This is a genomic window from Vibrio sp. 10N.222.49.C9 (assembly GCF_041474985.1).
Classification (GTDB): domain Bacteria; phylum Pseudomonadota; class Gammaproteobacteria; order Enterobacterales; family Vibrionaceae; genus Vibrio; species Vibrio crassostreae_C.
In genome coordinates this window covers 172,022-229,692 of sequence record NZ_JBFRVD010000008.1, presented here as the reverse complement: position 1 = coordinate 229,692, position 57,671 = coordinate 172,022, and the positions used below count along the sequence as shown (strand labels likewise).

At 43.7% G+C, this 57,671-nt stretch carries 54 protein-coding genes, 2 tRNA genes and 1 pseudogene (2 of these 57 running past the window's edge); 27 read left to right on the top strand and 30 right to left on the bottom strand.

Features of this window, described 5'->3' with window-relative positions; genetic code table 11:
- The 3 genes in view from AB4585_RS03185 to AB4585_RS03175 are tightly spaced (each overlapping or abutting the next) and all read right to left on the bottom strand, a layout consistent with a single transcriptional unit that may run on beyond the window.
- Positions 1-1,113: the 5' portion of a hypothetical protein gene (locus AB4585_RS03185; protein ID WP_372169324.1), read on the bottom strand. 186 nt of this gene lie to the left of the window's left edge; only the first 1,113 of its 1,299 coding nucleotides appear in the window; the start codon lies at positions 1,111-1,113; its stop codon lies beyond the left edge, outside the window.
- Positions 1,113-1,751, bottom strand: coding sequence for a hypothetical protein (locus AB4585_RS03180; RefSeq protein WP_136974917.1), 639 nt, complete (start codon positions 1,749-1,751; stop codon positions 1,113-1,115). The genes AB4585_RS03185 and AB4585_RS03180 overlap by 1 nt, the downstream gene beginning before the upstream one ends.
- Positions 1,748-5,407, bottom strand: coding sequence for an ATP-binding protein (locus AB4585_RS03175; protein WP_372169352.1), 3,660 nt, complete (start codon positions 5,405-5,407; stop codon positions 1,748-1,750). Before AB4585_RS03175 ends, AB4585_RS03180 begins: the two co-directional genes overlap by 4 nt.
- Positions 5,408-5,628: 221 nt before the next feature.
- Here AB4585_RS03175 and AB4585_RS03170 point away from each other — a divergent pair, with 221 nt between their 5' ends.
- Complete coding sequence (locus AB4585_RS03170; RefSeq protein ID WP_372169323.1) at positions 5,629-6,483, top strand: WYL domain-containing protein; 855 nt, start codon at positions 5,629-5,631, stop codon at positions 6,481-6,483.
- 201 nt (positions 6,484-6,684) lie between these two features.
- Here AB4585_RS03170 and AB4585_RS03165 read toward each other — a convergent pair whose 3' ends face one another.
- Positions 6,685-6,915: a helix-turn-helix transcriptional regulator gene (locus AB4585_RS03165; protein WP_102393890.1), complete on the bottom strand. Its 231-nt coding sequence runs from the start codon at positions 6,913-6,915 to the stop codon at positions 6,685-6,687.
- 100 nt (positions 6,916-7,015) lie between these two features.
- Between AB4585_RS03165 and AB4585_RS03160 the strand changes: the two genes are divergently transcribed.
- From AB4585_RS03160 to AB4585_RS03150, 3 genes are read left to right on the top strand one after another with little or no spacing between them, the layout of a single operon-like run.
- Entirely contained in the window at positions 7,016-7,252 is a 237-nt protein-coding gene (locus AB4585_RS03160) for a hypothetical protein (RefSeq protein WP_102321027.1), read from the top strand.
- Positions 7,245-8,456 carry an Arm DNA-binding domain-containing protein gene (locus AB4585_RS03155; RefSeq protein WP_372154860.1) on the top strand — a complete coding sequence of 404 codons (1,212 nt, stop codon included), beginning with the start codon at positions 7,245-7,247 and terminating at the stop codon, positions 8,454-8,456. The genes AB4585_RS03160 and AB4585_RS03155 overlap by 8 nt, the downstream gene beginning before the upstream one ends.
- The gene (locus AB4585_RS03150) at positions 8,457-8,765 is read left to right on the top strand and encodes a hypothetical protein (protein ID WP_102321029.1); all 309 of its coding nucleotides are present in this window, start codon (positions 8,457-8,459) and stop codon (positions 8,763-8,765) included. It begins immediately after the preceding gene.
- 544 nt (positions 8,766-9,309) lie between these two features.
- Here the strand turns inward: AB4585_RS03150 and AB4585_RS03145 are convergent.
- Together AB4585_RS03145 and AB4585_RS03140 are read right to left on the bottom strand one after the other, a co-directional pair.
- A tRNA-Val gene (locus AB4585_RS03145) sits at positions 9,310-9,386 on the bottom strand.
- 70 nt (positions 9,387-9,456) lie between these two features.
- Positions 9,457-9,533: transfer RNA gene (locus AB4585_RS03140), tRNA-Val, on the bottom strand.
- 757 nt (positions 9,534-10,290) lie between these two features.
- On the opposite strand from AB4585_RS03140, the gene AB4585_RS03135 reads away from it, so the two are divergent.
- Positions 10,291-11,304, top strand: a complete 1,014-nt coding sequence (locus tag AB4585_RS03135; protein WP_229647281.1) for a porin — start codon at positions 10,291-10,293, stop codon at positions 11,302-11,304.
- 127 nt (positions 11,305-11,431) lie between these two features.
- On the opposite strand, the gene AB4585_RS03130 is transcribed toward AB4585_RS03135, so the two are convergent.
- Positions 11,432-12,091 carry a DUF2726 domain-containing protein gene (locus AB4585_RS03130; RefSeq protein WP_229647280.1) on the bottom strand — a complete coding sequence of 220 codons (660 nt, stop codon included), beginning with the start codon at positions 12,089-12,091 and terminating at the stop codon, positions 11,432-11,434.
- A 273-nt stretch (positions 12,092-12,364) separates the two neighbouring features.
- Between AB4585_RS03130 and AB4585_RS03125 the strand changes: the two genes are divergently transcribed.
- A complete protein-coding gene (locus AB4585_RS03125; RefSeq protein ID WP_017059179.1) occupies positions 12,365-12,550 on the top strand; it encodes a hypothetical protein in 186 nt (61 codons plus the stop codon).
- 135 nt (positions 12,551-12,685) lie between these two features.
- Here AB4585_RS03125 and AB4585_RS03120 read toward each other — a convergent pair whose 3' ends face one another.
- Positions 12,686-14,644: a diguanylate cyclase domain-containing protein gene (locus tag AB4585_RS03120; RefSeq protein WP_372112786.1), complete on the bottom strand. Its 1,959-nt coding sequence runs from the start codon at positions 14,642-14,644 to the stop codon at positions 12,686-12,688.
- A 261-nt stretch (positions 14,645-14,905) separates the two neighbouring features.
- Between AB4585_RS03120 and AB4585_RS03115 the strand changes: the two genes are divergently transcribed.
- A complete protein-coding gene (locus AB4585_RS03115; RefSeq protein ID WP_017059177.1) occupies positions 14,906-16,012 on the top strand; it encodes a M20/M25/M40 family metallo-hydrolase in 1,107 nt (368 codons plus the stop codon).
- 108 nt (positions 16,013-16,120) lie between these two features.
- On the opposite strand, the gene AB4585_RS03110 is transcribed toward AB4585_RS03115, so the two are convergent.
- Both AB4585_RS03110 and AB4585_RS03105 read right to left on the bottom strand, forming a co-directional pair.
- Positions 16,121-16,543, bottom strand: a complete 423-nt coding sequence (locus AB4585_RS03110) for a DUF3859 domain-containing protein (RefSeq protein ID WP_019824122.1) — start codon at positions 16,541-16,543, stop codon at positions 16,121-16,123.
- Positions 16,544-16,621: 78 nt separating this feature from the next.
- Positions 16,622-16,990, bottom strand: coding sequence for an ATP-binding protein (locus AB4585_RS03105; RefSeq protein ID WP_017065537.1), 369 nt, complete (start codon positions 16,988-16,990; stop codon positions 16,622-16,624).
- A gap of 275 nt (positions 16,991-17,265) precedes the next feature.
- Between AB4585_RS03105 and metA the strand changes: the two genes are divergently transcribed.
- A complete protein-coding gene (metA, locus tag AB4585_RS03100; protein WP_017066439.1) occupies positions 17,266-18,207 on the top strand; it encodes a homoserine O-succinyltransferase in 942 nt (313 codons plus the stop codon).
- A 168-nt stretch (positions 18,208-18,375) separates the two neighbouring features.
- Positions 18,376-19,143 (top strand): type IV pilus biogenesis/stability protein PilW, encoded by a 768-nt coding sequence (gene pilW / locus AB4585_RS03095; RefSeq protein ID WP_017065536.1) that lies wholly within the window; start codon positions 18,376-18,378, stop codon positions 19,141-19,143.
- A 90-nt stretch (positions 19,144-19,233) separates the two neighbouring features.
- On the opposite strand, the gene rlmF is transcribed toward pilW, so the two are convergent.
- Both rlmF and AB4585_RS03085 read right to left on the bottom strand, forming a co-directional pair.
- On the bottom strand, positions 19,234-20,556 hold the full coding sequence (rlmF, locus tag AB4585_RS03090) for a 23S rRNA (adenine(1618)-N(6))-methyltransferase RlmF (protein ID WP_017066172.1): 1,323 nt from the start codon (positions 20,554-20,556) through the stop codon (positions 19,234-19,236).
- Between the two features lie 4 nt (positions 20,557-20,560).
- The gene (locus AB4585_RS03085; protein WP_004734935.1) at positions 20,561-21,058 is read right to left on the bottom strand and encodes a YgjP-like metallopeptidase domain-containing protein; all 498 of its coding nucleotides are present in this window, start codon (positions 21,056-21,058) and stop codon (positions 20,561-20,563) included.
- Positions 21,059-21,195: 137 nt separating this feature from the next.
- Between AB4585_RS03085 and AB4585_RS03080 the strand changes: the two genes are divergently transcribed.
- The gene (locus tag AB4585_RS03080) at positions 21,196-21,432 is read left to right on the top strand and encodes a glutaredoxin family protein (RefSeq protein WP_016786183.1); all 237 of its coding nucleotides are present in this window, start codon (positions 21,196-21,198) and stop codon (positions 21,430-21,432) included.
- 89 nt (positions 21,433-21,521) lie between these two features.
- Here the strand turns inward: AB4585_RS03080 and AB4585_RS03075 are convergent, their stop codons facing one another.
- Positions 21,522-22,394 carry a LysR family transcriptional regulator gene (locus tag AB4585_RS03075; protein WP_017065533.1) on the bottom strand — a complete coding sequence of 291 codons (873 nt, stop codon included), beginning with the start codon at positions 22,392-22,394 and terminating at the stop codon, positions 21,522-21,524.
- 110 nt (positions 22,395-22,504) lie between these two features.
- Here AB4585_RS03075 and AB4585_RS03070 point away from each other — a divergent pair, with 110 nt between their 5' ends.
- Both AB4585_RS03070 and AB4585_RS03065 read left to right on the top strand, forming a co-directional pair.
- Positions 22,505-23,704: an MFS transporter gene (locus AB4585_RS03070; RefSeq protein WP_017070902.1), complete on the top strand. Its 1,200-nt coding sequence runs from the start codon at positions 22,505-22,507 to the stop codon at positions 23,702-23,704.
- Positions 23,705-23,789: 85 nt separating this feature from the next.
- A complete protein-coding gene (locus AB4585_RS03065; RefSeq protein WP_017059169.1) occupies positions 23,790-24,356 on the top strand; it encodes a DUF1415 domain-containing protein in 567 nt (188 codons plus the stop codon).
- A gap of 28 nt (positions 24,357-24,384) precedes the next feature.
- On the opposite strand, the gene AB4585_RS03060 is transcribed toward AB4585_RS03065, so the two are convergent.
- The gene (locus tag AB4585_RS03060; protein ID WP_372169322.1) at positions 24,385-25,455 is read right to left on the bottom strand and encodes a diguanylate cyclase domain-containing protein; all 1,071 of its coding nucleotides are present in this window, start codon (positions 25,453-25,455) and stop codon (positions 24,385-24,387) included.
- Between the two features lie 213 nt (positions 25,456-25,668).
- On the opposite strand from AB4585_RS03060, the gene AB4585_RS03055 reads away from it, so the two are divergent.
- Positions 25,669-26,244 carry a nucleoside triphosphate pyrophosphohydrolase family protein gene (locus AB4585_RS03055; protein WP_008217561.1) on the top strand — a complete coding sequence of 192 codons (576 nt, stop codon included), beginning with the start codon at positions 25,669-25,671 and terminating at the stop codon, positions 26,242-26,244.
- A 115-nt stretch (positions 26,245-26,359) separates the two neighbouring features.
- Here the strand turns inward: AB4585_RS03055 and AB4585_RS03050 are convergent, their stop codons facing one another.
- The 12 genes from AB4585_RS03050 to AB4585_RS02995 all read right to left on the bottom strand — a co-directional run bounded on the left by AB4585_RS03050 (position 26,360) and on the right by AB4585_RS02995 (position 38,305).
- Positions 26,360-26,848 (bottom strand): GNAT family N-acetyltransferase, encoded by a 489-nt coding sequence (locus AB4585_RS03050; RefSeq protein ID WP_017068284.1) that lies wholly within the window; start codon positions 26,846-26,848, stop codon positions 26,360-26,362.
- Positions 26,849-27,084: 236 nt separating this feature from the next.
- On the bottom strand, positions 27,085-28,551 hold the full coding sequence (locus tag AB4585_RS03045; RefSeq protein WP_372169351.1) for a lytic polysaccharide monooxygenase: 1,467 nt from the start codon (positions 28,549-28,551) through the stop codon (positions 27,085-27,087).
- Between the two features lie 487 nt (positions 28,552-29,038).
- Complete coding sequence (locus AB4585_RS03040; RefSeq protein WP_102320089.1) at positions 29,039-29,398, bottom strand: DUF6559 family protein; 360 nt, start codon at positions 29,396-29,398, stop codon at positions 29,039-29,041.
- Positions 29,399-29,427: 29 nt separating this feature from the next.
- Complete coding sequence (gene btuD, locus AB4585_RS03035) at positions 29,428-30,186, bottom strand: vitamin B12 ABC transporter ATP-binding protein BtuD (protein WP_136978782.1); 759 nt, start codon at positions 30,184-30,186, stop codon at positions 29,428-29,430.
- On the bottom strand, positions 30,173-31,168 hold the full coding sequence (gene btuC, locus AB4585_RS03030; protein WP_017096955.1) for a vitamin B12 ABC transporter permease BtuC: 996 nt from the start codon (positions 31,166-31,168) through the stop codon (positions 30,173-30,175). The genes btuD and btuC overlap by 14 nt, the downstream gene beginning before the upstream one ends.
- A 133-nt stretch (positions 31,169-31,301) precedes the next feature.
- Positions 31,302-32,330: a succinylglutamate desuccinylase gene (locus tag AB4585_RS03025; RefSeq protein ID WP_017059157.1), complete on the bottom strand. Its 1,029-nt coding sequence runs from the start codon at positions 32,328-32,330 to the stop codon at positions 31,302-31,304.
- Positions 32,331-32,608: 278 nt separating this feature from the next.
- The gene (locus AB4585_RS03020) at positions 32,609-34,405 is read right to left on the bottom strand and encodes a M3 family oligoendopeptidase (protein WP_372169321.1); all 1,797 of its coding nucleotides are present in this window, start codon (positions 34,403-34,405) and stop codon (positions 32,609-32,611) included.
- Positions 34,406-34,544: 139 nt separating this feature from the next.
- The gene (cobC, locus tag AB4585_RS03015) at positions 34,545-35,162 is read right to left on the bottom strand and encodes an alpha-ribazole phosphatase family protein (protein WP_017059155.1); all 618 of its coding nucleotides are present in this window, start codon (positions 35,160-35,162) and stop codon (positions 34,545-34,547) included.
- Between the two features lie 9 nt (positions 35,163-35,171).
- Positions 35,172-35,774 carry a bifunctional adenosylcobinamide kinase/adenosylcobinamide-phosphate guanylyltransferase gene (cobU, locus tag AB4585_RS03010; RefSeq protein ID WP_372157372.1) on the bottom strand — a complete coding sequence of 201 codons (603 nt, stop codon included), beginning with the start codon at positions 35,772-35,774 and terminating at the stop codon, positions 35,172-35,174.
- A gap of 9 nt (positions 35,775-35,783) precedes the next feature.
- On the bottom strand, positions 35,784-36,590 hold the full coding sequence (locus tag AB4585_RS03005; RefSeq protein ID WP_372169320.1) for an adenosylcobinamide-GDP ribazoletransferase: 807 nt from the start codon (positions 36,588-36,590) through the stop codon (positions 35,784-35,786).
- A complete protein-coding gene (gene cobT / locus AB4585_RS03000; RefSeq protein ID WP_017065520.1) occupies positions 36,590-37,636 on the bottom strand; it encodes a nicotinate-nucleotide--dimethylbenzimidazole phosphoribosyltransferase in 1,047 nt (348 codons plus the stop codon). The genes AB4585_RS03005 and cobT overlap by 1 nt, the downstream gene beginning before the upstream one ends.
- Positions 37,637-37,693: 57 nt before the next feature.
- Positions 37,694-38,305: a flavin reductase family protein gene (locus AB4585_RS02995; protein WP_017065519.1), complete on the bottom strand. Its 612-nt coding sequence runs from the start codon at positions 38,303-38,305 to the stop codon at positions 37,694-37,696.
- A gap of 718 nt (positions 38,306-39,023) precedes the next feature.
- Between AB4585_RS02995 and AB4585_RS02990 the strand changes: the two genes are divergently transcribed.
- Positions 39,024-39,719, top strand: a complete 696-nt coding sequence (locus tag AB4585_RS02990; RefSeq protein WP_017059149.1) for an NAD-dependent epimerase/dehydratase family protein — start codon at positions 39,024-39,026, stop codon at positions 39,717-39,719.
- 185 nt (positions 39,720-39,904) lie between these two features.
- Complete coding sequence (locus AB4585_RS02985) at positions 39,905-41,278, top strand: L-cystine transporter (protein WP_372169319.1); 1,374 nt, start codon at positions 39,905-39,907, stop codon at positions 41,276-41,278.
- 112 nt (positions 41,279-41,390) lie between these two features.
- Here the strand turns inward: AB4585_RS02985 and AB4585_RS02980 are convergent, their stop codons facing one another.
- Positions 41,391-41,783: a heme-binding protein gene (locus tag AB4585_RS02980; RefSeq protein WP_017066157.1), complete on the bottom strand. Its 393-nt coding sequence runs from the start codon at positions 41,781-41,783 to the stop codon at positions 41,391-41,393.
- Between the two features lie 9 nt (positions 41,784-41,792).
- Positions 41,793-42,803, bottom strand: coding sequence for an aldo/keto reductase family oxidoreductase (locus AB4585_RS02975; RefSeq protein ID WP_371721628.1), 1,011 nt, complete (start codon positions 42,801-42,803; stop codon positions 41,793-41,795).
- Positions 42,804-42,935: 132 nt separating this feature from the next.
- On the opposite strand from AB4585_RS02975, the gene AB4585_RS02970 reads away from it, so the two are divergent.
- From AB4585_RS02970 to AB4585_RS02955, 4 genes are all read left to right on the top strand, one after another.
- Positions 42,936-43,820 carry a LysR family transcriptional regulator gene (locus AB4585_RS02970; protein WP_017059145.1) on the top strand — a complete coding sequence of 295 codons (885 nt, stop codon included), beginning with the start codon at positions 42,936-42,938 and terminating at the stop codon, positions 43,818-43,820.
- 366 nt (positions 43,821-44,186) lie between these two features.
- Positions 44,187-44,948, top strand: coding sequence for a YdcF family protein (locus AB4585_RS02965; protein ID WP_017065514.1), 762 nt, complete (start codon positions 44,187-44,189; stop codon positions 44,946-44,948).
- Between the two features lie 477 nt (positions 44,949-45,425).
- Entirely contained in the window at positions 45,426-46,898 is a 1,473-nt protein-coding gene (locus AB4585_RS02960) for an aerolysin family beta-barrel pore-forming toxin (protein ID WP_017070919.1), read from the top strand.
- 218 nt (positions 46,899-47,116) lie between these two features.
- On the top strand, positions 47,117-47,338 hold the full coding sequence (locus tag AB4585_RS02955; protein ID WP_017059142.1) for a hypothetical protein: 222 nt from the start codon (positions 47,117-47,119) through the stop codon (positions 47,336-47,338).
- 128 nt (positions 47,339-47,466) lie between these two features.
- On the opposite strand, the gene AB4585_RS02950 is transcribed toward AB4585_RS02955, so the two are convergent.
- On the bottom strand, positions 47,467-47,988 hold the full coding sequence (locus AB4585_RS02950; protein ID WP_010441213.1) for a DUF2058 domain-containing protein: 522 nt from the start codon (positions 47,986-47,988) through the stop codon (positions 47,467-47,469).
- Between the two features lie 415 nt (positions 47,989-48,403).
- Between AB4585_RS02950 and AB4585_RS02945 the strand changes: the two genes are divergently transcribed.
- Both AB4585_RS02945 and AB4585_RS02940 read left to right on the top strand, forming a co-directional pair.
- On the top strand, positions 48,404-49,738 hold the full coding sequence (locus AB4585_RS02945; protein ID WP_372169318.1) for a sphingomyelin phosphodiesterase: 1,335 nt from the start codon (positions 48,404-48,406) through the stop codon (positions 49,736-49,738).
- Positions 49,739-49,777: 39 nt separating this feature from the next.
- Positions 49,778-50,727 (top strand): annotated as a pseudogene (locus tag AB4585_RS02940) (chromosome partitioning protein ParA).
- 4 nt (positions 50,728-50,731) lie between these two features.
- Here the strand turns inward: AB4585_RS02940 and AB4585_RS02935 are convergent.
- Complete coding sequence (locus tag AB4585_RS02935) at positions 50,732-51,766, bottom strand: AraC family transcriptional regulator (protein WP_372169317.1); 1,035 nt, start codon at positions 51,764-51,766, stop codon at positions 50,732-50,734.
- Positions 51,767-51,936: 170 nt separating this feature from the next.
- Here AB4585_RS02935 and AB4585_RS02930 point away from each other — a divergent pair, with 170 nt between their 5' ends.
- The 6 genes from AB4585_RS02930 to cdd form a co-directional block, all read left to right on the top strand.
- A complete protein-coding gene (locus tag AB4585_RS02930) occupies positions 51,937-52,950 on the top strand; it encodes a DUF2804 domain-containing protein (RefSeq protein WP_017070924.1) in 1,014 nt (337 codons plus the stop codon).
- 87 nt (positions 52,951-53,037) lie between these two features.
- Entirely contained in the window at positions 53,038-53,886 is an 849-nt protein-coding gene (locus AB4585_RS02925; RefSeq protein WP_136974856.1) for a sterol desaturase family protein, read from the top strand.
- Positions 53,887-54,092: 206 nt separating this feature from the next.
- Complete coding sequence (sbcB, locus tag AB4585_RS02920; RefSeq protein WP_017070926.1) at positions 54,093-55,517, top strand: exodeoxyribonuclease I; 1,425 nt, start codon at positions 54,093-54,095, stop codon at positions 55,515-55,517.
- A 25-nt stretch (positions 55,518-55,542) separates the two neighbouring features.
- A complete protein-coding gene (locus AB4585_RS02915) occupies positions 55,543-55,914 on the top strand; it encodes a CidA/LrgA family protein (protein ID WP_004734867.1) in 372 nt (123 codons plus the stop codon).
- Positions 55,915-55,916: 2 nt separating this feature from the next.
- On the top strand, positions 55,917-56,594 hold the full coding sequence (locus tag AB4585_RS02910) for an LrgB family protein (protein WP_372169316.1): 678 nt from the start codon (positions 55,917-55,919) through the stop codon (positions 56,592-56,594).
- A 286-nt stretch (positions 56,595-56,880) separates the two neighbouring features.
- Positions 56,881-57,671: the 5' portion of a cytidine deaminase gene (gene cdd, locus AB4585_RS02905; RefSeq protein WP_017070927.1), read on the top strand. 97 nt of this gene lie beyond the right edge of the window; only the first 791 of its 888 coding nucleotides appear in the window; it begins with the start codon at positions 56,881-56,883; the stop codon falls past the right edge of the window.

Below are 57,671 nucleotides of genomic sequence, written 5' to 3'. Positions count from 1 at the left end.
ATCAAGATCTTCCGGTAAGTCACTATTGATTTGCTCGTAATACTCCAAAGCGGAAATGCTGGTTTTTCCCTTACCAATAAAGGCTTCAGCAAAAAAGGTATCGCAATGAGAATCAATGTCCGCTTCAATCAGCTCTTGTATTTCAACATCAAGAGTCAATTCTCGGCGCTCAGCTTCTTCAACAACCGGAAGCTCTTCTTGTTCGGCGGGCTGTGCCGTAATTTTTTCAACAATCTCGGCCAATTCCGGCTCTTGGTCCATATCATCAGGATTTGGGTGATGCGCAAATTGAATAGGTTCTGAAAGCCAAAACATCGGAATGCCGTCGTGCTTTGCTACCTCATCAGGCAAAATCAAATCGTCACTTGGTGTCCAGTGTGGTTCTTGATCAATAAACCGATCAAAGGCATTGATCAGGTCCTTATCACGCTCGCGGTTACGATACTTCAGCATCAAAGCTCGGAGTTGAATTAGGATAGATCCGAGCTCTTGTTGGCAACTACGAATCGCACTGTGCATTTCAGCACAAAACAAGGTGTTGAGCTCTGAGTTATCTCCAGCCATTTCACTCAACAACTTAAAAGAGAAAGCTTTCATGCCAGTAACAAGCTTTTCAGCTTGCTCTATAGCAACTTGGTTCTCTTTTTGTTTTTGAGCGAGCGTATGGCCATAGCCAAAATCATAACTGATACGGTTTCTTAATCGACGACAAGACTCTTGCAAGTCCATTGTGATTTCATAAACCACACCTTCAAGGCTATTAAACCTATCCGCCTCTTGTTCTCTTTTGCCATTTAATTTAGCTTCCAGGTATTCTTGCGCTAAGCTCTGAATTTCTGGAATGCGCTCAGCATGTTGAGTCCCAAGAAATGAACTCGCTTCCGTTTCAAGGAAGTAGTTCATCAATGCTTCCATCTTAGGGTGCACGCGGTAGCCGCGGCTTGTCACGATAACAACACGGGCTTCTTTTAATTTACGTAGGTCATTGGCGTTTTCATGAGTTTCACGTATCGTGCCATTTTCAAAAACATGCGTTAGTGTGTCCTTTGCTTGGCTGATTAAGCGAAGCATGTGGTTAACACCACCATGTTTCCCATTGTTTTGAGGGCTCATCAAAAGTCGAACTCCCCTTGGTTCTCGTTTGCTTTGTTAACTGTCTCAACGATCTTTTCATGCGTATCGATGAAATCGAGCACCTCGTAGACAAAGTCTAATTTTCCCGTCATCACATAGAGTTGGCGCTCTTTGTTTACTAAATGAGCCACCCCTTCTTTAACCAGAAATTCGACAACTACATTGAGTTTATCCGCTGCACTGTCACGCACTTTTTTTCGACTCACTTTTGGAAGTCGATAAATACTATCGAGTTTCTCCATCAAGCTAGGAGACGATTGGATTTGCGCACTCAGCATAGGCACATTTAACTCATCACCACCAACCATCACTGCTTCAACTTGAGCAGCCTCACTGACTGTCGCTACGAACTTAACCACAGGTCGAATGATACCGTGTACATTACTCATCAACGCGGTCACCTGACGACGATTGTGGTCGTCGATACTTTTATAGGTAACATAATAGGCGCTGGTTCTGCTCGTACATTGGAGCTCGCGCCCCATAAGAGTCAACGCTTGATTGATTTCTCGGCGTGTACGATCCTCTTTAAGCGTCTTGTAAGCTTCACGATCCGTTGCTGGGCAGATAAAGCTACCACTAAGTAGAGATTCTAAGACTTGTGATACTGGCTTCATGCTTCTACTCCTGTGCTAGTTTCAGCGGCTTTAGCTAACGCAAGTTTGCTTACTTTAGGTTTGTTGAAAATGTTCTTGTAAGGCGTTAAGTGATACAGATACTTAAATAAGTTGGCCGTACGATTATTGCCATCGGGTTGAGCCGCGATAACATTGAAGTTATGTGCCCCCATCATTTTGAGCAGTTTGGCTTGGTTTTCTGCCGTCAGCTTACCAATCTCATCGGTTGGGTAAGTTATTGATAGTCGACTTGCTCCACGTTGTTGTGTCAGAAGTGCTAAATACAACATGGATTGAATGAGCAAGTTCGTACCATTACTGGCCAAATCACGCATATCTTTATCTGTTTTGGCCGTTTTACGCTGGTTGTTCTCGATGACTTCAAATTTGATGTCAAACAGCTCAGTAGGCTTTTTAACTTTCTCGGCACTAATATGGTATGTCAGTGTACTTAAAGCGTTGAAAAACTCTTTGGTTGGTAGCTCAGCCGATCCCGTTTTATCCCACTCTTCGTAAATCTCAGAGAAGTTAATAATATCTTGCCAACCTTGTAGTTTGGAAAGTGAACTCTCAACATTAATGTCAATAGAACCAACCACAGAGAACGTGTTATTGAGCTTTACTTGTTCAGAGATATTACGACCAAGTTTTTTAATCTCACGGTCGAAACCAAGTAGCCGATGCTTGAAGTCAACGAGCATACGCCCCATGTTAACTGCGCTTTCAATTGTTATGCTGGTCACCTGAGGAATGATGTCATTCATGATGATTTCTAGAATATCAATTCGCTTTGAGTCACTAGCAACAATATCCTCTGTAATGGCGTTTCGGCTGCTTTCATTCCAGAAACGATACAGCTCCCCGTCACCAAGGTTGAGAGTGATAGTTTCCATCTGTTGTATATCTTTTTTACGTAGCTTAGTAAGCCTCTCTAACTCCGGGAGTTTGCTCTCTACATAGCTCAAGAGTGAATTTAAATCGCCGTTATAATCGAGCGCTTCTTGGCTGCCTTCTTCGCCCTCAAACATCACATAGTTAGTTAGGCGAGAGATTGCACTGTCAGCTCGCTGTTTGTGGTTTCTCAAGATAGAAAGCTTCTCATCAAACTCTTTTTTGGTTCGATGAGCTTTGGCTCTCAACTCTTTCAGTTTAGTTTCAAAAGATTCAAACTCTTGATGCACCGTTTCAAGTTCTTTGACTTTAGTATTGCGATCGTCACGTCTCTTAGGATCATCCACTTCATAAACAGCAAGCCATATCTCATATTCTTTGATTTTATGAGACTTCACTTTTAAGTTTTTGATCTCATTATCAAGCAATTCAATTTCTTCTTTGTAGCGTTGATAGATTTCACCGCTAATACCTTGATCACTCAACCGCTGTTCATACTCCGTTTTGATGCGCTGTTTGTTCTCGCCCAACGTCAGAGTACTTTTTTCCAGTAGTTCATCTATAGCTCCGATCGTGAGATCAAGTGATGATTCAACATTGCTAATTTGAGTAAGCCTGTCGTTGTTTAGCTCTAATTTTGCTTCTTCAAAACGTTCAAGCGTCATTGAGATTTCCTGCTCAATCAGGGCTATAGCTTTCTCAATCGATTTGATGCTTATATTAATTTTTTCGACTAAGCCCTCTTTTGCACGGGCAATCTCTATTTTCTTGTTTTTAAGGTTAACCTTAGTTTGTGATAGGTCACCCTCAACGTTTCGCAGTTCATTGCGTAATCGTGATAACTCAAGCGTTGACTGCTTAACAGCAAAATCATTTTTCAAAATTTGCTTATTGAAATCAGCCTCTGCGTCTTCAAGCTCAACGATACGGTCCATCAAGTGAGCCTGCTCTTCCACATCAGCTTTGTTGGTGACACTACAATCTGCTAGGTTGCTCGTATCGATATATAAATCGTACATTGAACCTGAATCTTCAGTCATTGATGGTGTGAGTGTCGTGTCCATCAAAAGCTCATCGGTGAGAACACGACCAAGTGGAGAGCTTTGCCACCCCTGTCGATTAGCCTCCAGGAACGAGAACAAGGTTCCTGAATCTGGGTCTAATCGGTTACTGACTACTTTTAGCCTGGTTTCGGCATCGCGCATATTTCGACGAGTGGCCTCTAATCTTTCGAGTAGCTTTTCACGTTTAGTTTGTAAGTTGACTCCTTCCTTCTCACTCAAAGTTGTCGTGTGTTTTAACGTGTCTACTTGTTCTTGTAATCTGTCCTTCTCAGACTCCAACTGCTCTCTCTGCTCAATGAGAAACTCATCAATATCTGGGTTCTTTAGTCGCTGCTTTTGAGTAGCGAGTTCAGCCCTATGCTCAATAAGAGCCTGAGATTTATCCGCTGTAAAAATCGTATGGGTTTGGGTCAGTTCCTTTAACTGTGGCTGATATACATCGTCTATCTTGTCTTTTTTAACCTTGCACTCTTTCTCGGCATCAAGTTTTTGCTCTGTTAGGTCAGACTTTTCTTTATTGAACTTACTAACAAGGTTTTGTTTGTCTTTCTCATACTTTGCTTTCGCATCATTTACCTTAGTTTCAAGATCGGCGTAACTTTGTCTTTGTTGTGCCACCCTGTCTTCCATTTCTGGCAATTGCTTTAGCTTAACGGACAGTTCTGGATAACCACTATTTTCGTATGTTATAAGCTTGCTGTGATGTACTTCGATCTCAGAGTTAATACTTGTGATAGAGCGTTGAAGAGCGCTCTTTTGAACCTCTTTATCAAGCTTATCTTGATTAATTTCGCCAATCTGCTTGTCACTGTTTTCAAGAAAATCTGAGCGCTCGATTTCGGTTTTCTTAAGAGATTCATCAAGGCTTTCAGAGGCTTCACGAATGATTGTTAAGGCATTGGCGAGCTGAGTGGTTAGATAGGCAATCTGCTTATTGTTCGCAATAGCTTCAATGAACGCTTCTTTTTTGGCTAGGAACGCTGTTAGGCCGTTGTAGTCATCACACCATTGTTCAATTCTGTTTGCATCCACACCAAACTCTAATGTGCTATTTCCTTGCTCGAGGATATCCAGGAAAAGCGCCTTTGTGTCGGCCATATTGAATTCACCTTGAATCAACGCCGCTGTGATTTTTTCAATGTGACGGACATCATGACGACCAGAGCACAAAGAGTAGCTCAGGAACTGATTGCTCAAATTCCCTGCATTAATATTTTGGATAATTTCGCGGTACTCTTTGACGCTAGTAATACGCGACTCGTATTCTAAGCCGTTAGCGTTCAGCTCCCCGGCCAGCTTTGTACAACCGATAGCGTAAGGCTTGTCTTCGCTGTCTTGTTTAATGATCACTGACTGCTCAAACTGACCTTTAACGAAAAGGTACACAATGCCACCTTTAGTACTAAGGTTTCGATAACAAATGACATGAGCAACTTGACCACGAGCAGTAATGTACTCGAAAACAATATAACTGTTGTTGTGTGGTAAATACCATTCTGCAAAGGGCTTATTGACATTCGACTTCCTGACGATCTGTGTCCCAGTCGCTCCATAAAAGAACGGAATGAGCCTTAAAAGTGATGTTTTGCCTTCTCCGTTACCGCCAGTGATCTGAGTGGGAGCGTCAAAAGAATACTCAGAAAACATCTTGTTTTTCTGATAAGAATTTATTGCGATAACTTTGGTCAATCCGGCATACATCATCGTATCTATCTCGAGTTATGTTGTTTTTCTTGACTGAAAATCAAACAGTTTGAATTTGTGGCCACTAAATCAGGTTACAGCTTTCAATACCATCGACTCACTCACAGTAAAGATTCCTGACTTTTCCTGCCCTTCTCAATATCCGCAATAAATATATGTACTTTTTTGCTACATGTATATACTGTATACATCAACATGTAACATTTATGAGCACGAGCATGAGCCAAGCAGATATCAAATGGGACCAACAGGTACGATTTCGACTAATTGAGATCATTGTTCTTTGGGAGGGCCGACTGACGACAAATCACCTATGTGATGCTTTTCACATAGGGCGGCAACAAGCTTCTAGGGATATCAACAAGTACATTAGCTTAACTGACCAAGGTCAATTGATACTGGATAGAACAATTAAAGGCTATAGGCCAGCAGACAACTTTAAGCCTTTATTTACTCAAGGCACTGCTCATGAGTATCTACTTATGCTTCATCAGCAATATAACCAAGAAGAGACCTTCGAGTTCTTTAATTGGGGGGAAGCTCAATCGACCGTATTGAACGTTCCTGAAAGGGCTATATCACCAAGCATTGTTCGAGGATTAATTGCGGCAGCAAGGGCTAACCTTCGCGTCGATATTGACTATGTATCGCTCTCTACACCTGAGGTTCGAGGTCGAATTATTGCGCCTCACAGCTTAGTCTATGATGGGATCAGGTGGCATGTAAGAGCATATTGTGAAGAGAAAAATGAATTTCGAGATTTCGTGTTAAGTCGCTTTAGGAACGAACCTGACTTAATGGATAAGTCACCAAAAATGCGAGAACATGATGACAACTGGAACCATCAAGTTAAGTTAACGATTACACCTAATCCTTACTTGTCTGAACAACAACAAGTTGTTGTTGCTGACGACTACGCTATGAAAAACAAGAAGATGGAAATAGTAACTCGTGGAGCTTTAGTCAATTATTACTTGCGACGTATGAGCGTCATACAAGACCAAAAGCTGCTAAAAGAACAACCAGAAGCCTACCAATTGACAGCTTACTTTGACGTAAGTCTACCTAGATAAATCAAGGTTCGTTCGAGACAGCCCGATAAGATTGGTGATGTTCTAGATGGAACATTACCTGTCTACTCGAAACTAGGGCTGACTGTATTTATGGTGTAAAGATCCATGAATATACGCTCCTTGCTGAATGCTTTAAAACAGCAGCCTACATCTATTGTAAAGTGACGACTAAAAACACCCTACATTTCACTCGATAAGTTTTTAGCTAATATTCCTTTTCTGATACCAAATAACCTCTGACACATCACAATCAAAGTACTGACACAAGGCATCAAGAGTTTTTGTGGTTGTAGTGTACCCTTCATCTCGGATCATTTTCGCCATGGCCGAACGCTGAATACCTATTTCGGCAGCAATTTGAGCTCCAGAGATCTTCCGTCCCTCTTCCGCTGATTTTTTATCTATAAGTTCCTTTAAGTTATATCTAATCACACATCAATTCCTAAAAGATATAATAATGTGTCCTGATAAAACACAAAAGTATGGTTAAGCTGATTTTGTGTCTTGTTAAAACACAAACAATGGAGGTCAAATGGACCAATTATTACTTACAGCAAAAGAGCTTGCAGGTCGTATCAAATTTAGCGCCAACTATATCAATTCGACTCTGCGAGATTCAATTTTCATCGAAGGTAAACACTACATTCGACCATTCAATGGTAGAAAAATTCTCTACATTTGGGAAGAGGTAGAGGCAGAATTATACCAATCTGCATCACGTAACCTTCAGTATATTCCAATGGCTGGCGGGAGGGTGTGTCATGGGTAGTATCAATTCACGTAGCGGTAAGCTCTATCTCGACTTCCGATATGAAGGTATGCGTTGCCGTGAGCAAACTGCACTGCCTGCAACTCAAGTAAACCAACGCAAGCTACAGAAACTGCTAAATCAAATTGAAGCGGACATTCGCCTGAGTTGTTTTGTATATAGTGAGTACTTCCCTGAGTCTAAGAAAGCTCAAACATTTTTGAAACAAGACATCCAAGCTCAAAAACGCAAACAGGAATTACTTGGTAATTACAAAACGGCAGTACAAGGGCTACAAGGAATTGAAACTGTCTTGTTCGAAAGCTTCGCACAGGAGTGGTACGACGAAAACGAAGTGCGTTGGAAAGAAAGCTATAAGGACAGTATGAAGATCTACTTATGGTCGTACCTTGTACCTCACTTCGGGCGTTTAGACGTCGCGAAGATCTCTCGACCTGACATCTTAAAGTACCGTGCTTCTTTAGTGAAACCGCGTAACAACGGCAAAAAATTATCTGCCGAGTTCATTAATCATGTCATGACACCACTGCGCATGATTTTGAGCGAAGCCGGAGATCGCTATGATTTTCGTTCGACGTTTGAAAACATCAAACCACTACGTGTTGAACGCACTAATGTAAACCCGTTTGATTTTAACGAAGTGAACTTGTTTTTATCATCGGTACGTTCCGATTTTAAAGATTACTTCACCGTTCGTTTCTTCACCGGAATGCGCACCTCAGAGATCGATGGTCTGAAATGGAAGTACGTAGATTTTGAGCGTGGTTTAATTTCAGTTCGAGAAACGTTTGTACACGGCCGTTCAGACACAACGAAAACGGTGGGTTCAACAAGAGACATTCAAATGTCATCTGTTGTACTTAAAGCTATAAAATCCCAATACAAAGTGACTGGTACTAAGGAGTATGTGTTCTGCAATGCAGCTGGAAACCCTTTAGATAAAGGTAACGTCAGAGACCGAATCTGGAAGCCGACACTTAAAAACTTGGGAATGGAATATCGCCGCCCTTATGAGACTCGACATACGGCTGCAACATTATGGTTAGCAGCCGGAGAAGCACCTGAGTGGATAGCTCGCCAAATGGGCCATACCACTACAAAAATGCTGTTCACAGTTTACAGCCGATATATACCAAACCTAACCAGGCAAGACGGCAGTGCTTTTGAAAAGTTATTAGATGCTAATTTAAATGGAGGAAAGTAAATGGCTTATTCACCTCTAGCTATTCACTGCACCAGTTTGTGCTGTGACATTCTTCAGGCTCAGCGTTTTCAGAAAATCTCTCATCAAGATATTGATTGGCTATACGATGAAATTTACGAACTTATCAAGCAACGTACTGAACTGTGGCCAGATAAATTCCATCATGAACATGTCTTTATTGATTCAGTCACGCGCGGTGTACTAAAAGCACTACATCTATGTAAAGACAAGCCAAATAATCGAGATGCCAGTTGGCTGTTGATTGCAATGCAATCACGGATCAGTTTTTCTTTGAAGCAATTGCATTAATGAGAGCTACTCAAAAAAGAGCCAAATGAACCCATGTTTATTTGGCTCTTTTCTATTTCCCATTTTTGAACATTTCCATACTCTGCTTGAATCTACCCTCACCTACAACTGGCGCCTAGTTCACCTTGAAATAACTCATCAGCCATCACCCGTTAACAAGAACACTATAATTTGTTGCACACCCACTTCACTGGCCGCACAAAGTTAACGTTGATAACTTGAGCCTAAGTTCTATAGTAGTTTTGCATTAACCGTAGTGCTGGACCCTTCAAACCGCACCAGACTCAGATTAACGAGAGCATTCTTTTTAAAAATGTGCTGATGACTATTTCTTAAATGTTCTGTTACTCCCAACTGTAGATGCTTAGAAGGTTGTCACAGCATGGTCACCACGCGGTCACAAATCGAGTTTGAGAGATATGAGTCACTTAGCCCATCCAATAATTATTCAACGGGGAGGCAGACAAGAATGATGCTATTTAAGGTACTTTCCAGAAACGCAGACACAAAAAAGCCCACGCTAGGTGGGCTCTTTCGTATAATGTGGTGCCCGCTACTGGACTCGAACCAGTGACACCTTGCATGTCATGCAAGTACTCTAACCAACTGAGCTAAGCGGGCGATGTTCTAATTTCTTATTACTACCATTGTGACAAACTCAATAGTTATGCAATAAAAACTAAAGAAGGAATGGTGCGTCCGAGTGAACTCGAATCACCGACCCCCGCCATGTCAAGGCGGTACTCTAACCAACTGAGCTACGGACGCATTCCCTTAGAACGCCAACGATGATATCTATGATAAACAGATGGTGCAAGTATTAACTGGCATCTTGCGATTCGTTTGCTCACTTTGCAATCAAAGACATAACAACATGTCGATTTTACACCCAGATTATCGTCAAACCGCTGAAAAACAAAGTTTAGTTAGAAAAATTCTAATCCTTGATGACAACCAATTAACTAACCTAATGTGTTCAATTTGGGATTTTTGTTGTCTATACCGTTTTTCTTGGCCTTTACAGTAACCATACAGGTATAGATCAATGCCTATATTTAGTGTCAAAAATTTTGCTTGCCCATTGGGTTACCGTAGTATTTTGATCATTATAAGTGAAAGGCACACAGAGGCTTTGTAACTCACTGAAATACATCATTCATAAAAATCACCACGATTTTGTAATCGTCGTCATCGAATTACTAGGCCGCAATGACTAAATTCGGATTTTTCATATAAAGTGGCCGGGTTATTACCAACATACATAAATACGATAGCACTCTATAGTCGAAAAACATCAGCTACAATTAATCTCCCTCAAGAGCAACAATCTATAAGCAATTCAAAACCCAACCCCACACATCATAGCTATTTTGAATACATACAGCACAGTAATACATAATGAAATTTGCATAATGGTAAAGCGCGCCTATATTCATAACCTGTAGGAATCAATAATCTAAATTCAATGCTATACGTGAATTTATGGTTTGCGATAAATACAAGTGTGAAAAATAGGGAATAAATTATGAAAAAATCACATATCGCCATTGCAGTGGTGAGCATACTATCGACATCTGCCGTATCGGCGGCGACCATTTATGAGACAGATGAAACAGTATTCAATATCGGCGGCCGCGCAGAAGTTCGAGGGAATTTCTCTGATGCGAATAAAAGTGCTGGTAATAGTAGCACCTATAGTGATAGATCACGTGTCCGCTTAAGTGTCGATGGCACACAAAAAGCGTCGGACGATGTTTCCTTTTTTGGGAAATATGAATTCGAACTAACAGAGTCTGAAGATGGCGCATCAGATGATATCGGCATTAACACTCGATTCTTATATACGGGTGTTCAAACCAATCACGGTAACGTCTATTATGGCCACCAAAATAATGCCGTTACCTACTTAACCGATTGGACGGATATGGCTGAAACCTTCAGCGGCTATATCAATGAATACACGGTGTCGACTGCTGATCGAGCAAAAAATGTTTTACGTTATGAACTGACAAGCGACAACATCACCTTTCAAATTGATGGCAATTTCAATTCAGATAGTGAATCAGCACAAAGTGACGGCTTCGGTGCAGTTGTCGCCGGCAGCACTTCGATTGGGTTAGATATTGGCGTCGGTTATGCGTCAAGTGATGAAACCTATGGCGTTGGGACAGATACAGAAACTTCTGATGCCTATATTGGTGCGGTTAAGTACACCAACGATCAGGGGGTTTGGTTCGCCGCACTCTATCAATTTGGTAGTATTTCAGGTCTAGGCGTAAAAGATTCAGACTACGATTCTGCCGATGCTTACTTGGGATACTCGTTTGGTGTCAACACCGTCAACCTGACCTACAGCTACTTTGAAGCTGACGATATTGCAGATTACGACATTAACTTTATCGGTCTAGAATACGCACGTTATATTGGCGATGTGGCCTTCTTTGGTAGTTATAAGTTTAACATGTTAGACGAGGGCGAAGGTGGGCAAGGCGATAACGACGAAGATGAGCTACAGCTCGGTATGCGTTACGCGTTTTAGTCTAAACCAATCCACTTAATATTAGTAAAGCCGAGCATAATCAATGCTCGGCTTTTTAGTTTGTATAACTTATTCGTATCTAAGCGATTGAATGGAGTCCAACCGGATGCATTACTATCGATACCAACTATTCTTCAACATCGAATACAACGTTGTAGTTTTCGGTATAGGTGCAGTTTGGCTGGCGGCTACAAGTGAAGAAGCGTCGGCCTTTGTAATCGCCTTGGCTTGCCAGTTTGATGATCATTGGGCTACCACACTTCTTACAAAATCGCACTTCTTTTGATGGCTCGATTAAATCGATGTGTGCTGCCAGTAAGCTCTTCAAACGGCTCACTTGGTAGCTGTGTTTAATAGATGCACCAATCAGAGGTAAACCTGCCGATTTACACACGTGAATTAGTAGCTTTTCGCGATCGACTTTCCCTTTATTGAGCTCTTTGCCGTTATCAAGTTCAATAATAACGCGGGGCTCTAGCGTTCGCGGGTCGCAAACAACAAAGTCGAAGTAACTACGTGAGATCTTGTTGTTGGCGATAAACCAATTCTTCTTATTGTTCGTCTTAGCAGGAACAAGTACGTTCGACATGCTGACTTTAGCAAACACTTCCCCATGGTTGCCCACAGCTGATTTTAGCGCATTATAGAATGTCGCCTGTTGCGCCGACATCAACGCGCCTTTCTTCTGATAAGCGTGGTCTTTGGTGTCATCGTGTTTCACCACATACTTTTGAATAAAGTAAAAGAACACAACCAGAACAATTACAACGATAAAGATATTAGTCATTTTCCAACACAATCAAGTCTGTATAGGGATTAAGAGAGTAGCTAGCGTATGTAGAAAAGCATCACCTGGCAAGCAAAAGAGCGAGAGTTGCCAACCAGAATCACGACCTTTGAGCGCAGTGCCCAACGAGAGGTCGCTCCTTCGCTAGACACACCTCTCTTATTTTGATAATTAAATCATCAATTACACTCTAGATTGATTTAGATCAATTTACCTAGATTTGTGATCAACTAGTCTGAAAAACGTTAGGCAAATGTTAATAAGGAAATTGATATGGAACTTAAACAAGACCCAAGATGTTATACCGACGTATGTGTAGATGGTAAATGGTTCCACTATGACCACTGCGGAACCCAAGCCTACATGTTAAAGGGAGGAGCTTCGGCTGTGATTGAACTCGCTAGCGAACCAGCGACAGAAGGCGAATTGGTTGAAATGCTTCAAGGTGTCGCTAAGTAACCCACCAAGCCAAATCACAGTATGAATTAAGCGAATAAGAGTAAATAGCCGTATTAGTTCAGATAAGCACTCTTATTCGCTTAGTTATTGAAGTTCAGGTTTCTTGATTGCAGGGGATTAACTAAGTTTAGGAACTCAAATGATAACGACTTTATTGCGCCCTGACTGCTTAGCTTGATACAAAGCATCGTCTGCCGATTTCAAGTGTTTCTTATAGGTACGGCTATTCAACTGTTGCTCCGTTAGATGAGTCGTAGCACCAATCGATGTGGTTAATTCTAATGGGCCAGAATGCGTTTCAATCGCTCGGTCAGCGATCGCTTGCCTTATAAGCTTAAGCTCTTTATTAGGATCTTGATTCCCAGCCAGCAACAAAACAAACTCTTCCCCACCCCATCTTGCCACTACATCGTTTGTTGATAAGATTTTCTCTAAACGCTTAGCGACTTCCACCAGCACTTGGTCACCAATATCATGGCCATAAGTGTCATTAACTTGTTTGAAGCGGTCTAAATCTAGAATAGCGAGCGTATACCCAAACGACGACAAATGATGTGGCATCGGCTGAGTTAACCGTTGCTCTAAGTAACGCCTATTGTATAAGCCTGTCAGTTCGCATCTTGTTGATTGCTTAAGTAGTTCTTTGTTGGTCTTCTGGATCGAGCGTAACCTTATCAATAGTAACGTGGCGCTTATCATCACCATGATACCCAAAGCGACGACGATTCGATTCCGTAATTGCTGCTTATCTAATGTCAGCTCACCCAACTCTTTTTCTGCGTTAAGCAGTTCGTTTTCTTGAGCTAATGATGCCGTAGCGAAATCTTGCTCGAGTAAAAAGATATCACTCTGGCGCTTATCAAATAGCAGCGCTTTATTACCCTTGTAATAGAGCTTGAAGTAGCGAAGTGCGTTCTCGCTGTCGCCTCTTGAATCATAGTATTCAGCAAGTGTTCTTAAGCCGAGGACCTTCCAGCTGCGAGTCCCCACAACATCGAACATTGCAGACGATCGCTTTAGATCAGCAAAAACAAAATTATCTCGGTTCAAACCAATGTTCGCTAAGGCTCTATTTAGGTAACACTGCCCCAATTGAAGTGTGTATTTGTCCACGCCTGGGTATCTAAGACACAAGTTTGCGACTTGTCGTGCTGACTCAAAGTTCTTTTCCGCCAACAACACATCACTCTCTGCTTTTAATAGGATGATTTTGTATCGTTCACTTACGTTATCGCCATTTAGCTTAGCCGCACTTTGATATGCTTCTCGGCCTTTGACTAAATCACCACTGCGCAGATAAGCAAAAGACTCATTCACATGCAGCACGCCGATGGTAGACGCTTCGAGTAGTCCACTCTTGTAATAGAGCTTTTTGGCTCTTTTAATCAGCTTGAGCGCTTTAGGCCAGTCTTCCAAATAGATATAAAGCAGTGCCATATTTGACACTAACTTGCTGTTGTAGATGTGATGAGGGTACTTCTTACCAAGGTCTAAACCTTTATGGAAAAAGTATTGAGCTTCAGGAAAGTCATTGCGGATGTTATTGATGACACCAGCCGTGTTATAGGCCTTAATCAACAACTCTTCATAGTGAAGCGATTCTGCGATATCTATCGCTGCTCTGATTTGGATTTCAGATTCCGCTAGCTCACCCTTACTGATGTATTCAATCGCCAATTCAACGAGAGATTGGGCCTTTAGCCAACCCATATGTTCGTGTTGTGCGAGTGCTTTAATCTGCCTGACGTATTCGGAAACCGCTTCGGTATCCAACTTATGTTGCGCGAGGTTGGACAAAATCATCAATTCGTAAGCACGATAGATGGCTTTATCTTGGTCTGGGAACTTGGCTTGGAGAGCCTCAAGTTGTTGGGAAGCTAAATTAGGGTCACCGCGAGATACATCGAGAATATCGATCAACGCAGATCCATATTGAGAGAGTGATAACTCTTTCTCTGGACTATAAACACTCGGGTTTTCAGGGCGAATATGCTTTAAATCGTCGTCATAAGTTGGATAGAGCAAATACAGCCCCAGCACAATACTCATCAGCACCACGAAAAGGAATGAACCTAACACATTGTTTCTATTCATTTATCAGGGCCATTATTGATTGAATTCCAATTTTATTGACGTTTTTTTAAGAGCGGTCAAACATTATACCCGACAGATATACAGATTAAAATCCTGCGCACTGGTGGATCTGAATTGGGTTTTTCTCATTAATTAGAATAATCAGGCAACTTTCTTGATTTAACTCAGACAATCATCTACCTCATTGGCGTTATAGTGATTTTCCTGTTCCTACCTCCGCGGCTTCTTTTTGAACAAGCGGAAGCATAATGAGAATTAACAATGACCCAAATTAATGAACAACGTCTTGTAGAACATTTCTGCGATCTAGTGAAAATTGATAGTGAATCTCGTAACGAAAAAGCGATTGCTGAAGCTTTGGCTGAGCAACTCGGTGAACTAGGTTTTGAAGTTCACAAACTGGCGGTTCCTGAAGAAGTGTCTAATGGTTTCAACATCTACGCTCGTCTAGATGGCACTCTTCCAGGTAGCACAGTGTTCAGCTGCCACATGGACACAGTAACGCCAGGCATCGGCATTGAGCCAATCATCGAAGACGGTATCATCCGTTCAAAAGGCAACACAATTCTAGGTGGTGACGACAAGTCTGGTATCGCAGCTATCATGGAAGCGGTTCGTTGCATTAAAGCTGAAGGACAAGAGCACAAAACTATCGAGATTGCATTTACTGTATTCGAAGAAGGCGGTCTGTTCGGCTCTTTGAACTTCGATATGTCTTACATTCAATCTGAGCACGCAATCGTACTTGATACAGGCGGTCCAATTGGCACTATCGTAAACGCAGCGCCTGGCCAGCAGAAGATTGTTGCTAAAATCAAAGGTCGCCCTGCTCACGCTGGTTTAGCACCAGAAGAAGGCATCAGCGCAATTCAAGTTGCTGCAGACGCTATCACTAAGATGAACCTACTTCGTATCGATGAAGAAACGACAGCAAACGTTGGTATTGTTGAAGGTGGTCAAGCAACTAACATCGTAATGCCAGAGCTTAAAGTCGTGGCTGAAGCACGTTCTCTAAACGGCGAAAAGCTAACGGCTCAAGTTGAACATATGATCTCTACATTCCAAGAAAGTGCTAAGCAGTTCGGCGCTGAAGTAGAAATCGAATCAACTCGTGCTTACGATGCATTCGTTATTGCAGACGATCATCCGCACATTCTTTCTATCAAATCGGCGTTTGAGAAGCTTGGCGTCACAGCGAACACTAAACGCACTGGCGGCGGTAGCGATGCAAACAACTTCAACGCAAAAGGCCTGACAACAGTTAACCTTTCTACTGGTATGGCGAAAGTTCACACCACTGAAGAGTACATTGCAGTGAAAGACATGGTCGCAATCACTGAGTTTGTTGTGGCTTACGTAACGCAATAATCGAATCCATTAGTTAGGTAGTCACTTCTATCTAGCACAATGAAAAAAGCCGAGACATCATCACGATGCTCGGCTTTTTGTTGTTTAGGTGAACATAGAAGGTCGAACCTAAAACCCTCTACGCTTCCAGAATTGGCCTTCGTCTTTTGCTACTAGGTCGAATGTCTTGTCGGCGATGATGTTGCCTTTTAGCTCAACCGTCATGCGCCACTTTCCTAGCTTGTTCGAGACAGGAGCCCAGATAGTGTCACCTAAGTAGAAATCCCAGTCATTGTTACCGACATACTCCTCACCATCAAACGGTTCGAGCACTTCACCTTTGTCTGTGGTGATGTTTGGGTGATAAATGCAGTAACGGATCTTCTCACCTTTGGCTTTTTTGATATTCAGGATATAGCCAAACTCTACGTCGATTTCAGCATCAACGGTGGTGGTGAACTCTTGGATTTTTGGAAGATCTTTAGATTTTGAATCCCATGTGGAATAGATACCATAAGAAGTCATGTCGACCACAACAGAGCGCTTTGCCATTTCAATCGTTACCTTGAAGTTGTTCTATTAATTTAATTCTATTTGCCATTCAGCCACGCAAGCAGAAGAAGAACGAGGCTATTCTTGCCAGTCTTTCGCCATACGCTTAATTACTGAAGGTTCAATGTCGTGAATAGTGCCATATTGCTCTCGGCACACTTCGATAATTAATTCTGCTTTATATTTGAGTGCAAGTTGGCGGTAGGCTTTCATTTCCCAATGCTTAATAAAGGTATTCGAAACAACCACATCAAACCCTTGCTTTAAGCCGTTTTCAGCTGTGTTTTGACACCACTCATGAGCTTGTTGCAGCTGCCTAGGATCAAAATGGTACTCACCTTGCTCATTCACATAATACATATCGGCTTCGACATGCAATGCATCGTAGGTTTTTGCTTTTGTTGATTTGCCAGAGCCGGGCAACCCTCGAATGAGTATTAACTTCATCTGTCACTTTACAGGCTAATTCGAAAACATGAGTTTATCGTAAATAGTAACGAGTTGCTCTGATAACTGCCTCTGCTCAGCATACGAAAACCAAGTACTTACACACGACTCAGACAATCACTGAATACAATGAGACTCCCCTCGAAGCGCGTGGATTGCTTCTGATAGAAAACACAAATAATTTACATCTATCCATTTTGCATATCGACAAGCGTATCAAACTACTATAGATTTAGATGTATAGACGTCTACATATCTAGCTTAGGGAGAAAGCTGTGCCTATTCGCATTCCAGACCAATTGCCAGCATCCGATGTTCTTCGTGAAGAAAACATCTTCGTTATGCCGTTATCAAGAGCATCGACACAGGAAATTCGTCCACTTCGAGTCTTGATCCTCAACCTAATGCCGAAGAAGATTGAAACTGAAACTCAATTTTTACGCCTACTATCGAACAGCCCATTGCAAGTGGATGTAGAGCTGCTGCGCATTGATGACCGACCAAGTAAAAACACACCGACTGAACACCTTGATAACTTCTACCGCCAATTTGAAATGGTCAAAGAAAGAAACTTTGATGGATTGATCATCACTGGTGCGCCGCTTGGCTTGGTTCAATTTGAAGATGTGATCTACTGGGATCACCTGAAAACCATCATGGAATGGGCAAACAAGCACGTTACTTCAACGCTATACGTGTGTTGGGCGGCTCAGGCTGGTTTGAAGTTATTATATGATTTGCCAAAACGCACTCGTAAAGAGAAGCTGTCTGGTGTTTATAACCACGAGATACATAACCCATACCACCCTATTTTACGTGGCTTCGACGATACATTCTTAGCTCCGCACTCTCGCTATGCGGACTTCTCTCAAGAGTACTTAGCGGAACATACTGACCTTGATGTTCTTGCAACTTCTGATGTTGCAGGCGTATACCTAGCAGCAACCAAAGATAAGCGAAACGTGTTTGTAACGGGTCACCCTGAGTACGACTCTCACACACTTCACAATGAGTACATTCGAGATTTGGGTGAAGGCATGGAGCCTGTGATACCAATCAACTACTACCCGAATAACAATCCAGACAACAAACCGGTTGCAAGCTGGCGCAGCCACGGACACTTGTTGTTCTCAAACTGGCTAAACTACTGCGTTTACCAACAAACGCCTTACGATCTGGATCATTTCAGCGAAGACAACTTTACCAAAGACGATTAAGTTCTTTCTTCCGATTCACAAACACATAAACCGTGTTCAGTATGTTGTTGATAAAACGACGAATTGGACGCGGTTTTTTTATGGTGTGTGGGTCGCATTCCATGATAGATTTACGACTTCAATGGGTTTGATTTCATATGATGGGTTGGTGTTCATAAGGAGCTTCACATGCCTGCCAAGCCATCATTTTCAAATCCGATTTCGTTGTCCCGCCCTCTTTCGTTATCAAGTGTGGTACTACTTGCCTCGCTTTCCTTGGCCGGTTGTGTCTCTGTCACTGAAGGACCGCCAAAGATTGAAAGTGATCCTATCGCGATGTCTGAATCTCGAATCGAATTAGGTTTGGGCTATATGGGACAAGGCAATATGGTGAGAGCGCGTGAAAACCTTGAGCTCGCGATTAAACACGCACCTAGCTACTACCGTGCTCGGCTTTCAATGGCGCATTACTACGAACAAGTGGGTGAAGTAGATGAAGCGAGAAGCACTTACCGCAAAGCACTCAGTCTTGATTCAAGAAATGGCAATGTATTGAACAACTACGGTACCTTCTTGTGTAAACAGGGCGAATACGAACAAGCCGATAATTACTTCAATCGCGCCATCGACCAACCCTACTACTACTTGGTGTCTGCAAGTTATGAAAACGCCGCGTTTTGCGCATTTAAGGCTGGCAATACCGACCAAGCGAAGTACTACTTCAGCAGAGCGATTGACCACGATCCAAACCGCGTAAAATCGATACTACAGTTATCAAAAATTGAAGTGAGTGACGCCGATTACAATGACGCTCGAATCCGTTTATTCAAATTCCACCAGCGTTATGGCTATCAAATTCCATCGCTTAAAATCTTGGTCGATCTCGAAAACAAAGCAGGTAACAAAGCTCTAGAGCAGAAATATCAGAGTAAGTTAGATGAGTTGCTTTCTGCTTAGGTTATATGCAAAACACAAAAAAAACGGGCTTGTTGCGTTAACAACAAGCCCGTCCGTATTTCAGCTTAATATCTTAACTAAGTGCAGCCGCTATTTTAGCGCGATCCACTCTTGTCTTTGCTCATCGTCCATAAAGGTCCATGCGATAAAGCGACTTACCTTCTGGCCTTGTGACATCTCGACGACTTTCACTTGTTTAGCTCTAAGCTTGCCAAGCTCTGAACGAACCATATCGACGTTATCTTTCTTAGAAATCAATGTCGTAAACCACAAAACTTGAGTAGCAAAAAGTTGACTCTCTCTTGCCATCTTCATAATGAAAGCGGCTTCACCACCTGGGCACCAAAGCTCGGCTTTTTGACCACCAAAGTTTAAGGTTGGTTTAGCTTGCTTAGTTGATTTATCTAACTTAACTGGCTTCTTGTTCGTTTCAGGCTTGAATGACTGACCGGCTTTCTTAGCACGGTTCGCCGCTAGATTATCCAGTTTACGTTGTGACCCCTTTTCAGCCTCTTCAAGAGAGCTGTGGAATGGAGGATTACAAATAGTGACATCGTAACGTTCATTATCCTTAATCACGCCCTTAAAGATAGATTCAGAGTCAGCTTGTAGGCGAGCGCGGATCTTACCTTTTAGATTAGGGTTGCTTTCCGCTATGAAGTTCGCTGTTTTGATGGAGACTGAATCAACATCTGTCCCTGTACAACGCCACTTATACTCTGTCGCACCAATGATTGGGTAGATACAGTTTGCACCGACACCAATATCTAATGCTTTCACAGACGCGTGGTTATAGGGTTCACCTTGGCCATCGCTATTAAGGATGTCGGCCACTCTGTGAATGTAGTCTGCACGACCAGGAATTGGCGGGCACAAGTAACCAGCAGGAATATCCCAATGTTTAACGCCATAGTGATGCGCCAACAAAGCTTTGTTGAGTAGCTTAACGGCCAATGGATCAGAGAAATTAATGGTGTCTTCGCCAACCGGATTCTTGATCAGATGCTCTTTTAGCTCAGGCAAGGCTGCAACTAGTAACTCGAAGTTATAGCGGCCAGTGTGCTGGTTTCTTGGGTGTAATCCACCTTGAGGTTTTTCAGCCGAGCGTCTTTTCTGAGCTGCGTTCTTGTTAAAAGCCGTTTTATTGAAAGAACCCTTATTCGATGATCCTTTATTGGCACCCGGTTTACCTCTGCTATCTTTTGCAAAAGGTCGCTTTGCTTTGTTATTGCCCGCGCCTTTAGGTGCACTATTCTTGCGGCTTTTATCAGATGTGTTCTTTGTAGAAATACGCTTGTCGCTGCTTGGCTTAGCTGTACTTGGCTTAACATCAGCTTGGTTGTCTTTTGTTTTTGCTGATGAAGTGCTGTTTTTCGACAGGCTTAGCGTCGTTCTATTTTGTGATTGGCTCATTGGGCTACTTCTTTAAATCTAAATACATCATGAATAAACGGGCATCCAACTCAAGTTGATGATATTCCGGTTCCATGTGACAGCATAGTTGGTAAAAGGCTTTGTCGTGCTCTTTCTCTTTGATATGCGCCAGTTCGTGTACCACCAGCATTCTTAGCAAAGGTTCTGGTGCATTTTTAAAAACACTGGCGATACGAATTTCATTCTTTGATTTGATCTTTCCACCGTGATTCTTAGCAACGTAAGAATGCAGACCTAACGCATTATTGATTAGGTGTATCTTGCCGTCGTAAATCACTTTGCTGATCGGTGGTGTTTTTTTCATGTAGCGATTTTTTATCTCAATCGCATAGTCAAACAGGGCTTTCTCGCTTTTTATTTCATGATTCTTTGGGTAGCGAGCTTCAAACCAAGGCACCAATTTACCCGACTCTACAAGTTGAGTAACAGGATCAAGAATGTGCTTAGGATAGCCTTGAATATAGCGTAAAGAAGGATGCATGCTGAAAGACCGTACAAGTTACACCACGACAATACGTTGTGGTCTTGAAAATTGAGCCGCATAGTGTAACTGATCACACTTTTCTAATCACCTAGGATTCGTTACACTTTAGCGAGATTCACCAAGAGAATGAAAAAATGAAACGTGTTGTATTGTACGTCGCAGACAAATGCCCGCACTGTAAAGATGCCCAAAGGTATTTAGACTCTAAGAAAATTGTTTACCGCCTGACGAATGCAAAGATGCAGCGTGGCCGTAAAGAATTGCAAGCAATGGGTGCTCGTTCTATCCCCGTGCTTAAAATCGGCGATCAAGTGATGGTCGGCTGGAATCAGAAAAACTTCGATAAGATGTATAACTCAAAGAACACCTAACGTGCTCTGAGCCAGTCATACTTCTATACAACAAAGCCCGAATATCCAATCTAGGATGTTCGGGCTTTGTTTATTTAAATCTTACTAAATCACACATACCGCTTAACGAAATCAATAAAGGTTCGGTCTGCTTTTGACAGATACCCTTCCTTTCTCCACGCCAAAGATAGGTTCAGTTTCACAGGGTCTTTAAATGGCACGCCTACGACATCTTCCTCGTATTCTGTCACCAAGCTAAGCAACGCGGTGATGGCAAACTCTCGCTTCACGATGGAAAGAATCATTGGCAATAAATTGGTTTCGAACGCAATGGTCATATCGAGATTGTACTTCTTACAAGTCGCATCGATAAAATCGCGGTGGAAGTAGCCCGATTTGAACATGATCAGCTCTTGAGCAAAAAATTCTTCAAAGGTGATGGATGGTTGCGTTGCCAGTGGGTGATCTTTGCCAACTACAGCTAACATTTCTGAGCTTAACAGGTGGTCAGTTTCAAGATCATCAGGCACGTTTTCATGGTTGATTACGCCAATATCGAGTTCGCCGTTTAACAGCATTTCACGAATAGATGCGGTGCCTGCATCAATCAAGGTCAACTTTAGGTTTGGGTATTGGCTTTTAAAGGCCATCACGACTTGGGGAAAAAAATAACTGCCCATCATACTTGGAGCGCCTAATCGAACCTCGCCTTTCTCTAACCCCTTTAGCTCATTCATCGCGAGTTGAGCGTCATCAAACTGCTGGGCGATTCGCTTCGCATGCTCAAACAGTACCTTTCCCTCTTCCGTTAAGGTGACGGATTTATCTCCTCGACGGAATAGAATCAACTCAAGCGTCTGTTCTAGTTTTTTAATAGAAATGCTCAATGCGGGCTGCGCGATATGCAGCGCTTTTGCGGCCTGAGTGAAGTTACCAAACTGCGCAACAGCCAGAAAATGTCGAAGAGGTTTTGATTCAAGCATGGCGATATATTTAATATATAGGGGTGATATTTTTAATATATTTCTTTAATCACACTTGTGCTGATAACTTGTTCACAAATAGCTTACTAACTCGTGCAGGCACAACGTAAATGTTTGATAAAGGCAGTCTTCAATACAAACGCATCACCCAATCATTGGCGATTGGCTCGTTTATCATTTTCTGTAACCTTTACCTCTTTCAGCCAATCTTGCCGCACATGGCGGAGCACTTCCAAGTATCTGAAACTCAGATCAACTGGTTGTTTGCTGCTACAACACTCGGCCTTTCGATTAGCTTGGTACCTTGGGCAATTGCCTCTGAAACCTTTGGTCGTAAACCCATTATTCTGTTCAGTCTGTTCGCTATCCCATTAATAGGGTTAAGCATGGTGTTCACGACTACCTTGTTGCAACTCGTTATTGCCCGCGCATTTATGGGCATCGCTGTGGCGGCGTTTGCTGGTGTGGCGGTTGCCTATATGGTTGAGGAGTTAACACCCAAAGCCTTTGCTGTCGCGATTGGAGGTTATATTGCGGCCAACTCATTGGGTGGAATCTTCGGACGTGTATTAGGCGGCTTAATTACAGACTATTTCGATTGGCATGCAACTGTACTGTTTTTCGTTGTCGGTTCATTGCTTGGTGCACTCTTTATTGCCTATCGCCTACCTGACCAACAGAACTTCAAACCTCAAAAAGGGCTGTTCTTTCATCACAACCGCTCCGTTGTAATGCACTTAAGAAACCGTACCTTGTGGCTTGCCATGTTGATTGGTGGTGCTAACTTCGCGCTGTTTGTTAACCTGTACTCTGTAATGGGCTTTAGGCTAGTATCCGAACCTCACTCGGTACCCGTTGGTTTAGCTTCACTGATATTCCTATGTTACTTGGCCGGTACGGTAAGCTCTAAGCTCTCCAACAAATGGACACTTCGCTTTGACCCGTTAAGCGGAATATTGATGGGCGTGTGTATTAGCTTAATCGGAATGCTAATTTCTGCAGTCGACAAAGTTCCGTTCATGCTAGCAGGCTTGTTATTGATTAGTGGCGGCGCGTTCTTCGCCCATACCCTTGCCTACTCTTGGGTAAGTCAAAAAGCACCGAGCGCTAAGGCAACGGCAACCGCTCTTTACTTAGTACACTATTACATAGGCGGGAGCTTAGGTGGTTTCTTACTCTTGTATTGCTGGCAACTGTTCGGTTGGAATGGCGTGATTGCGGGCGGTTCAATCTTCTATGTTGCGATATTTGCTTGGGTCTACCAATTAAAACAACTTCAAGTATCGGCCTCTAAACTCGCACAAGCATAAGTACGACTAAGGTTGTAACTCAATTATTGCTTTTGATTGACGTCCGTTCTGATATCCTACGCAAAATTTCATTTCGGAACCTGTTATGTCGAACACTCAAAGCACAGATCTTCAAACCATCCACGACCAAGTAAAACAGTGGTTAGACGATGTCGTTATTGGCCTAAACCTGTGTCCATTCGCAGCCAAGCCACAACGTAATAAACAGATTAAGATCTTTGTGAGTGAAGCAAATACGGAAGAAGTGTTGTTGCAAGACATCATGACGCATTTCGTAGAGTTAGATAACACGCCAGTCGCGGAATTAGAGACGACTTTGGTTGTTGTACCTAACATGCTGCAAGATTTCTTCGACTACAACATGTTCATTGATTGGATTGAAGCGTTGATCAAGCAAGAAGATTGGGAAGGCGTTTACCAAGTAGCAACCTTCCACCCAGACTATTGTTTTGGTGGTGCGGATCCAGAAGACGATGAAAACCTAACGAACCGTTCTCCGTACCCGGTTTACCATTTGATTCGTGAAGCGAGTATGGAAAAAGTGTTGAAGCACTACCCTAACCCTGAAGCGATTCCTGATACCAACATCGCGAGAGTTGAATCCTTAACTCCGGAAGAACGTCGTCAACTGTTCCCTTATCTGTTCAGCTAATCGTTCAGTTAATCGCTAACAAAATGGCTCATATTCCTGAGCGTTCTTGATGATATGGACGAGAAATGAACTGATCTCGTCCATTTTGTTTCGCAATGTACAGACATTCATCGGCAACTTTGATCAGCTTATCTAACGCCGACATCCTTTCCCCTTTGGTATCCCCGGTACTCAACTCAAAATGACACGCACCGATTGATATAGTGACAGGCTTTCTATCCAGTGTGATTTTCTTCATCTCTTGCAAAAGAGTCATGAACTTATCTTCAACACAACTTGGTGTTTTATTTGGATACCAAAGAATGAACTCTTCACCACCAAAACGTGCAACAAACTCACCTTCTTGAGTGTTGCTGCTCAGAACATTGGCAACTTTCTTCAACACAACGTCACCCATTTGATGACCATAAGTATCATTTACCTGCTTAAAGAAATCGATGTCGACAACGGCCAAGGTTCCCTTTCCTAAAGAGCCTTTTAATTGCTCCACTTCTGCATTCAATGTTTTGAACAAGCAACGTCTATTTGGTAAGTGTGTCAGAGGATCATACAGAGCTTGATACTCCAATTTCTCATTCAGTTCTTTTAGCTTTCTTTCTTGCTGCCTTCTAACCAGCTCCACTTCGATCCATGACGCCATTAGTCTCATCACGTCGACATCGAACTCTTTAAACTCACGATGATAGGGCGCTGGACTTGAAAAGTTTAAGGTGCCATAAAGCTCATCATTAACGAAAATGGGAACCCCAATATAAGACTCCAAGCCAAAAGACTGGTAAGCAGGGTGCTTCGCATACTTATCGTGTTTACCACAATGCTCAATGCAGATAGGACCAATCGATTTACAGGTAATTTCGCAATAGGTTGAACGATAATCAAAAGTGTCACCGCTATTGAGTTCTACCCCTTCAGGCGTAACACAATGTTCAACAACATAAGTATTGCCATCGACTTTAGATAAAATACCGATATCAAGGTTGAAGCGTTCAAGCCCCATAATAAGCAGCTGAGCGATCTGAATATCGAAGCCCTTTCGATAATCATTGGTGATTTGATACAAGCGGCGTATAACAATTTCGCTTTCACTGGCTTGGTTCATAAATGGGATTCCACTACTGCTGACATTAATGACAACATTAATATTTCGTATATTAAGAAGAGTAAAGTGTAAAAAAACATAATAATCAATTAGTTTGTATGCAAAATACCTCATTGGTCCAATGAATAAAAGTCGCGTTCTTCCACTTTGCGTTAGCACCCCATTCCTACCTTTGTTAAAATGGTCCATTAACGAAACAGAATGGATAGGAATATGAACCTTTCTCAACTAAACCAAGAAATCTACGATCACCTTTACCGCGACATTGAAGAGTTCCGCAGTACTTTTGATCTGCCGGTTGCTGCTCCTGAAACAATGGACGAAAAAGGCGATACGCTACATACCTCTCTAGCGATCGAAGAGCTAACAGAACTTGCAGAAGCTGACTCTAAAATCGAACAAGCGGACGCTATTGTAGACAGCGTTTATGTTTTGATGGGACGTTTGGTTCACCTTGGCCAATCCAAAGTAGAAGACAACCTAGCGATCAGCTACTTAATCGACTTACTGTTGAACGTTGCCAAAAACCGTTCAATTGACTTCTTACCTTGCTGGGACGAAGTACACTCAAGCAACATGAGCAAAGTATGCCGTAATGAAACAGAATACGCAGAAACAGAAGCATTCTATGCTGAGCAGAACATTAAGCTAATGGCGGTTCAAAAAGGTGAATACATCATTGCTAAATGCGCTGAAGATTTTGTATCGGAAGGTAAAACAGTTCGCCAAGGTAAAGTACTAAAATCTGTACACTACCGTCCAGCCAACCTTGAGCCTCTTACAGCTTAAGTAGAGTTAAAACTGAAGCGCTTCAAAGCATCAGTTGACTGAAATAGAAAACGCCACGTTATTGTAACGTGGCGTTTTATTATCTGTCTGTAAATTCTAACTGTGTAGCTAAGCGCTATACCAGTCGTGCCATATGATAAGCCGCCACATATTCGCCATTTCTGAAAGCGAACCCTGCGGACTCTCCTTCAATCACGAAACCAAACTTCTTATACAGACTGATCGCTCTTTCGTTATCGGTATACACCGTTAACTCCATTCGCTTGATGTTAATCCAGTTATCACACAAGTCGATTGCTGTTGCGAGCAGTTGGCTACCGACACCTTTGCCTAACACATCGTCTTTAACACCCATACCAAATGAAGCCACATGTCGTCTTCTTGGATTCACACACACTTCCATTCCCAAGTTGCCAACAATCTCATCGTCGATCATCGCGACATACGAGTACACGTTGTCAGGCATATTAGAGATTCGTTTTTGCCAGCTTTCCAGAGATGGATTTGGGAGTTGCAGCGTACCGGTATAAGCATTAGTGCATTCGTAAACTTCTTTTATTCCCTTCGCATCTGACGGCTCAGACCGTCTCACTATAATACTCATCGCAACTCCTAATATTTCTTCGCTAAATATGAAACACATCCTCAATGTGCACCTAGACACACTAACAAATAGTAAATATTTAACAATAGGTTAGATGAAATTGTTTTTATTGGGGCTGACGTGAGGAATGTATCTGGATGTTCTGAAGAAGTAAATTCGTAGAATCAAGGTTAGTTAAACTCGAGGTCATTAGATATGGGCACCTCAGGTGTGCCCATATCGTGAAACCTATGGAGTTATTGAGCTGGACGCCAAACGCCCCATTTGTCATTTTCGTAAGTCGCTTTAGGGTTAGTGCCACCTTGAACCCACCATTGTGCTTTCCATGACTGGTTCGAGTAAGTCACGACTTCGCCACCAAGGTAAGTCGCTGATGAGTCCCACGTACCTGGATCTGGCGTAGGGTCTGGGTCAGGAGTCGGATCAGGATCCGGCGTTGGATCTGGGTCTGGTGTTACGCCACCGTCATCAGCAATTACTTCAAAAGTGAAGGTTTCAACACTGTCGCTTTCAATCGAGCTAGCCATAAACGATAAAGTTTCGTTTGCAGTGATGCCAGTGGTATCAACTACGATAGAAGCCGTGCCGTTATTTTGAATGCTTACAGAAGTACCTTGAGTTTGAGTCAATGTCGCCGCTTCGCTTGTTGCAATTACAACTTTGTCGCCAGCATTCACTACGTTGTCACTCTTCACTAGCTCGTAGATGTCGCCTTTTAATGGTTCAACACCACCGTCGCCACCATCAATCAGCGTTAACTGACCAGAAGCACGGCTATCTTTTGAGTTAAAGAAGTTACGTGAAGGATCGTTTTGGAAGTACATGTAGTGCTGCATTTCAGCGTGCCAATCACCAATGAAGATCGCGCCATCTTTAAACTCTTCGTGCCAGCCGTTAATCTCTGAAGCCAACAAGCGAGCCCAATCGTTAACGTTTGAAGCGTCGATAACGATGTCGAAGCTACGCGCGACTTCACCGTACTTGTTGATGATGTCGTACTTAACCGTATCACCAATTTCTGGCGTACCAAACTGGTCAGAAACAAACAGGTCGCCACGGACTAGATCAGGTTGAGGTGTAGGCTCTGGTGGAGGGGTTGTGCCACCCGCGATAGTGATGTCTGAACAGTTGTAGAAGCCTTCGCCCGCAGCATCATCACGTTGCCAACGAACGAATAGAATCGCATCGCCAGAACGGTCTGAAGGAATAGTGACATTAATGCGGTACTTGCCGCCATTAACCGGAACGTTACCCTCTTCTTGGATAAGATCTAAGTCTCCCCACGCTAGGCCTTTGCTTAGGTCCGCGTTTGGTTTCGTTAGGTAGAACTCCCAGAAAGAAGGGTTGTGTGGCGCTGTCGCATTGAATACATATTCAAACGTACCAGTATTTAGCTCGGTACGAGTCCAACCAGTATGAGGCGCACCCATGCCGCGTTTTTGCGAATCGTTGGCATAACATAACGTGCCGTCAGGAATCGCCGCTTTTACAGCATTGATATTATTGAAATCTTGGACATTTTTCGCGTACTCGTTACGTTGAACAAACGGGTATGAACCCGAAATGTCTTTTGCTTGAGCACACGCAGCATTAGGTGGTGTACCCGACCAAATCCCGCCTTGCTCGTAACACGTGTTCTGACGCGCGCTTGGAAACTCAGACCAACCATGAGCATTTGCCACTGACGGCACACTCGATAGCATAGCCATACCCACTGCTATTTTTAGAATATTATTATTTATTGTTGTCACTTTCCCACTCTCTATTATTTTACCCTAAACACAAAACCAATTGGTTACTAACCAACCAGCACTGTAATTCGAAGGTTTATAGTTTCTGACTTAAAGAACAACGAAAAATATATACGTCAATTTTATCAATAACAGCAGATTTTATATTGATAGGAATCAGCATCACACAACTCAAACAAATGCGTTGTAGATAGATGATATTGGTTCGAATTATCAATTTTTACCGACAAAAATTACGCATTCCCTAAGAAAATAGATCGCTAGGAAGATATTTTTTCATTGAATTAATTGGAGTGAAACGCTCGCATAAATAATGATATTGAGTGCTTTTTATCATCATTATTATTACGTTGTTGAGACTGCTGTAAAGTCGCTAAGCTATTGAGCGTATACGTTTATAAATGGATAAATCATTAAACGTTAATTTGAACGAGCTAAACTAATAGCGGCTATTCATGCCAAATCGATTCGACATATCATCGTCCATACGACCGCCCTTCCAACCGCCACCGCCCAACAAATTAAGTACATCACGCGCGTTATATTCCTCACCACCGAAGAAGTCATTAGACACATTATTACGCAGCAATTGAATGGCTGGAGCAATTTCAGCAGCAAGGTCTTGTGGATCAGCAAACAATGCTAAGGCAACCAGTTGTTGGCGCTTACTTAATTCACATGAACTCGTTTCTACTTGCCCAATAGAGAAAAAGTCACTGCTTCCGTACGCTTTCACCAACTTTGCAGAAAGTGATTTGATTACTTTCTTGATTCGTCGTCGTTGAATATATCTAAACATATAGATTGCCTTGTATTGATGAGCTTAAGTTAACCAAACAGCAGATAGGTCTGATTGTCGACTGAGATACTTTTGACTTCGGTGTTGAACACGGACTCTAGCTGCTCAGGGGTAAGCACTTGATCAGCTGAGCCTGATGCTTGAAGTACACCTTTATCGAGCAACAACACTTGGTCTGCGTGTCTTAGTGTTCTGTTCAAATCATGGTTAGCCATGATCACGGCGATGCCCTTCTCAGCCACTCGTTCGATAAGCTTGTACAACAAGGCTTCTTGAGCAATATCCAACGGAGCTGCGGGTTCGTCGAGGATCAGCAGCTTCGCGTATGGGTTAAGTGTCGGCCAAATTTGCAGGCACATTCCCGCCAAACGTACGCGTTGCCATTCACCACCAGACAGTGTCTGAATTGAGCGATGAAGTTTGTCTGCAATGTCTAGCATCTGGCTGATTTCTTCCAAAGCTGCGTTGATTTCAGCATCAAGGCCGTGTGAGGAGCTTGGCAGTGACAATGCAAGATATTGGAACACTTCTAAGTTGAAGGCTGGCCTTGCGCTTTGGCACAAGTAAGCGCGATGCAATGATAAATCTTGTAAAGACAGCTCCGACAAATCCTGCCCGTCGATCTTTATATCGCCTTTGTAACCATCACCAATTCCAGATATCGCTTCGAGCAAGGTACTTTTACCGCTGCCATTAGGGCCGATAACGTGAGTCACCTGCCCTTGCTTGAGCTCAAATGATAGTGGTAATAAACGAGCGCCGACGCTCAGGCTCTTAATTTGAATCATGATTTTTAATTAACATCCAAATGAAGATAGGCGCACCGATACTGGTGGTCATCACACCCAAAGGCAGCTCTGCGGAATCTAATAAGGTTCTTGCACAGATATCAGCAAACACCAACAACGCAGCGCCAGCAACGGCAGACAAAGGAAGAAGGTATTTGTTATCAGTACCAATCGCTAAACGCAACAAGTGTGGCACAACCAAGCCAACAAAGCTGATCACGCCACCTAAAGCTACCGCGCAGCCGACTAAAATAGACACGGCGAAAATTAGACGCCAGCGCAATCTCGGTACGTTTACGCCTAACTGTGCGGCATGCGTTTCGCCAATCATTAACTTATCTAGCTTACTACCTTGCAGGCACAGCCAAATAATCACGGGGATCATCACCAACGTGAGCGAGTGTTGATACCAAGTGACGCCACCTAAGCTGCCCATCAGCCAATACATCAATAAGCGTAGACTTAAGTCATCACTAAAATAGAACGCCCATGTCACCATCGCGCCAGAAAGAATGCCTAACGCGACACCCACTAGTAGTAATTTAGCCGTGGTGAGTCGCATCGTTTTTACCATGCTCACCAGTATCACGGTGAAACAGAGCGAGCCTAAAACGGCGGCAATCATGAACAGTTCTGGTGTGGGAGCAAACGGCAAGAAGAACAGCACGATAACCATCGCCAAACTTGCACCACCAGAAATGCCGAGCACACCGGGCTCTGCTAATACGTTACCCAATAAGACTTGTAAACTTGCGCCAGATACGGCTAACCCTGCCCCGATAGCAATAGCCGCCAATAGTCGAGGTAAGCGTAAATCAATCAGTAGTTTTTGTTCTAACGTGGACAATGTGCCCAGAGGGGAAATGAAAAGATCGCCAACCATTAGGTAAATCGCACTCAGCGCGACAAGCAGTGCTGCCATCAGATAAATGGCTCTAGTCCATTTGCGCTGTTTTTGGTGAAGAAGTTGTTGGAAATCCATATCAAGCTACTTTGAAAATGTTCGCGTAACCTTACCTGTATCCCCAAATAAACTCAAGGCTCACACCGTAATGTGAACCTTGATATTTCAACCAGTTGAGCGGTTGTTTTCGTCGTTTAAACCCGAGTCGATATTAATCGTACACAAGCTGACCATGGTCGAATCGCGTTTCAACTTCACACACCATTAAGGCTGCTCGTTGACCGATAGCAACATTACGATTAGGGAACACCACCGCTTCGTTTTCATTCTTAGCCATTAACGGTTTATCACCATCATGACCGAATACTTCACCGTGCTTGAACGCGGTAAAGTTCTCTACAGAATCTGAGAACATGAAATCGAAGTCATCATGTAAACGAACAATGGTTCTGCTCACGCGATAAGTGATGGTTCGCTTAGGTAAATGCTCTGGCTCAACTTCAGCAATCAAGTTACGCATCGCCAAGTCAAAAGCCGTTAGCTTATCAAGTTGGTTCTCACCAATTCTCGCGACCTGCCCTAGTTCCATTGTCAGTGCTTGCGCTTCGAAGTTTTCAGCACTGTACCAACTGAATGTACTGGTTGGCGCATTTGACAACAACACTGCTTCCACGTGCGCACTGTTAATGAAATCAAACAGCTCTTTACTGCGTACTTCGTGGCGAACTTTAGGGCTCACTGCAAACGAGTAATGCTTAGATAAACGGATTGCACAGTGCAAATCTAGATGCCAACGAGTGGCAGGTTCCGTTTCTTTGTAAAACTCAGTCACCAAGAACTTCAAGTTCTTCGCGATATCCACTTCTCGATTGCTCTCGTACTGCTTTTCATCAAACAGACGATTCATGTTCACATCAAGAAAACGAGTATGCGCGTTAGTGGCTTCTGGGTGAGCTATGATAAACAAGCATCTCGCGTTTACTACTTGGAAACCTGTTTCAATATCCTCAATGAGCTTATCGATCAGCTCCATTGGTGAAGTTTCGTCGCCATGAACACCGGTTGAAAAAATGATGTTCTTGGTTTCAGAATTAAAATCCGCGGGAATCACTTCCAAGACACCGCGTTGATGAAGCTTAATTTGAACACCGTTACTCAGTACGGTCTGTCCTGCAAACACTTCTTGCTCAAGATCTAGGCTGTCAAAAAGAAATGATTGGCGAAAGAGGGTCTTCGTCATGCGCTACTCCTTAATTGCACGGCCGTATGTTAATAAATTGTACATAGAAATTGTGTTGCTAGGATCGCACTTATCAACAGAAACTCCGTTATCACTCACAAATACTACCCATATATTTTTATATTACCTGCTGACTTTACTAACCGACATCTGTTCCAAATAACTTTCTCTATTTAAAGAGACTTTTGGTTGTTTCGGCTTATCTCAGGTTATGCCAGCAAGATAAGAGCCACGTAAGCTAACACAGCTCTTACCTGCTATGAACAGATTGAGATCAATTAATCTTCCCGATCGAGCAATCTTTCAAATTCATCGATTTGAACTTTGACCATGTCGATGCTTTGTTGCCAAAAATCAGCTTGAGTCAGGTCCATTCCTAAGTGCTTTTGAACGACTTCTTCCGCCATCATGCTGCCCGTATCACGAAGCAACGAAACGTAATCGCCGTAGAATTGCTCACCTTTCGCATCGCGCTGAGCGTAAACACCTTTACTGAACAGGTAACCGAACAAGTATGGGTAGTTGTAGAAGCTTACTTGAGAGATGCTGAAATGCAGTTTGCTCGCCCAGAAGTAAGGGTCAGCTTCTGTCATTGCATCGCCATACCACTCTTTCCAAGTCGTTTCCATCAAGTCACACAGCTGCTGAGCCGTTAGCTCGCCTTTTTCACGCTGCTCGTAGAAGGCTTTTTCAAACTCAAAACGAACGGGAATGTTCACCATTAATGCCAAAGAAGAAGAAAGCTCTTCCCACAGCATTTCAAGTTTCTCATTACGTGTTTGTGCTTGTTTTAACAAATGGTCTCGAACGATATTTTCAGCAAAGATCGAAGCGGTTTCTGCTAGCGTCATTGGGTAGCGTGTTTGACACAACGGCATGTCTTTCATCACCCAGTTGTGGAACGCGTGGCCTAACTCGTGCGCTAATGTCATTAAGTCTGAGCGGCTACCGCTCCATGTCATGAACACAAGCGGAGTGCGTGTAGCAGCAAACTTGGTGCAGTAAGCGCCTAAACGTTTGTTGGCTGCTGGTGCGGCATCAATCCAACCATTATCAACCATCAAAGCGACAAAATCAGCCATCTCTGGATTTACTTCAGCGAACGCAGTTTTGATCACGTCGATCGCCTCATCAAATGGGTAAACCTTAGATTCAGCGTCACCCAGCGGCGGCATCGCAGCTAAGTGGTTCCATGGCTTCATTTCATCTAAGCCATGAACTCTTGCCATTAACAAACCTGCTTTCTGACCAACAGCTCGATTAGCTTTCGCTACCGACATCATGGTGTCTAGCGTTTCTGGCACAATGCGGCTGCCGTGTAGGCTTGGATCTAGGAAATGCACATCGCTAATCTTCGAACGCTTTTTGTTTTCAGTCAGTCGCCAACCCGCCAATGCATTTAGAATCGAAGCAAAAGACTCTTGGTGCGTTTTCATCGCACCTTGAACCGCGCGCCATGCTGGTTCTTGTTTGTCGAATTCGCTGCCGTACAACAGGCTCGCGGCTTGTGAAAAGCCTAGGGCTTCCTCTTCACCGTCCAGCTTTAGCGACAGTTTTAAAGATCCGGTTAGGTTATCGTATAAACGACCCCATCCGTCACGACCATCAACCTTCATCGCTGCCAATAACTGCTCTTCAGCAACACTGAGTCGGCTGCTTGATAACTTACGAGAGCTTTCAATCGCAAAGCGCTGCCCTGCTACGTCCGCACTATCATGCTCTAATACTGCATCAATAAATTCTGGTTCTGCGTGAATTAGCGTATCTTCGTAAGGGCTGAACGCTTGAGACATTTCAGAGTTCAGCTTCGCTACACGACCAAGCAATACTTTCGCTTCTGTGTGTGTCGCGTCGACCGATGCGTGGCAATTAGCGAAGGTGTTGATTGTACTCAGTAATGTGCCTGCCGCTTCTGAAGTCTGAATCGCGTTTTGCATCGCTAGAATGATATGACGCTTTTCAACGTGTAGGTTCAACAGCTCAATGCACTGCTGAATGAGTTCAATGTCCTGTTCGATTTTTGCATCATTAAGATCGCTATAAGCAATGCTTAGATCCCAACTTGGTGTTGTCATGACTAAATTCCTTTCACGTAGGTAGTAATACCAATCAGGTATAGCGGCTGTGAACGCCGCTTTATACTTCTATTTATATTTCTGTTTCTATTTACAGATCTAAAAGATTGTTAATTCTTAAACTGTGTTTTTTGAACACTCAGAGAACAGGTATCCCTATCGATTTAACGCTGATAAAGCTCTGCGCAAACTGAGTGATTTGAATATGCGTTATCGATGCGTTTTCTATCGATAACTTCGAGTACAAACTCGGGTTTTTCCAATCAATATTAAGGCAGTGCGCTAGCAGTATGCGAATCACACCACCATGAGTAACCAACAATATGTTGTCACTTGAATCATTCAAAAGTTGCGACCAAGCTTGAGTTACTCTGTCGTGGAAGCTCTGTAAACTTTCTGCGCCAGTTAATTGATGATTAGCAGGGTCTTTCCAAAAGGTTTCTAACATTCCCCACTTGTCTTCAAGTTCATCAAATGGGACACCATCTACTTCACCGAAGTTCATTTCCTGAAAACCCGATGCAACTGATAAAGGCACAGACATACGCTCTGCAAACAAGCTCGCGAGATCACCACATCGTCTTAGTGGAGAGCTAACCACGCTATCAAAGGTAATGTCTTGTGTAGTTAGTGCCTCACATATCTGTTCTTGAAGATCAGAGTTGACCAGCACATCAGATAAACCATTGAGCGCAGCTTTTCCTTCGACTTTGCCATGTCTTAACAAATAGATGTTTTTGGTTGTTCCATTGACCATGTGTGCGACCTAGCCTTGAATATCAAGCAAGTGATTAGATGGTTTTAAGTGCAGCGGCAATCCGGCAGCAACCAGCGTGACGCGCTCAACGACGCGAGCTAGCGCTTGGTTCATTCGTCCTGCATTGTCCACAAACAAGCGAGACACTTTACCCAGCGGCACCACACCTAAACCGACTTCGTTAGAGACCATGATAATTTGCGCCGGACTTTGCTCGACGCTTTTGACCAATACTTCAACCACGGCTTCAACCTGTTCATTAGTTGCGTCATCACCCAGTTCAAAGATGATGTTGTTCAACCACAAGGTTAGGCAATCAATCAATACCACATCTTCTTTCTCAAAAGACTGCAGTTTTTCGGCTAATTCGACGGGTACTTCATGCTCAATCCACTGCTCGCCACGACGTTGTTGATGGTGCGCGATTCGTTCTCGCATTTCATCATCAAGATATGTCGCTGTCGCAATATAATTGAGGCGTCCATTTGAACATGCTTCAAGCGCACATAATGCTTGTTGCTCTGCAAAACTCGACTTGCCAGAACGAGCTCCACCCAATACCAAATGGCTGTTTCGCTGACTTGCTTGATTAGTTTGATTGGTGTTGGTCATAGGAAGCCGTTATAGAAAGTCATTGTAAAATGCAGTAATGAATACAAGGTAAGTCAGCAACTCCATTAACTGTTGAGCCGCACCCAAGCAGTCGCCAGTAAAGCCACCAATTCGAGCCATTAACCACTTTTTGAAACCTGTTCTGAACAGATAGGCGACGACAGATAAAACCAAAGCGAATTCAAGACCAAACCACAGGCTAGGCAGCACGCCAACAAGCAATAGAAAGACAAGTTCACCTTTAGTTTGCTTATTGGCCAATGGCTTACTTTTACTGGTATCTAAATCGCTAACATAAGGCATGTCATAAATCAGTGACGCAGCAATCGCACGGCTAAAGGTATAACTGGTCACGATTACCATAAACAGTCCCGTCATGCTTATGAGTTCATTCAACAACACCCACTTGCCAAGCAAAGCCATAACCAGTGCAGACGAGCCATAAGTACCGATTCGACTGTCTTTCATGATGGTCAAGCGGCGTTCTAGAGTCATGCCGCCACCAATACCATCTGCCATATCGGTCAAGCCGTCTTCATGGAATGCACCTGTGAGCATCAGGCTAAAACTCATCATCAAGAAAATCGCTACTGCACTCGGCAGTACCGCATCAAGTAGCAAAAACACACCGCCACATAGAGCACCTAGCAACAAACCAACCGTTGAAAAGTAACGACCCGAACGATTCATTCGCTCTGTAGAATAGGGCGTGTTTTTCGGCATTGGCAAGCGAGAAAAGAAACCCATCGCCAGCGCAAAAAGCTCCCACTGATAAGTAACTCGATCTTTCAACGATCTTTCTGGTGCATCACTCATTAAACCGTGACTCCAGCACTTTCGAAGCTCGCCATGTTGTTATAGAACTCGGCTGCCGCACGAATGATTGGCATAGCTAGCGCAGCACCTGTGCCCTCGCCTAATCTCAATCCAAGATCGAGCAGTGGCTCAGCGTCGAGCAGCTCTAACAGAATTTTGTGTCCTGACTCTTCAGAGCGATGGGCGAAGATCATATAGTCTCGGCAACTCGGTTCAATTAAAGTCGCGACATACGCCGCAACCGACACGATAAAGCCATCGACTAATACTGGGGTTTTGTTTTGGTAAGCGCCAAGGAAAGCACCGACCATTTGAACGATTTCATAGCCACCGACTTGTGCGAGTACCTCTTTAATATCTTTAACTTCATTCGCATCTAAACCTTTGCAACGCGCGACACCTTGCTCAACCACAGCCACTTTACGTGCAAGCTGTTCATTGTTGATGCCAGTGCCTAGGCCAACACACTCCGCTGCAGCACGATTCGCTAATGCACTTAAGATCGCTGATGCGCTGCTGGTATTTCCGATACCCATTTCACCAAACATGATGATATTGGTGCCATTCGAAATGGTTTTAGATACAAGATCTGTACCCAGTTCAATCCCACGTTCAACCGTTTCTAAACTCATTGCCGCTTCATTGGCAAAGTTATTGGTTCGCGTACCCAAACGCTGAGAGATCAACATGTCACTGTCTGATTCCACAGGCAACAATATCCCCGTGTCGACTACCGTGATATCGATATTATTCACCGCACAGAAGCAATTGATCGCCGCGCCATCGCTTAAGAAGTTCAACACCATCTGTTGTGTTACCGCGCTTGGAGCAATACTCACGCCTTCGTCAGCAATGCCATGGTCGCCAGCAAAAATGATGATACTTGGCTTATTCAATTCGATGTGTTCAACCGCAGCTTCTTTGCCTTGGCTCTGAATCAAAGCCAGTTGATGTGCGACTTTTTCTAGTAAGCCAAGTGCGCCAAGTGGCTTGGTTTTTTGGTCAATTCGGTGTTGGATGTACTGCGAGTATTGGGTATCTAACATAGTTTTTAAAAACGCTTATTCTGGGTACGTTGATATAGGGCTGCTACTTAGGTATTGCTACTTAGGGCGTGCGACAGAAAACACATTGGAAAGCGTGGCGTATTCACCGCCACCCAATCGAGATAAAGGATCAAGTGCTAACGCGTCGATCTTAAGACGCTCACTGTCTTTGTCGATCACGTCTTCGGAAATGTACACGGTTTCGACTTGAGCAAAGATAAGGCTTTGTGGCACTTCTCCAACCTCTTTTACTTCGTACAAGGTGCATCCAAAAGCGACCGCGCACTCTTTCAATCTCGGTAAAGAGAAGCCTTCAAATTCAACCAGATCAATGTTATTCGCGGTGACTTCCGAATCACCATGTTCAAGGGTAGCTGCTGTCGCCGTCATGGTTTCGGCAGAACTTGAAGAAGCAATGTGAATCACTAGCTTACCCGTTTCTAGGGCATTACGAGTGGTATCTTTGATTTCGCCGGACGGCTTCTTCCCAACCGATAACATCAGTAACGGCGGATTACTAGAAACAGGCGTGAAATAAGAGAAAGGCGCGAGGTTGTACTCTTGGTCAGAAGATTCCGTCAATGCCCACGCAATCGGGCGAGGAACAACGGTTTGTGTCATCAGGTGATAAATCTGAGTGGGAGCAAGAGTATCAAGCTTGAGGTTCATAGCACGTCCTTGGTCTATGTGAATTACGACTCAGTTTACGTGTTAAGCAAGGCTGTATCTATGGCTATGTGGCAGAAACCGCAGAGAGTGTACTTAATTTAAACAGATCACACTGGTTTTTTCTCAGATTGACAGTCAAATTGACGAACCCTAAAACACAAATAATACTGATAATAGATTTATCAATAACTTACATTTTGGCATCGTTTATGCCTTATCTAAATTACTTATTAATCTCTCCATTGATAAGTACCCATACAGTGAATGCCCACAACACTGACGCTACACGAAGAAAGACAATCGATTGAAAGACAAAACAGAACAACGATTTAGGAGATGTAATGATTCCAAATTCAAGTAAAAGAAAACCAAATAAATCAAGTAAGAAAGCTAGCAAAAAGGTAAGGAAAATCCCACTGTCCTTTACCTAGTAAGAAGCAAGAAAAGTAACAAAGCCCGTCGCCCAGCGGGCTTTGTTATGTTTAACGCCTAACTTAAGTTTCAAACCGCATTTATCTTTCCCACCGCCATTATGTTTCATATCGTACTTATGCTTCAGACCGTACTTATGCGTCGAGCCAAACTAAATCATCTCTTTTTCCATAAACAGGCGACTCCCCACATACTACTGACCACTCGTTTAACAAACTTTTATTCGCTTAAAATTCAAACACTGTTTATATTAAACAAGCACTTGTGGAGTGAAGAAGGGATTAAAATGAGCATTTCTGGAGACAAAACATCGGTCGTGGTGGCTGGTGCAACCGGGTTAATTGGTCATCATGTGATGAAGTTGCTCATCGATGAACCCGCCGTTGATCATATCTATGCCCTATCTCGCCGAGCGTTAGATTCACAGTTTGATTCCAACAAGCTCCACACACTCATTCACAGCGACCTGCAAGTTACCAGTTGGGATGACACGAATGCGACGCCTAATCTTGGCGTTATCTGCTTAGGTACGACTAAGAAAAAGGCAGGATCAAAAGAAGCGCTTCGCAAAATCGATGTGGAACTGGTTAGCCAAGTCGCACAGTCGATGAAGTTTCTTGGGGTTCAACGCGTAGCGGTCGTTTCTAGCTATGGCGCTTCACCAGATTCCTATTCGCACTACCTTCGCTGTAAAGGACAAATGGAACAAAATTTAAAACGTATTGGCTTCAAGCAGCTTTTCATCGCACGCCCTGGGCCTCTGGTGGGTGAGCGTGATGAACCTAGAGCTGATGAAAAACTCCTGCAAAGTGTCTTTCCTCTGCTGTCTCCATTTATGCTTGGTAAGTTCAAAAACCTACGCCCTATTCAGTCGGAAGACGTAGCCAAAGCAATGTTGTTCCGGTTATTCGAAAATAATTTCCAAAATATCGAAATTTACTCGTCAAGTGACATGCTCAATTTATTGGCAAAATATCGCTAAAAAGCTCACCTATTCATCACAATGTTGAATATCCACCCATCCTATTGAGTGGATATTACTAATCGTTCTAATAAATTACTTTTCCTTATTTTACGTTTTGTTACAGGTCGCTACTGTAGCTAACAGTATTTGCGCCCATATATCTAAGCGCCCTATCGATTTAAAGAGATTCATAAGGAAAACAAATGTCATTTTCAGCTATCGCTGCCTTAGCGGTATTCACTGGTATCCTCTTTTTTCTCTACGGACAGCAGAAAAAAGAAAACACACTTTCTCGCCTCGTTTTACTCGGTTTAGTATTTGGTAGCGCATTTGGTCTTGGTCTACAGCTGTTATTTGGTGAAGGCAATCCGGTCATCAACGAAACACTAGACTGGGTAAATATTGTTGGCCGTGGTTATGTTGGCCTACTGAAAATGGTGATCATGCCATTAGTATTGGTTTCAATGATTGCAGCAGTAGTGAAGCTTGAAAAAGGCGGCTCACTGGGCAAGATTTCTGGTATCACCATTTCTGTACTGTTAGCAACAACCGCGATTTCTGCGATTGTTGGTATTGTTGTAACGCAAGCATTCGGCCTGTCTGCTGAAGGTTTAACAGAAGGCGCTCGCGAAACAGCACGTATCGCAACACTTGAAAGCCGCATCGGTAGCGTTTCAGACCTAACAATTCCACAAATGCTGATCAGCTTTATTCCGACTAACCCATTTGCAGACCTAACGGGGGCTCGCTCTACGTCTATCATCGCGGTTGTTATCTTTGGTATGCTAACGGGCATCGCTGCTCGTAAAGTGATGGCAGAGAAAGAAGAACTAGAATCTCCAATCCGTACTTTCGTTGAAGCGTCACAATCTATCGTTATGCGCTTAGTTAAGATGATCATGGCACTAACGCCATACGGCATCGCAGCGTTAATGGCGAAGGTAGTTGCAACATCAAGTGCTTCTGACATCCTCAGCCTACTGGGTTTCATCGTTGCATCTTACGTTGCGATTCTACTGATGTTCGTCGTACACGGTGTGTTGGTTTCTTTTGTTGGTGTAAACCCGAAAGAGTACTTCCAAAAGATCTGGCCTGTACTGACGTTCGCTTTCACGTCTCGTAGTTCTGCAGCAACAATTCCACTGAACGTTGAAGCTCAAATCACTAAGCTAAACGTGCCACCAGCGATTGCTAACCTGTCTGCCTCTTTCGGTGCGACGATTGGTCAAAACGGTTGTGCGGGTATCTACCCTGCAATGCTAGCAGTCATGGTTGCGCCTACAGTTGGCATCGACCCAATGGACATCAACTTCATTCTGTCTCTGATTGCTATTATCACAGTGAGCTCATTCGGTATTGCTGGCGTAGGTGGCGGTGCAACGTTCGCGGCGCTTATCGTACTTCCTGCTATGGGCCTTCCTGTAACGATTGCAGCACTGCTTATCTCTATCGAGCCACTTATCGATATGGCACGTACGGCGCTTAACGTATCTGGTGCTATGACAGCCGGTACGATCACAAGCCGCCTATTAGGCAAGAAAGACAAGCAACAAGATCTGGAACAAGCGAACGCTTAATGGGTTCGATTGATTCAAGCACTTGAGTCTCGTTAAACAAAAAAACCGATGCACATGCATCGGTTTTTTATTATCTGTTACTTCTAACTTCAATTACTTCACGAGCAACAGCTTAGAACACAAGTTGAATGACTTTTTCGGCAAGTGCTTCATCGTCGTCTTCACTTAATCCGCTGACACCAATAGCGCCAATCACCTGCCCATTTAATTCAATGGGAACACCGCCTTTAAAGCCAGTGATCTTTGGGTCAGTCCAGTAACTTAAGTCTTTACCAGTTTCTCTCGCCCAAGCACCTAAGTTACCGCTTGGCTGTCTATCTCTTGCAGATGTATAAGCTTTGTTCTGTGCTAACAATCCGGCTTGAACACTCACATTATCCATGCGAATAAACGCCAGTAACTCACCGTGCGTATCACACACGCTCACCGCGATTGCTTGTTGATTACGCTCAGCAATGTCTAGAGCGTTAGACACCAGTTGTTGCGCGATCTTTTGATTCAACATATTCATTCCTTATGGCAGTGCTTGACCACGTGAGTACACGTATAGGTTGTACCACTCTTCACGAGACAGGTTTATCTGAGTCGCGACTGCCGAAGCTTTGATTCGCTCTAGATTTGTGGTGCCAATTACAGGTTGGATACGAGCAGGGTGACGAAGCAAAAATGCCAACACAATCGCTTCACTTTCTACGCCATATTGGTTCGCTAACTGAGCCACGTAGTGCGCTGTCTTTTTCACGTTTTCATGTTCTGAATACAAACCTTGCTCAGCAAATCGGCCTTGTGCCAAACAGCCCCAAGCTTGCAGTTGGATGTTATTCAATTGGCAATGTTCAAGAGTGCCTGCGGCGAAGTCTGATTGATGGTGCCCTTGCGAGTTAATCATCACCCCATCATTCAACCAATCCAATTTGGCTAAGCTCATCTCAACTTGATTCGCGACGATGGGTTGCCCAAGCGCAGATTGCAGGTACTGAATTTGATGGCTGTTCATGTTCGACACACCAAAATAATCGACCTTACCTTGCGCTTTTATGTTCTCTAACGTTCTTGCTAGCTCATCGAGTTCCATCAAAGGATCAGGGCGGTGCAATAACAGCACATCAAGCTTTTCAGTATTCAATCGATTGAGAATACCGTCTACCGATTGGCCTACCCAATCAGCCGAGAAATCATAACGACCAACATTGCCCTCGCCTTCAAAACGAATCCCACACTTAGATTGAATGAACATCTGTTCACGCAGATCAGGCGCTTGTTGTAATGCTTGACCAAAGGCTTGCTCAGCTTTGCTGAAGGTATAGATATCCGCATGGTCGAATAAGTTAATGCCCGATTCTAGTGCGGTGCCGATTACGCTTCGTGTTTGAGCAACATCCGCACTCGTCACTGGATTATCATTCCAGCCACCACCTAACCCCATGCAGCCATAGGCAATTTGCCCAACATTCGGTAGATAATTTGATAATGGGATACGTTTTTTGTCATTCGTTTTGTTTGTAGATTCAGTGCTGTTCGTCATATCGATTCTCGCTTAGAAGATTTGCTGACCAGAAATATGCCTCTATCATATTGTTCTTTTTAAAAAACAGAATATGCTAGTTACGAAATGATTGTTTGATATGACGAACAATAGATTGGTAGGAACGCGCGAATGAACGAACACAAAAGAATAGAACGACTGATCCTGTTTGTAGAACTTGCTCAGCAACTCAACTTTACCAAGGCAGCCGAAAAGCTCGGTATCTCTAAGAGCTACCTTTCTGAACAGATCAAACGTTTAGAGAACGATTTACAGTGCCCGCTTTTGGTCAGAACCACTCGCAGTGTTCGTTTAACCCAAGAAGGCGAACGCGCGTTACAACAAGGCTTAACGATTCGCTCGCAAGTCTTACAGCTTGAACGCAGTGTTTCTGAGCAACACGACATCGTCAAAGGCCTATTACGCCTCACTGCGCCAAAGATGTTTACTGAGGTATATCTATTCGATATCTGCCAACAGTTTAGGCAGCAATACCCTGAGATTCGTTTCGAGATAAACAGTAGCTACACCAACTTTAATCTCAATCAAGATGATATCGATATCGCGTTTCGTGCCACCAATACGCCACCTGACAACATGGTGGCGAAACACTTGATTAGCTATCAACATGATTTAGTCGCGACTCCCGGTTATCTTAACCAATTTGGTCGCCCTACCAATGTGAGTGACTTAAGTGATCATCAATGCTTAGCAACTCTGCACCAAACCGAGTGGCCTTTAAAATCGGTAAATATTGATGTGTCCGGCTGGCTTTCAAGTAATGACAACCACCTGCTTAAGCAACAAGCCATGGCAGGCAGTGGCATCATCCGTATTGCAAGTTACTACGTTGCGAAAGAGGTCGAACTGGGAGAATTAGAGCGAGTGCTGCCTGATGAATGTCTGCAACAAGGCAACAGTATTTATCTGTTCTATCCGCAAGTTATTTATCCGGCAAAGAAACACCAAGTGTTCGTTAAATTTGTTCAGCATTACTTTGAAAACTTGAGAGCTTGATAGTTTAAGATCTTGAAAACTGGAGAGCTCGATCATTTAAGAGCTTGAAGATTTGGTAGTTTAAGAATATGAAAGCTGAGTTAACGAGTTGAAGAAACGGAAACCGATGAACAGATAAATCAAATAACACGAAATAAGGTTTAAATAACCCTCTTGATTTATATACCTATATTTAAAATGGGATTATCGAACAATAATAAAGCGATTTTTCGAATGCTCTCATCGATGATTGTTCTTGATAGAAAGAAATCGTGCATTTGTTCAATAATACAATGAGTTACCTATGAATGATTAACATAACTGATATATGATGCACCGCTTCAGTATGTCACATCATCTTGGCACCAGTTCGATAACAGGATCCTCATGAGCTTTATTATATTATTACTTCTTCTGCTATTCGTAGGCTTTACACGTTTACTTCAGTGGCGAAAAACCTCTCTGTTTTTATCTCTTGTTCTTATATCGTCATTTGTGCTGATTGGTTCAGGTTTAATTCCTCGTTATTTACTGAACGATCTGCAAGCCGATTACGAAAATAAGCCTGATATCCAATGGTCTGACAATAACGCCATTGTTCTTCTGGGTGCGGGAACGCAGTTAATTAAAAGCACGCAAGAGTTCGAGCCAGCCTTTTTCTCTTTTGGCCGAATCAGTGAAACCGCCAGCCAATATAAAGATTGCGCCAAAACCCAAACCACATGCAAAGTGATCATCAGTGGTGGCGATGCACAAAATAACGGTGTTGCCGAAGCAGAAGTTTATCAGCAACAATTGCTGAGACTTGGCGTTCCGATGGGTGACATCATTCAAGAGCCAAATAGCGTCAACACTTGGAAGAACGCTCAGCTCACTAGTGACCTAATGAAGCATCATAAATTCGACAACATTGTGTTGGTTTCATCTGGCCTACATATTCGTCGTAGCGAGCTCTACTTCAACCACTTCGGCTTGAATGTTATTCCAGTGAGAGCCGACTATATGGCTGCTCAAATTTCATGGTTGCCATTGTGGTACAACTTTGCGGTCACAGATTTTGCTTTGCATGAACAGATTGGCTTTGCTCGTTACAACATTTACAACTTTATGGGTTGGAACAGCAAACGCGAAAAACCAGGTGATGCTTAATCTCTTCCAATTAAGTTAACTCGAACAATAAAAAATGCAGCAGCAATCGAACGGTTGTTGGCTGCATTTTTCGATCTTGCTTATCACAACATCCCTCCTTATTTGGCTTACTCAGTACTTCCCCCTCCTTTAAACAATAAACCTATCTAATCCATCTTGCTGGCCTAAATTTTCCAAGCCAACATACCAAATAACGAGGCTTCAAAAACAGAAACGTTCAACAATTAATCACCCATAGATTGGATTGTTGAAACTAATTGAAGTCATCAAGATAAGTCTTTATCAAACAACAAGTTGATCAGTACAACCTCCTGATATCTATAAGTATTTATTTTCAATTCATTTCAGTATTTTTGGCATTGTTTTATATGACAAAGTACACCCCGCTAGAGCCCCTCGGCTTTAAATAATATCAATAAAATCTAATAACTCGATTCTAATAAAAATAGCCAAATAATGGCATTTAGGAACTTATTCATGCTTAACGTCAGTAAAACCGTTCTATTTAGCTCTGCCCTCTGTTTCATCTCTTTTGCCACTCATGCCAAGATATATTCAGACCAAATCGTATTGGATAACCTCGGTGAAGATATCTGCCGTTCCGATTATCGTCCGCTCAGTAATACAGAAGCTCAAGAACACAAAACCGCCCTACTATCTCGCATGAATGTGTGGGACATTGCTGGCCTTAAAAATGACTGGGTGATCATGGGGTCTGGCTACCACGGGCTCATCAAACAAGGACAACCAAGTGACAATACTTGGTGCTACCCCAATACCCCAGACGCAGGCCTGCCTTACTACGAAGCGCAAGCTATCGAAACGAACAATAACCTTGATATTCAACGCGCCTTAGTCAGCGACAACACGAACTTTATCAGGCCACTGAGTTACTTGGCCCATAACCTCGGTTACGCTTGGGTTGGAGGCGATAGCGCGCGTTACGTCGGCCAAGACATGGCAATAAAACCGCTTAACAATGGTTGGGAGATTAAAGGCAATAACGATGGAAGCTGTGCCGGTGATCGCTGTGATGAGAAGACAAGCATCACTGTTGATAACTTCGCTTACACGCTCGATAACACATCGTTTTTACACGGTTCTATGACAGAGACCGACCAAGAACTGATTGAAACCGTCTCGGCTTATGCAATCAATGACGACGATCAGTCTAAACAAATCGTCGTTGACCTTCATTTTGAGCAATCCACACAATGGAGTAAAACCCAACGCTTCGACCTTGCTGATTCAGTCGTCATTGATGAAACCTTTCATTGGCCACAAGTTGGAAAGACAGAAGTAAGAGTAGCGCTAGAAGATGGCCAACGTTTCTCCGATACCAACAATGGTGCTCGTTTTGAACCAACAGAACTGGAAGCCATCATCACCGTGCCTGCTCACTCAGTACTTCCTTTTCAAGTAGAGTTCTTACGCTCTACCATCACTTACCCATACCGTATCAAAACCAGCATGAGTTACGACGTGAACTTCACAGGTTTCCTTCGTTATAGCGGCAATGCGCTAAGCTCACACCCAACAAACCGCCCGACGGTCTCTCACACCTTTACCATGGGAACCACCAGCGAAGATCAAGCCAATATCCGCTACCAATGGGATCACCGTTATATTCCTGGAGAGATGAAATGGTGGGATTGGAGCTGGGCAATCAACACCAATGGTTTAAGTAGCATGCAGTACGCCGCAGGTGCCAGTGTCCGTCCTTTCTACACCTATGTTTCAGGCCAGTTTAGTGCGGAGTCACAATATTCTGGAATGATCGATATTGGTACCGAGCACTCTATTGATTCATTTAACGCCATGACACCTTCAGGCGATTACACACCCTACTACGCTGGTGACATCAAGGTTCTGACTGACTTCGACCCTGCAGCCCTAGCGCAACTGGGTTATAACAGCGCTCAGCTAACGCTTACCCCAATGCAGCCATAAGCCCATAGAAAGTTTCAGCTGTTATTCCAAGCCCATTGCGTCTGCTCTGGGCTTGATTCGTCTTACATTCTCTCAGTCATACATCTGTATTAGCCGCTAAGTATTCACTTTCTGAATCGTTTTTCATTGACTTAAAAATGAAATCATAACGACACACTAATTTGCGTAACTTAGGGTGCAAATAGGCAATCAGATTACAGTGCCTATCAGGAGGATGTATGAAACCAAATCGATCTACGGTACTCACTGGACATGTAAAACACTGCCCATGCTGCTCTACCGAACTGGTCATCAAAGACCACATTCACGTTTGCCCGCGCAATGAAATTGGCGACTGTTACTTCGATGGCTATGACCAACACGAACAGCGCGCTAATACCGATTTTATCGATCATGCAAGTGCCAATGATAGCCTTGTTTACGGCATGTCAGAACACTAAGCTTTATTCAAGATTTGTTGAAGTCATTTCGCGCCAAAAAAAATGCAGCGCCAATCGAGTGATTGTTCGCTGCATTCTTAGATCCTGTAAACTTAGCTAACCATTAAAATGGAGCTAGGTAAAACGGATTACCACATTAGATCATCTGGGATCACGAAGTCTTTGTACGGGTCATCTTCGTCTACTTCGTCTGTGCTACCTGCCTGCGTATCAACGATAGATTCTTCGTCGCGCATAGCAATCTTGTTCGCTACTGCTGTTGGAATAACAACATAGCTCTCGCCTTGACGAGCAATACTTAGAATGCCTTTACTTAGTTGCTTTTGAGTCAGCTCTTCTACGTAAAGATATTTAACTAGCGTACCGTCGGTGAAGTTGTATTTGATCTCACCGTTCTTCTGTTCGATCTTGTTCATCTCAATCAGTTGCTTCACTTGAGCTTTAATTTCTTTGCTCAACTGTTGTTCTTTCAACTGTTGGTTTAGCTCTTTGTCTTTCGCTTGCTGCGCCAGTTTAGTTTCTTCAGCTGCCGCTTTTGCTTCACGAGACTGAACGCGAGACTTTTTAGAGCCTTTCTTCGCCTTCTTTAATTTTTTCTCATTTACCAAGCCAGCTTTAAGCATCTGCTCTTGGAGTGTTAACTTTGCCATGACTTTCCCAGTTCAGGATTAAAAACGGCACTATCATACCTGTTTTTGAGGTTTCTGTTTACTGAACAAGAGTAAATTACAGAACAATCGCAAAATTTATGCTGATAGCTCTAAGCTGTGTCCATATTCCCTTCTTGTTGCTCACAACCTCCACTTTACCGCGACACACAGTTTTCACTTAAGCACGCCAATATTGGCTGTTCCACCGACTCGAAAGCATTAACTGACCCTATTATTCGCGCGCGTACCACTTATCATTCCGATAAGACAATATGTTAATTTTCAATGGTTAATCGATTTTATAAAACCTTGGCATATATCTCATATTTGAATAAATGCCATAGAGTTATAACTCCAATGTCATAACTCTTGACTACGTTATTCTAGACATCAATCAATAAGGATAACGTAAACGATGAAAACTCAATGGACTTGGTTAGCTGCACTTGTGGCATCCACATCAATCGCTTCGACCTCTGCGATCGCAGACACCGACGTGTATCTCACCAATAACACCAATCAAGTGATGACCATTCAAGCCAACCACACTGGTACCGACCTGCTTCAACTCGGTGATGAGTGGCAACAGCATGTTGAACAGATTGGTCCTTGGGAGACGAAGAAGCTGATAAGTTTCAACCGCTGGACTGGTGTGAAATCTGGGAAGACCTATGAGTTTGACACTGTGGTATCAAACGCTGTGGGCGAAAGTGTCACGCTCAACCAAACCATGAAGGGACATTGGTATAACTCGACACTGCAACATGGTTTGAGTGCCGCAGACGTCAACCTAACATTGCATGACGATCGTAATATTCATCGCAGCACAACCGATGCGTTCGGGGTCAATGCAGAGCTAGCCCTCAAAGCCGATTCTACAGCGCGCTATGATGATATTTATTACACCATCACCCCACCAAAAGTGGATGAGCAACCAGAGCCGGATGCCAATACACTCAAGGTCATGACTTACAACATCTGGGCGCTGCCTGCCATCGCTTCACATATTGGTGACCGCTATGACCTACTCCCTCAATATGTAAAGGGCTATGACGTGTTGGCGCTTCAAGAGGTGTTTGCTAACGGCAGAGATGAGTTCTTGCGTGAGCTTGCGAAAGAGTATCCTTATCAAACTAAAATGCTCGATAAAGATGGGATTAACATATACGACGGTGGTGTGATCATTGTCAGCCGCTATCCTATCGTTAATGAAGCGCAGTATGTTTTCCCTGATTGCACGGGCACAGATTGCTTTGCTGATAAAGGTGTTAACTACGCGGAAGTGATCAAGAATGGTCAGGCTTACCATGTTTTCGGTACCCAAACGGCATCATTCGATACGGACACCGCTCGTGATTACCGACAACGTCAATTCAAGCAGATGCGTGCACTGGCGCAGTCTCTGAATATCCCGGCATCAGAAACTGTGGTTTACAGCGGTGACTTCAACGTGAACAAGCTCAAGTTCCCAAGCGACTATCAACAGATGTTTGCTAACCTGCAGGCTGATGAACCAACATACTCAGGTTACACCGCTTCTACCTTTGACCCACGCATCAACAACTTTGCGGGAGAGCCTATGTCGGGTGGCGAGAACGTTGAGTATCTCGATTATGTGGTAGTGAGCTCAGAGTATGCCGCTAAAGCGCATAACTACAATCGCGTGGATGTCCCAAGATCAACAAGCAGTGAGTTATGGAAGCACTACAACCTTTCAGACCACTTCCCTGTTAGCGCCGTGATCAAGTAACTCGGTGAACCAATAATGCATCGAGTTATATTAATCCTAATGCTCGTCTTAACGGCGAGCATTATTTGCTATTCGTGGTCATCAAAAACGAACGAAACAGCGCTATCTTCTGCTCAACACACAGAACCTAAGCCGCGTGTTTCTACGACAACTAATGACGATAATTCCACGCCTACTGCAACCGCTAGTTCGGAAAACTCCGCATCGCACAGTAATCAAGCCCAAGCCGGAGCACTGGACGGTAAAATTCTTGCTGAAAACTTGAGTGAGCTTGAAGGCAAGGCTTTGTTCGATGAACTCGATGGGTTCTGGAAGCTTTGCCAACAACGCGATGACTGCGCAGAGCAACTCGCACGATTGAAATCAGAATTGCCGGCATATGGTTTGAGTTACTGAGCGACTATCCGCAGCTATCGGCTGACTGGCAATTAACACAAAGCACTATCCCACTTGAATCCATAGAGACTCTTGAAGATCGTGTTGCCTTATTCAAGCAATCTGCACAACAAGTATGGGGAGAGTTGGCCCACCAGCTATTCGCTGACCAGTTTGCTCATCTGGATTTTACGCTTGACGCTAACACCCTTGAAAAGAACGAAGCGAGCCAGTTTTTGGCCAACTATCAAGATTTGCTTAGTGAATGGCAAAACAATACGGGCACGTTAAACGCCGAAACACAGCTTCAAAAATATGAACTGGCAGTATCTTTGATACCCAACAGCTATAGCCCTGCTGAAGTAGCATCAGTCAAAGCCGACCTTCAAGATGCCTACTTAGATGAAGCGCAGGCCAGCAACATTGCCGCGCGAGAACAACAAGTCGCACAACAGCAACAAACCGTGATGAGTTATCACGAGCAACTGGATCAGCTCAAAGCGACCTTAGACTCTCAGCGCTCATCAAGTTATGCCACTTGGACTCAACAAGATTGGGACAGTTATTATCAACAGCAAGTCACCGATTTCAGGGAGCAGTTCTTTAGCAAGTAACGCCTTAACTTAAACCATCACGAAACTGAGCGGGCGTTTTATTGAGCCAACCTTTAAACGCCCTTCTGAAATTTGCAGGGTCGCTATAACCGAGCCTTTCACCGATGTCATCAATGCTCATGGTTGTGCCGAGTAATAGCTCTTTGGCCAGTTCCACTCGAACTTCGGTAAGCAATATTTGATAGCTGGATTCATGAGTAACCAGTTCTCGCCTGAGTGTACGAGAGCTACAACCAAACTCATCCGCAAGTTGTTCTATAGTCGGGAAACTGCCTGCGGTTTGATAAAAGATCGTTTTGATCTGGTTAGTCAGAAGGTGCTCAGAGTCCAGCGTTTCGACTATCGACTGGCAAGACGCAAGATAGCGCTTCAATGTCGCGGCATCATGAGTCAATAAGGTTTGCGACAAAACCGAGGCATCAAAACGCAATTCACAATGGCTCTGCTCAAAAACTACAGGGCACTGGAAACGGTCGTCATAGAGCTTGGCGTAATTGGGACGAGCATAAGGCAAAGCCAAAGTGTGAATATCCAACTCATGACCAGTCAGTTCTTTGAACAAAGAGACGATTGAACTCAAGAAATACTCGCTGCAGAAAGGAAGCAGATCGCCCACTTCCAAGGTGTTCTCAATCTGAATCACTGCTTGCTCGGTATCTAGAAACAATTTAACCGAGAAGATAGGCCCATTCAGGCGCAAATACTTGAAGCCCGACTTGATGGCCTCCCCGACATTTTGACTGGTCGATAGCGCATAACCCAACACACCAAAGTGGCTTAAGCTAGCGTGTTTTCCCAACCAAAGCCCTAGACCATCGTGAGGAAAACTCTGATTAGCCGCGCTAAACAACGAAAGCTTGTCAGCGTAAGTCAGTTTTCCATTCGGACCTCGCCAATCCATGTTCGGCAAACCCACATCATTGAGTAGCCTTTCAATATCGATACCTCGTTGCTCTAGCGTATTCAACAGCAGCGCGATATCTAATGTGCCCAACTGGTGCCTATGTCCGGTTGGCTTATACTCCGCGATAATCTCCAATCGTCTCTCCTTATATCGAGCCCATTCCCATCAACATGACTACTCAGCCTTAACAACACATGCTGACAAAATCGTGATTGGTAACGCGCTCTTGTCCGAATATGACCTCCAAATTCTACGCTACTCATCGCACAATGGCTTTAGTTGTTAAAATAATGTGAACCATCGCAATGATAAAAACCAACCCAGCCCCACACAGTTTGATTAATTCTAATGGTCAGCCGATCATTGGGCATTTCGATGGCATCCTTAAACACCTAAACATCGAGAACTTTGACTACCGAAACTCGATGGATTCAAAAGCAAACCCTTGGCAGAAGCACTTCCACTATAAGCAATTCCAGTTTGTCAGCATCGTCACCGACACACACATTATCGGCGTCGCTATCGCGGATATTCGCTACTTAGGCTCGGCATTTTGTTATCTGTACGACATAGAAAACAACCATCTGCAAGAGTCATCTTGGTTGAGGCCATTAGGGTTTGATAAGCATGTAACGCCTTCACCATTTGAAGGAAAGACAAGCATTGCAGATCAAAGCATTGCTTTCTATATCGAGGGCGGACAATGGCGAGTTCGCTTGAATACGAAATTCATCAAGGCCGATATTTCTTTAGAGCCTGAAACCGACAGCTTGCCCATGGCGATGTGCAGCCCAACGGGTTATTCAGGTTGGACTTACACCCAAAAGCACAATGCTTTGCGCATCAGCGGTGAAATCCAAATCAAGGGAGAATCACTCGTTCTCGAACAAGCTCGTGCCGGTTATGACTTTTCAGCGGGTTACATGAGACGTGAAACCAGTTGGCGCTGGGCAAGCATCAACACGCAATCCAATGGGACAGATATTGGCTTGAACCTCGCAGCAGGCGTCAATGAAACCGGAGGCTGCGAGAACGTTTTATGGATCAATGGAACTCGGCACTTACTTAACCCGGTACAGTTTGCGTTTAGTCGCCAAGACACCAATTTACCTTGGCAGATAACATCACAAGATGGACGTATAAACCTGACCTTTACGCCCTTAAATAATCGCAGCGAAAAGCTCAATTTATGGCTGTTAAAAAGTAACTTTCGTCAGTTCATTGGTCACTTTTCTGGCTCGATTGAAGACAACAATGGAGTGACACATCAACTCGATGGTGTTCTTGGCCTAACAGAAGATCACTTTGCTCGCTGGTAGCGAAATTTTGCTAACTGAATTTCAGGCGAGCAAGTCTAAGTAAACTTGATACTAAAAACGCGTATGGCGTCTCAACAAGGATAAAACATGAATATCGACGCATTAATCAATTACCCAGAATGGCTACTGCTGGTATTAGCGCCCTTGTTCGTGGTGTGCATGTTGGCTGAGTATTTTATCGGTCAGAAGCAAGGTCGACTGCCTGATAACTCCAGCTATAAGCTTTCAGAAGTGATGTGTAATTTCACGCTGGCGGGAATGCATCAACTCTCCGATTTGCTCACCGGGTTATTGGTCGTGCAGCTGTATCTCTGGATGTTTGGTTGGCGCTTAATGGACATTGAAATGGGCGTGCTGAGTTTTGTTGTATTGATGGTGTTGCAAGACTTTTACTATTACTGGTTCCACAGAGCAAGCCATCGTGTTCGCTGGATGTGGGCAGCACACGTGGCACACCACAGTTCAGAAAGCATGAACTTCAGTACGGCTTTCCGTCAAAGCTTAATGTATCCACTTGCTGGGATGTGGCTTTTCTGGATACCGTTGGTCATCATAGGTTTTGCCCCTAAGTGGGTCATCTTTGTGGTGCTTCTCAATCTAGGTTTGCAGTTCTTCGTCCATACACAATGGATACGAAGCTTGGGGCCACTTGAATACATCTTTAATACCCCTTCTCATCATCGAGTACATCACGGCAAAAACCCGCAATACATTGATAAGAACTACGCCGGCGTTCTTATTATCTGGGATAAGTTATTTGGTACATTCGAACCTGAAGTTGAAACTGTACGTTATGGCGTCACCAAACCCGTGAACAGTTTTAATCCGATAGTGGTCACCTTTCAAGAATGGAAGGCCATATTCAAAGATTTGAAGAACCGAGAGTTAACCATGAAGCAGAAAGTCCAGTTGATACTCTCGCCTCCATCGGATTAAACGGACGATAGACAGATTGTATTAACTAAGAAACCGCCTCAATTGGTTTCAAAACCTTCCCCACTGACTCGATTGAATAGTAAAGCACCGTTTTCCGACAATTTATTTGTGATCTGGGTTGCACGCGTACCGCATACTATCAGATACTGAACAAAACTAACCTTCAGCCACAGTAAACGTTCCGCGCTTGCTGTTCAGGAAATTCAATGAGTTCAGATAATCAGCCAACCTACTTCTTTTTCGATTACGAAACATGGGGCGTTAGCCCAGCAAAAGACCGTCCGAGTCAGTTTGCGGGTGTTCGTACCGACCAAGATTTCAATGTTATTGGAGAGCCTCTGGTTATCTATTGCCAACCTCCCGCTGATTACCTCCCTGCGCCTGAAGCTGCACTGATCACCCGTATCACACCACAAAAAGCGGCTTCACAAGGTCTTCCTGAACCTGAGTTTATCGCTAAGATCCATGCTGAGTTAGCGAAACCTAACACCACAAGCCTTGGCTACAACAGTATTCGATTCGATGATGAAGTAACGCGTTACACCTGTTACCGAAACTTCATCGACCCATATGCGTGGAGCTGGCAGAACGGCAACTCTCGTTGGGATTTATTAGATGTAATGCGCGCTGTTCACGCACTGCGTCCTGAAGGCATTGTTTGGCCAGAGAACGAAGAAGGTTACCCAAGCTTCAAACTGGAACACCTATCTGTGGCAAACGGCATTGAACACGAGAACGCGCACGATGCGATGGCCGATGTTATTGCGACCATCGAGTTAGCGAAGAAGCTGAAAGCTGCGCAACCTAAGATGTTCGATTACCTTTACAACATGCGTCATAAGCGTAAGCTGAATGATCTGGTTGATATCGTAAACATGACACCATTAATGCACGTTTCAGGCATGTTTGGCCGTGACTGCAACTACACCAGCTGGATTGTGCCTATGGCTTGGCACCCAACCAATCAAAATGCGGTTATCGTGGTTGATTTAGCCAAAGATCCAAGCCCACTGTTAGAACTGGACGCTGATGAACTCAGAGAAAGGCTCTATACCAAACGCAGTGAACTGGGTGAAGACGAACTACCCGTACCCATCAAATTGGTTCAGCTAAACAAGTGCCCTATTCTTGCTCCAGCCAAAACGCTAACGGCTGAAAATGCTGAAACCATCGGTATCGATCGCCAACAATGCCTGAAAAACTTGGCACTGCTGCGCGAACACCCAGAGATCCGCGAAAAACTGATCGGCCTGTATTCACAAGAGCGCGAGTACGAAAAGAGTGATGATGTTGATACACACCTTTACGACGGTTTCTTTTCACCTGCTGATAAAACAGCGATGAACATCATTCGCGAAACTGACCCGAACAACTTGGCGGCTTTGGATATCACCTTCAGTGACGAACGAATTAAACCGTTACTGTTCCGTTACCGTGCGCGTAACTTCCCATGGACGCTCGACGAAGCTGAGCAATTGAAATGGGCGAACCATTGTCGTGAGTTTTATGAGTGCCGTTTAGAAGAGTACATGCTCAACCTTGAAAACCTCGCGCACGAACATGAAAGCGACGAGAAGAAAATGGCTATCTTGAAGGCGGTTTATCAGTACGTAGAAAAGTTAGCTAGCTAATTCCATTATCAAGAGACGTAACACTTTGAAAGAAAGATTGATCCAACTGGTTTACTGCTTAATCTCCTTCACCTTAATCATAGGTGCACTTACAGCAGGTAACGCGTTACAGCACTTTTTGGATACCTCAATTCCAGGCAGTATTTTTGGCATGTTGATTCTGTTTGCCGCCATGGTGATTGGTATTGTTCCTTCGCACTGGGTACAGCCCGGTGCAAGCTTGATTATCCGCCTAATGATCTTACTGTTTGTTCCGATCAGTGTTGGGTTGATGGATCATTTCGACATGCTCATCGCGAACGCATTGCCAATTATGGCGAGCGCCGTTGGTGGCACATTATTGGTGTTAGTATCCTTATCATGGTTCTTAGACCGCTTGCTTTCGAGAGGTAACTGATCATGTGGATTCTACTCACCATCGTGGTATTCCTATTTGCTCGCTGGGTAAGTCAAAAAGTAAACTCGCCGCTGTGTAACCCCCTGCTTATGAGCATTGGTATCATCATTCCGATTCTCACGTTCTTTAGAGTACCGTTTGAGACTTACTATGCTGACAACACTTGGATTACCTACATGCTGCAGCCTGCGGTTGTTGCACTTGCTTACCCACTTTATGAGCAGCTACCTCAAATCAGAGCCAACTGGCGCATCATTACCTTTGCTTGCACGCTAGGCAGTGTGATGTCGATGACAACAACGGCAGTGATCGCAGTAGCATTTAAAGCGGACTTAACTTTGATTGCGAGCTTGTTAGGCAAATCAGTCACCACGCCAATTGCAATGGAAGTATCGAGCCATTTAGGTGGTGAAGCAGCGATTGCGGCAATACTGGTATTGATTGTGGGTCTATTTGGGGCAATTTTTGCTTACCCAATCTACAACCTCATTGGTATTAAGAGCCCGATCGCCCGTGGTTTAACCATGGGTACCGTGTCTCACGCTTTAGGCACCGCGACTTGTGCGGAAAAGAATCAGGAAGATGCAGCATTCAGTTCTTTGGCTCTTGTGCTTTGTGGCGTCATTACCTCAATCATCGCACCGAGTTTATTTTCGCTCGTGGTTTGGTTCTACTCTTAACCTAAACGATCACTACGCGATTCAGCCCAACCAGAATGCTGTTTATTACAGTGTCTGTTTGGGCTTTTTATTCGCATTTATTTAGCAATAGCAGTCAAGTCACGGTCTTTTACGAGCAATAAGTGCGATATCAGCTGTATAAATGGCTCTTGTAATCGATTTCAAGTGTGACCTCACTCTAATTATGCAAACCAATGTAACAACAACAATTCAATGATGATCTTTATCACAGAAAATTCCTGAGCAATGCATAAACTTAAAGCCTAAGGTCAATTAAGGATTCAACATGAACAGTCGTATTACCCTGGCGCTGGAAAGTGCTCCATCATCAATGAAAGCGCTTTTGAGTGACATCGTATTAGCAGACAACTTTGACGCGACATTGTCTCCAGAACAATTTGCTAGCCTACTGCAAGCAAGTGGTCTAGCGGATGACGAGCTACGTATTGCACTACTTCCTTTTGCCGCAGCGTATTCTTACGCTCCGTTATCTGACTTTTATGTTGGTGCAATCGTGCGTGGTTTGTCTGGTACTCTGTATTTTGGTGCAAACCTTGAAATCGCTGGTGCTCAACTTGGTCAAACCGTTCACGCTGAGCAATCTGCAATCAGCCACGCTTGGATGAAAGGCGAACTCGGTATCTCAGATATCACCATCAACTTCAGTCCTTGTGGTCACTGTCGTCAATTCATGAACGAACTGACAACAGCAAAAGAACTTAAAGTTCATCTTCCACAACGTGATGAAATGTCTCTGCAAGAGTACTTACCAGACTCGTTCGGCCCTGCTGATTTAGGTGTGACAACTGGCCTAATGACAAAGCTTGATCATAAGTACACGACCGAAGAAACAACGCCTATTGTTGTAGAAGCGCTAGCAGCACTAAACCGCAGCCATGCTCCTTACACCAAAAACCTAAGTGGTGTTTCACTACAACTGACGTCAGGTGAAATTTTTACGGGAGCTTACGCTGAAAATGCAGCGTTCAACCCGAGCCTACCACCTCTGCAAGTCGCGTTAATTCAACTTAAACTGGCTGGCTTCGATTTCGAACAAATTGAAAGTGCTGCTTTGGT

Bases quoted from the DNA above. Each gene is read 5' to 3' on its own strand.
- AB4585_RS03180 (WP_136974917.1), bottom strand. From the start codon at position 1,751: ATGAAGCCAGTATCACAAGTCTTAGAATCTCTACTTAGTGGTAGCTTT.
- AB4585_RS03175 (WP_372169352.1), bottom strand. From the start codon at position 5,407: ATGTATGCCGGATTGACCAAAGTTATCGCAATAAATTCTTATCAGAAA.
- AB4585_RS03170 (WP_372169323.1), top strand. From the start codon at position 5,629: ATGAGCCAAGCAGATATCAAATGGGACCAACAGGTACGATTTCGACTA.
- AB4585_RS03160 (WP_102321027.1), top strand. From the start codon at position 7,016: ATGGACCAATTATTACTTACAGCAAAAGAGCTTGCAGGTCGTATCAAA.
- AB4585_RS03155 (WP_372154860.1), top strand. From the start codon at position 7,245: ATGGGTAGTATCAATTCACGTAGCGGTAAGCTCTATCTCGACTTCCGA.
- AB4585_RS03150 (WP_102321029.1), top strand. From the start codon at position 8,457: ATGGCTTATTCACCTCTAGCTATTCACTGCACCAGTTTGTGCTGTGAC.
- AB4585_RS03135 (WP_229647281.1), top strand. From the start codon at position 10,291: ATGAAAAAATCACATATCGCCATTGCAGTGGTGAGCATACTATCGACA.
- AB4585_RS03130 (WP_229647280.1), bottom strand. From the start codon at position 12,091: ATGACTAATATCTTTATCGTTGTAATTGTTCTGGTTGTGTTCTTTTAC.
- AB4585_RS03125 (WP_017059179.1), top strand. From the start codon at position 12,365: ATGGAACTTAAACAAGACCCAAGATGTTATACCGACGTATGTGTAGAT.
- AB4585_RS03120 (WP_372112786.1), bottom strand. From the start codon at position 14,644: ATGAATAGAAACAATGTGTTAGGTTCATTCCTTTTCGTGGTGCTGATG.
- AB4585_RS03115 (WP_017059177.1), top strand. From the start codon at position 14,906: ATGACCCAAATTAATGAACAACGTCTTGTAGAACATTTCTGCGATCTA.
- AB4585_RS03110 (WP_019824122.1), bottom strand. From the start codon at position 16,543: ATGGCAAAGCGCTCTGTTGTGGTCGACATGACTTCTTATGGTATCTAT.
- AB4585_RS03105 (WP_017065537.1), bottom strand. From the start codon at position 16,990: ATGAAGTTAATACTCATTCGAGGGTTGCCCGGCTCTGGCAAATCAACA.
- pilW (WP_017065536.1), top strand. From the start codon at position 18,376: ATGCCTGCCAAGCCATCATTTTCAAATCCGATTTCGTTGTCCCGCCCT.
- rlmF (WP_017066172.1), bottom strand. From the start codon at position 20,556: ATGAGCCAATCACAAAATAGAACGACGCTAAGCCTGTCGAAAAACAGC.
- AB4585_RS03085 (WP_004734935.1), bottom strand. From the start codon at position 21,058: ATGCATCCTTCTTTACGCTATATTCAAGGCTATCCTAAGCACATTCTT.
- AB4585_RS03080 (WP_016786183.1), top strand. From the start codon at position 21,196: ATGAAACGTGTTGTATTGTACGTCGCAGACAAATGCCCGCACTGTAAA.
- AB4585_RS03075 (WP_017065533.1), bottom strand. From the start codon at position 22,394: ATGCTTGAATCAAAACCTCTTCGACATTTTCTGGCTGTTGCGCAGTTT.
- AB4585_RS03070 (WP_017070902.1), top strand. From the start codon at position 22,505: ATGTTTGATAAAGGCAGTCTTCAATACAAACGCATCACCCAATCATTG.
- AB4585_RS03065 (WP_017059169.1), top strand. From the start codon at position 23,790: ATGTCGAACACTCAAAGCACAGATCTTCAAACCATCCACGACCAAGTA.
- AB4585_RS03060 (WP_372169322.1), bottom strand. From the start codon at position 25,455: ATGAACCAAGCCAGTGAAAGCGAAATTGTTATACGCCGCTTGTATCAA.
- AB4585_RS03055 (WP_008217561.1), top strand. From the start codon at position 25,669: ATGAACCTTTCTCAACTAAACCAAGAAATCTACGATCACCTTTACCGC.
- AB4585_RS03050 (WP_017068284.1), bottom strand. From the start codon at position 26,848: ATGAGTATTATAGTGAGACGGTCTGAGCCGTCAGATGCGAAGGGAATA.
- AB4585_RS03045 (WP_372169351.1), bottom strand. From the start codon at position 28,551: ATGCTATCGAGTGTGCCGTCAGTGGCAAATGCTCATGGTTGGTCTGAG.
- AB4585_RS03040 (WP_102320089.1), bottom strand. From the start codon at position 29,398: ATGTTTAGATATATTCAACGACGACGAATCAAGAAAGTAATCAAATCA.
- btuD (WP_136978782.1), bottom strand. From the start codon at position 30,186: ATGATTCAAATTAAGAGCCTGAGCGTCGGCGCTCGTTTATTACCACTA.
- btuC (WP_017096955.1), bottom strand. From the start codon at position 31,168: ATGGATTTCCAACAACTTCTTCACCAAAAACAGCGCAAATGGACTAGA.
- AB4585_RS03025 (WP_017059157.1), bottom strand. From the start codon at position 32,330: ATGACGAAGACCCTCTTTCGCCAATCATTTCTTTTTGACAGCCTAGAT.
- AB4585_RS03020 (WP_372169321.1), bottom strand. From the start codon at position 34,405: ATGACAACACCAAGTTGGGATCTAAGCATTGCTTATAGCGATCTTAAT.
- cobC (WP_017059155.1), bottom strand. From the start codon at position 35,162: ATGGTCAATGGAACAACCAAAAACATCTATTTGTTAAGACATGGCAAA.
- cobU (WP_372157372.1), bottom strand. From the start codon at position 35,774: ATGACCAACACCAATCAAACTAATCAAGCAAGTCAGCGAAACAGCCAT.
- AB4585_RS03005 (WP_372169320.1), bottom strand. From the start codon at position 36,590: ATGAGTGATGCACCAGAAAGATCGTTGAAAGATCGAGTTACTTATCAG.
- cobT (WP_017065520.1), bottom strand. From the start codon at position 37,636: ATGTTAGATACCCAATACTCGCAGTACATCCAACACCGAATTGACCAA.
- AB4585_RS02995 (WP_017065519.1), bottom strand. From the start codon at position 38,305: ATGAACCTCAAGCTTGATACTCTTGCTCCCACTCAGATTTATCACCTG.
- AB4585_RS02990 (WP_017059149.1), top strand. From the start codon at position 39,024: ATGAGCATTTCTGGAGACAAAACATCGGTCGTGGTGGCTGGTGCAACC.
- AB4585_RS02985 (WP_372169319.1), top strand. From the start codon at position 39,905: ATGTCATTTTCAGCTATCGCTGCCTTAGCGGTATTCACTGGTATCCTC.
- AB4585_RS02980 (WP_017066157.1), bottom strand. From the start codon at position 41,783: ATGTTGAATCAAAAGATCGCGCAACAACTGGTGTCTAACGCTCTAGAC.
- AB4585_RS02975 (WP_371721628.1), bottom strand. From the start codon at position 42,803: ATGACGAACAGCACTGAATCTACAAACAAAACGAATGACAAAAAACGT.
- AB4585_RS02970 (WP_017059145.1), top strand. From the start codon at position 42,936: ATGAACGAACACAAAAGAATAGAACGACTGATCCTGTTTGTAGAACTT.
- AB4585_RS02965 (WP_017065514.1), top strand. From the start codon at position 44,187: ATGAGCTTTATTATATTATTACTTCTTCTGCTATTCGTAGGCTTTACA.
- AB4585_RS02960 (WP_017070919.1), top strand. From the start codon at position 45,426: ATGCTTAACGTCAGTAAAACCGTTCTATTTAGCTCTGCCCTCTGTTTC.
- AB4585_RS02955 (WP_017059142.1), top strand. From the start codon at position 47,117: ATGAAACCAAATCGATCTACGGTACTCACTGGACATGTAAAACACTGC.
- AB4585_RS02950 (WP_010441213.1), bottom strand. From the start codon at position 47,988: ATGGCAAAGTTAACACTCCAAGAGCAGATGCTTAAAGCTGGCTTGGTA.
- AB4585_RS02945 (WP_372169318.1), top strand. From the start codon at position 48,404: ATGAAAACTCAATGGACTTGGTTAGCTGCACTTGTGGCATCCACATCA.
- AB4585_RS02930 (WP_017070924.1), top strand. From the start codon at position 51,937: ATGATAAAAACCAACCCAGCCCCACACAGTTTGATTAATTCTAATGGT.
- AB4585_RS02925 (WP_136974856.1), top strand. From the start codon at position 53,038: ATGAATATCGACGCATTAATCAATTACCCAGAATGGCTACTGCTGGTA.
- sbcB (WP_017070926.1), top strand. From the start codon at position 54,093: ATGAGTTCAGATAATCAGCCAACCTACTTCTTTTTCGATTACGAAACA.
- AB4585_RS02910 (WP_372169316.1), top strand. From the start codon at position 55,917: ATGTGGATTCTACTCACCATCGTGGTATTCCTATTTGCTCGCTGGGTA.